Raw genomic sequence first — 56,885 nt, forward strand, 5'->3', positions numbered from 1 at the left:
GGTCGTTACTGGGATCGAACCAGTGACCCCCTCCTTGTAAGGGAGGTGCTCTCCCAGCTGAGCTAAACGACCTGGGAATTCTGTCTCCACCGAGTGGAGAAAATGGTGGGTCGTGCTGGATTCGAACCAGCGACCAATTGATTAAAAGTCAACTGCTCTACCGACTGAGCTAACGACCCTCACCACGACCAGTTCCGACTGCATTACTGCTTCGGCTCTGACGGCGGCCTATATTACGGATTTAAATTTCCGGTGCAACAGAAAATTCGTAATTTAAATCCGTTTGCTCACTGTGCGTACAAATGCAGGCTGTTTTTACAGTAGCGTTACGAAAACAGTGACATACAGCAATGTTACAGCTTGGCCAGACTCTGTTTGGCCAACTGGGCCGGCGAGGTGTTGGGATAGCCCTTGATCACCTGCTCATAGAAGGATTTGGCTTCCGCCTTCTTGCCATCCAACTGCGCCAGCATACCCAGCTTCAGCAGCGCATCGGCTCGCTTGGGGGATTTGCTGTATTTGTTGGCCACGGTCGAAAACTGGGCCGAGGCACCGGCTCTGTCACCCTTATTGAACAGCAACTGGCCGAGCCAGTAGTGTGCATTGGGAACATAGCCCGAATTGGGGTACTGCTTGATGAAGCCCTGGAAAGCCGGAATCGCTTTGTCGTAGTTCTTCTCTTTGAGCACCATGTTGACCGCTGCGTCGTAGGCTTGGTTCTCATCCTGATTGGTTGAGTAATTGGCGGCAGCAGCCGGTGTGGCAGCAGCAGGGGCCGGGGCGGCTGGAGCAGCTTGCTGGCTGCTGGCAACCTTGTCGAGCTCCTGGTAGAGCTGACGCTGGCGCTCTTGCGACTGTTCCATCTGGTAGGTCTGCTGCTCCAGCTGACCACGCAGCTCGGAGACCTCCCCTTGCAGGGAGTCGACCTGTTGCTGCAATTCAGCTTGCAGTCGCAGACGGGCATTGAGGGTGCGCTCCAGCAGGGCAACCCGATCTTCCAGGCTACCGGTGGGCACGATGGCACCGTTGTTGCCGCTAAGGACAACGCCACCACCCGAGTCACCGCCCAGATCGCTGACAGGAGCCGCAGCTTGCGCATTCAGAGCAACCATTACGGCCAGCGCAACGACAGCTTGCTTGTACACAGATTTCATTCGGATCAAACCTTAGCGTTTAGTACAGATAAAACGGCCAGCGCCATCGTCGCTCGCATATGCAGATTTCATTCGGATCAAACCTTGGCGTTTAGTGCAAATAAAACGGCCATCGAAATGGCCGCTTGCATATAAACGAACTTCGTTCGGTTCAAACCTTAGTAAACCAAAACCGCGCGGCGGTTTTTGGCAAAGGCATCCTCGGTGTGGGACATGTCCAGCGGCTTCTCTTCGCCATAGCTGACGATGGAGAGCTGCTCGGCCTGCACACCCAGGGTTTGCAGATACTTGGCAACAGCCTTGGCACGACGCTCGCCCAGGGCGATGTTGTACTCCGGAGTACCGCGCTCATCGGCGTGACCTTCGATCAGGACTTTCACGCTCGGGCGCTCGCGCAGGTAGCTGGCGTGGGCATCCAGCAGATCAGCGTACTGACCCTGGATATCGTAACCGTCGAACGGGAAGTAGATCACGTTGTCACGCTGCAGTGCTTCGAACTTCTGACGCATCTGCTCTTCCGGGGACAACATGCCGTTGGCGCCGCCGGTTTGTACACCGCCCATGCCGTCGGTCATACCTGATTCAGCGCCAGCGGCGTCGGAATCAGAAGAAGAACTACAAGCAGCCAGGGTGAACAGTGGCAGTGCGATGGCCAAACCCTTGAGCAGTTTATTGAGTTGCATGCTATTTCCTTAAACCTTTATAACAAAACAAAAAACAATTGGATTTTTATCAATTCAAGAAGGGCGACCAAGCTGGTGCACGAATTTCACCGCTACTGGTCGGAAGCACAGCCTTGAAGCGACCATCAGTCGACACCAACGCGAGACTCTTACGACCCTGATAGATGGTGGCATAAATGATCATGCTGCCATTGGGAGCCACACTTGGCGACTCATCCAGAGCGCTCTGGGTAAGGACCAACAGGGCATTGTTTTCCATGTCCTGACGGGCAATACGATACTGTCCCTGAACACGGGTCACCATCACCATGATTTTGCCATCAGGAGTGATGGATGCACCCTGGTTGGATTCACCTTCCCAAGTCATCCGGCGAGTCATACCAGTCGCCAAATTTACGCTATAAATCTGGGGTTTGCCACCACGTTCAGAGGTGAACAACAAATTTTGCCCGTCCGGCATCCAGGAGGGTTCGGTGTCGATCACACGGCTGGTTGTGACGCGGGTCAGCTGCTTGCTAGCGACATCAACCACATAGAGGTTCGGTGAACCATCTTTGGAGAGAACGATAGCCAGACGACGACCATCCGGAGACCACTCCGGCGCCCCGTTGATACCGCGGAAACTGGTGATCAGGCTGCGCTGCTGGGTGTAGATATCCTGTACGTAGATTTCGGACTTCTGGTTCTCGAAGCTCACGTAAGCCAGCTTGCTGCCATCCGGCGACCAGGCTGGAGACATCAACGGTTCGCGGGAGCGCAGCAGGGTTTTCTCGTTGTAACCGTCGTAGTCAGAAATACGCAGTTGGTACGGGAACTGGGTACCCTGCTGTACAGAGACATAAGCCAGACGGGTCAGGAAGGCACCGCGCTCGCCAGTCAGACGCTCATAGACGATGTCTGAGATACGGTGGGCAAACTGGCGCATCTGGGCCCCCGGGATGGTCGCCATGCGGCTATCCAGAATGTAACCGTTGCTCTCGCCACCTTGCGCCTTGGCCAGCTGGCCTTTCAGCACATCGACCAGCTCGAAGTTGACCTTGTAGGTGCCGTCACCGACTGCCGAAATGGAACCCACCACCACGGCTTCAACCCCTTGGGAGGCCCAGGGAGCGAAGTTGATCTCGCTGCTGCTGCTCGGGGTCTGCGGCATCTGGCCACGGGCCAGCGGCTTGAACTTGCCGCTGCGCATCAGGTCGTTGGAGACCACTTCCGCGATGTCCTGCGGCAACTGCCCGTTACCTTCCCACTTGAAGGGGGCGACAGCGATGGGGCGTGCGCTATCAATACCGCCGGTGATGACGATGTCCAGGGCCGCCTGGGCACTCTGGCCCAGCAACAAACAGCCAACCAAAGCAAAAAATACTTTTCTGATCATGGCTTAAATACTCGGTTCCAATATAGATGAGAGGTTAAATTCCTTTCTCGGCGAGAGGTTGCCAACCGGAGGCAAGCAACCTCGTTTTATCACGCTTAGATACTCGGTTCTAACTTCAGGTTAAATTCCTTCAACATCTCGAATGCCGCAGGATCCTTGGGCACAGGCAGTTGATTGGCTTTCAGAACAGCCGCCTTACCGGAACGACAGACCGCCGGGTCACCCTGGCCGTTATCTACCGATATGACAAAGCCACTGCTCGCAAGACGTACGCCGATAGTACATGTTTTGCCCCGCATGGTGGGATCCAAAATCATATACCGCTCAACAGTGGCCTTGATGAGCGCCGCATATTTGTCGACTTCGCCCTGGGCTGCTGCCGATGCCGCCTGACTGCGAGCATTGGCCTCAGCCGACAGCTGCTGCTGCATCATCTCTTCCATCTCTTTTTGCAGCTTGGCCTGCTCGGCGGCTTTACGCTTGCGCTCAGCCGCGATCTTGGCCTGCTTTTCGGCCTCTGCCTTGGCTTTCTTCTCTGCGTCAGCTTTTGCCTTTTTCTCAGCCTCTTCCTTGGCCTTCTTCTCGGCCTCGGCTTTGGCTTTTTTCTCTGCTTCTGCCTTAGCTTTCTTCTCGGCTTCGGCTTTGGCCTTCTTGTCAGCTTCCGCTTTCTTGGCCTTGGCTTCTGCCGCCTTGGCCTTCTCTTCAGCCTCTTTCTTCTCTTGTTCCTTTTTCTTCTTCAGCGCCAACGCCTTGCTCTCGGCTTCCGCCGCTTTACGCTCGGCTTCGGCCTTCTTGGCCTTCTGTTCTTCCAGCTTGCGGGCTTCCTCGGCTTTTTGGGCCTTCTCTTCCGCCTGCTTCTGCTCGGCAACCTTCTTCTGCTTCTCGGCCTCGGCCTTGCGAGTCGCCTCTTCGGCCTGCTTGCGCTTGGTCTCGGCGATGCGAAGCTGCTCCTGTTTCTGAGCCAGCTCGCGCTTGGCGAGATCCGTGTCTTCCTTATCCTTCTCTTTCTCTACCTTTTGAGGCTTGGGCTGAGATTTCTGCTGCTGGATCTGCTTGGCCTGTTCGTTGAGGAAGTTCTCATCGAGCATGACGGCATTGACGATCTGCCCCTTCGATTCGGGTCGTTTCGGTTTGCTGAAATCGAGCCCGACAAACAGGATGATGCCGATGATCAGGTGCAGCAGAAACGACGCGATGAGATAACCGGAAATACCACGCTTCACATCCATCTCCGTTAGTTCACCGGATCTGTCATCAGGCCAACCTGAGGCACACCCGCATTCTTGAGGGCCACCATCAACAGGATCACCTCTTCGTAGCGCACGGCCTTGTCACCCGCGACCACCACGGGGGCATTCTGGTTGATCGCCAGATAGCCCATGGCTTTTTCGGTGATGTATTGCTGCATCGCCTCTGGCGTGCCGCTTGGCACCGGCTCGTCATCGGCTTCGCCAGCCTTGATGACATACTCGCCTTCGGTATTGACGCTGACGATGAAGGGCGGCTTGGCATCTTCCGGCAACTGCTCGGACTCAGCCTGTGGCAGATCCACTTTGACCCCTTGCGTGATCACCGGCGTGACCGCCATAAAGATGATAAGCAGCACCAGCATGACGTCGATATAGGGAACCACGTTGATCTCGGCCACCTTTTTGCGCCGGATCCGCTGATAGGTTTGCATTACTGATCACCCTGCTGCTGTGCAATTTGACGGTTCAGAATGGTGGTGAACTCGTCCATGAAGTTGGCGTAGGCGTTCTCCAGCCGCTCTACCTTGTTGGAGAAGCGGTTGTAGAAAATAACCGCCGGGATAGCGGCAAACAGACCCATGGCAGTGGCGATCAGCGCTTCCGCGATACCCGGTGCCACCATCTGCAGGGTGGCCTGCTGCACCTGACCCAGGGCGATAAAGGCGTTCATGATCCCCCATACGGTACCAAACAGACCGATATAGGGGCTGATGGAACCGATGGTCGCCAGCACCGGCAGGTTGGATTCCAGATCATCCACCGCGCGGGAGAGGGAGACGCGCATGGCGCGGTAGGTACCATCCATCACCGCATCCTGACCACGGGCACCGGCCTTGAGCAAGCGGGCATACTCCTTGAAGCCGGAGTAGAAGATATCTTCCATGCCTTCGATATCATCGCGGCGGGAAGAGGACTCCTGATAGAGGCGATTGAGATCGACCCCTGACCAGAAGCGATCTTCAAACTGTTCCGATGCGAGATTGGCCGCCTTGATCGCCTTTGAACGCTGGATAATCAGCGCCCACGAGACAATAGACATGCTCATCAGGGTCATCATGACCAGTTTTACCAACAGGCTGGCTTGCCAAAACAGGCCAATAAACGAAATTTCAGCGTGCACTTAACAGCACTCCCTTGATTTTTTCAGGTATAGCTACAGGTTTCATTTGCGGATAACTGACACAGGCTATCTGTACCATGGCCTGGGTGATCAGTCGTCCATCAGCCGCCAGGATCTGCTGCGAAAAGCGCAGGGATGCGCGTTTCACTTCAATCACTTGCGTTAATACATTCAATAGTTCATTAAAACGGGCCGCCGAGCGGAAATCGATCTCAGTTCGGCTCACCACGAAGGCATATCCCTCCTGCAGCCAGACGTCCTGTTCGACCCCTTTGGCACGAAGAAACTCGGTGCGAGCACGTTCCATAAACTTGAGATAATTGGCGTTGTAGACGATGCCCCCGGCGTCGGTGTCTTCGTAGTAGACACGCACCGGAAACTCAAAGACTTCCCCCATAACAATCTGTGATCCATTCGACAGTCAGATGGGGGGCTATCATAGCGCAGGGCTGAATAGGAAAGAAGCAGGGGGAGACAGGGAAATCCTGCCTCCCCCCGTTTTTTATGAAAGGAAATATGAATGTGTCAGCCAGAGGCCATACAACAAACTGGGCCAGGCGAGCCAGGGGTTGAACAGCACACGTCCGGGCAGGCTTTTCAGATGAAAGCCAAGCCCGTTAAGTACGCCACAACAGACGGCCCACATCAGCCAGGGAGCAAGCCAGAGACCATGCTCGCTGGTGTTGGCCGCGATCAGATTGGGGGCCTGTAAAATAGCGACGGCCAACAAGGCCGCCGCGAGTAACATCAACCCCTGCCACGGCTGCCGCTCCAGTGGAGCGGCCAGCCTGGCGAGTCGATCACTTGTTTTCATCGATCTGACGATCCATGTTCTCGGTGTGTTCCAGCCACAGCGCATTGATGATGCCAAATGCACAGGCCAGCAACAGCCCCAGGATCCAGGTGAAATACCACATTGTCAGCGCACCTCTTAATAGAGAGATTGTTGGTTATCTTCGATGTGCTTGTTGGTTACCCGGCCAAACATCTTGATGTAAGTCCAGATGGTGTAACCCAGCACAATCGGTACGAAGATCGCTGCAGCCACAGTCATCACCTGCAAGGTGTTGAAAGAGGCAGTAGCATCCCACATGGTCAGGCTCAGTGACGGCTCAAGGCTTGAGGGCATCACGAACGGGAACATGGAGAAACCGGCAGTGAGGATGACCCCGGCAATCGCCAGCGAGGAGCTGGTAAACGCCAGCCAGCCGATGTTCATGCGGGCAAACAGCGCAGTCAGCAGGCTCATGGCCAGGCCCAGTACAGGGGCAGCCACCATCCACGGATAGAGGGTGTAGTTGTTCATCCAGGCACCAGCCTGCAGGACAACTTCCTTGTTCATCGGGTTGGATACCGCGTCAGTCGCGGCAGCCTTGACGATGACATACCCTTCCATACCGCTTACCCACCAACCCGCGGCAGCAAACAGCACCAGAGTCAGCAGTGAGCAGATCATGGCGGCCGTGCGGGAACGCGCCAGCACTTCACCGTCGGTCTTCATCATCAACCAAGTTGCGCCCTGGGTGAGCAGCATGAACAGACTCACCAGACCAGCCAGAATGCCGAACGGGTTAAGCAGACCAAAGAAGTTGCCGTGATAGGTCAACATCATGAACTGGTTAAACTCGAACGGAACGCCTTGCAGCAGGTTGCCAAAGGCCACACCAAAGACGATGGGCGGTACGGCGCTGCCGGCGAACAAGGCCCAGTCCCAGTTGCTGCGCCATTTGGCATCAGCACGCAGGGAGCGGTACTTGAAACCGACCGGACGCAGGAACAGCGCCATCAGCGTCAGGATCATGGCGATGTAGAAGCCGGAGAAGGTCGCGGCATACACCATCGGCCAGGCGGCGAACAAGGCACCACCGGCAGTGACCAGCCAAACCTGGTTACCTTCCCAGTGCGGTCCCATGGTGTTGAGCATCACGCGGCGCTCGACATCTTTCTTGCCGACGAACGGGAGCAGTGCGCCTACCCCCATGTCGAAGCCGTCAGTGATGGCAAAACCGATCAGCAGTACGCCGACCAGAGCCCACCAGATGACACGCAGAGTTTCGTAATCAAACATGGTCGCTCTCCTTATGCCTTGATCTGTTCAAAGTGATACTTGCCAGTCTTCAGGCTGCTGGGGCCAAGACGGGCATACTTGAACATCAGGTACATCTCGATAACCAGAAGTACGGTATAGAACAGGCAGATACCGATCAGAGAGAACCAGATCTCGGCTGCAGGCAAGTTGGATGCAGAGAGGGAAGTCGGCAACACCTCTGCAATGGTCCAAGGTTGGCGACCATATTCAGCAACAAACCAGCCAGCTTCGATAGCGATCCACGGTAGCGGGATACCCCACAGCAGACCCTTGAGCAGCCACTTGCGCTTGCCGATCTGGTGACGGGCACTGTCATAGAAGGCCATACCAATCAACACCAGCATCAGCATGCCGACGGCAACCATGATGCGGAAGGCGAAGAACAGCGGCAGTACCTGCGGGATGGAGTCATCCACGGCGGCCTTGATCTGCTCGTCGGTAGCATCGGTCACGTTGCTGGTGTAGCGCTTGAGCAGCAGACCGTAGCCCAGATCCTGCTTCACTTCGTCGAAGCGAGCGCGGGTCTCGTCAGACTTGTCACCGGATTGCAGCTTGGTCAGCAAGTCGTAAGCGGTCATACCGTTACGAACGCGCAGTTCGTGCTCGCTCTTCAGATCCTTCAGACCGGTTACCTGACCGTCCAGAGAACGGGTCGCGATAATGCCCAGCGCATAGGGGATCTTGATGGCGTAGTCGGTGCGCATCTCTTCCTGATTCGGAATACCGAACAGGGTAAAGGCAGCCGGAGCAGGTTCGGTCTCCCACTCAGCTTCGATAGCGGCCAGTTTCACCTTCTGCACTTCACCGGTCTCGTAACCGGATTCATCACCGAGGATCAGAACGGACACGATGGAAGCCATACCGAACGCAGCGGCAATGGCGAAGGAGCGACGGGCGAACGCCACATCACGATTCTTCAGCAGGTAGTAGGAGGAGATACCCAGCACAAACATGGCGCCACAGGTATAACCAGCCGCCACAGTGTGGACGAACTTGACCTGAGCAACCGGGTTGAGCACCACGTCAGCGAAGCTCATCATCTCCATCCGCATGGATTCGAAGTTGAACTCTGCACCGACCGGGTTCTGCATCCAGCCGTTGGCGACCAGGATCCAGAGGGCTGAAAGGTTGGTACCCAGCGCCATCAACCAGGTGGCAGCCAGATGCTGATGCTTGCTCAGACGATCCCAACCAAAGAAGAACATACCGACGAAGGTGGACTCCAGGAAGAAGGCCATCAGCCCTTCGATAGCCAGCGGGGCCCCGAAGATATCGCCGACATAATGGGAGTAGTAAGCCCAGTTCGTCCCGAACTGGAACTCCATGGCCAGACCTGTGGTGACCCCCAAGGCAAAGTTGATACCAAACAACTTACCCCAGAATTTGGTCATGTCCCGGTAGATGGTGTTGTTGGTCATCACATAGACGGATTCCATGATCGCCAGGAGAAAGGCCATTCCCAGCGTCAGGGGTACAAACAAAAAGTGATAAAGGGCCGTCGCAGCGAACTGGAACCGCGATAGGTCTACCACATGCTCAGCAATCATGATGTTTCCTCACCGATTATTGGCACGGCTATTTTAAGTTTTAAGCACAAAGCTTCCGTTGGAGGTTAGCGAATGAGCCTTATTGGGACGTGTCACAACAAAACGCGTTCAGTAACCACTGGCATTAACAACAAGGCAATACGAGAACACAAATAAAGCTAATGTTTAACAATTCCAAAACAATCAGCCTAAATTTATTCTCGCCCATGATGACCGGGTTTTTATATCACCTTTATTTGATTGAAATCAATGTAAAAGGACCCGCCATACATGGCTTTGAAAGGCATTTTTAATCTATTTCACGATTATTGACGCGAGCCAGATCACAAAACACGATAAAGCGTAAAACATTGATTTAAATCAATTTAAGAATTTAACATCCCGCCACTCGGTTTAATTTGAAAAGCGTGAATGACGCGCCTTTTTCCATGTTATCCGAGTCAGTCAATCTGATTCGAAAACTCAATTTAAAATTGCAAAGAATGCATACTCATGCGAACCAATTTCATCAATAAAGACATTAGATAAACTAATTTGAAGAGTGCAATTTTTCTTGTTTGCCGGGGTCGATTCGAACTCCTACAATGCGCCTCGCAGTGAGGGCATACCCTTGGATACAGGCCGGTTAATCCGGGTTCACGGTACGTATTCGACGATCAATTTGAACCTGTCTATTGGAATCGAAGATGAAAAAGTTTGTTGCTAAAACCATCCGTTACTACAAGCTTTCCTTTGTTCAGCTCTATCAACTGAACCGACTCTGAGAGCTCGCGACGGCTCACCTGTTTATTTTCCGGTCTGTGTCCAGACGCACTCACTGTCTGTGAACATCCATCCTGAATTGTCTTTGCCCACCGCATCCGCCGTGGGCTTTTTTTTGCCCGGATAATAAAAAACCGCCTTTGACGGCGGTTTCATGTTCAAACGACTGTTTTTACTTCTCATCTGGTCGCTGAAGACCGAAATGAGCGTAGGCTCGTGTGGTCGCAATCCGTCCTCTGGGTGTACGTTGCAGATACCCTTGCTGGATCAGATAAGGCTCCAGCACATCTTCGATAGTATCTTTCTCTTCCCCGATCGCGGCGGCCAGATTATCGAGACCCACCGGGCCCCCCATAAACTTGTCTATCACAGCCAACAATAACTTGCGGTCCATGAAGTCGAAGCCTTCATTATCGACATCCAGCATGTCCATGGCGCGAGCAGCAATGGGGCCGTCGATCCGGCCATCGGATTTCACCTGGGCAAAGTCGCGCACCCGCCTTAACAAACGGTTAGCAATCCGCGGCGTGCCGCGAGAGCGACGGGCGACCTCAATGGCACCATCTTCCGTCATCTCGAGCCCCAGACAACGGGCGCTGCGGGAGACGATATCGGTCAGATCCTTGACGTTGTAGAACTCCAGCCGCTGGACGATGCCAAAACGATCCCGCAGCGGGCTGGTCAGTGAACCTGCCCGGGTGGTGGCGCCAATCAGGGTGAAGGGAGGCAGATCCAGCTTGATGGAGCGAGCTGCGGGTCCCTCCCCGATCATGATGTCGAGCTGGTAATCCTCCATCGCCGGATAGAGCACCTCCTCCACCACCGGACTGAGACGGTGGATCTCGTCGATGAACAACACATCGTTCGGTTCAAGGTTGGTGAGCAGAGCCGCCAGATCCCCCGCTTTCTCCAGCACCGGGCCGGAGGTGGTCTTGATATTGACCCCCATCTCGTTGGCGACGATGTTGGCGAGGGTGGTCTTGCCCAAGCCCGGAGGGCCGAAGATCAGCAGGTGATCGAGCGCTTCGCCCCGCTGACGGGCCGCTTCGATAAAGATCTCCATCTGTTCGCAGACGGTATCCTGACCGGTGTAGTCAGCCAGCTTCTTGGGGCGGATAGCCCGGTCAATAATGTCATCCTCACGGGCGGCACTGGCCGAGATGAGGCGGTCTGCTTCAATCATCAACTACCTCATACCAGGCTACGCAGGGATTCACGGATGATATCTTCCACCGACATCCCCTCTTTGGCGATCTTGCTGACAATCTGACTCGCCTGCTGCGGCTTGTAACCGAGGGCCACCAGCGCACTGGCCGCCTCTTCGGTCACATCAGGGGCCCGCAATTCGGGCTCACTGGCTGGCAAGGTGACCATGGCCGGGGAGAAGAGGTCGTGACTGACCCAGCCCTTGAGGCGATCCTTCATCTCCACCACCAGCCGCTCGGCGGTCTTCTTGCCGACTCCCGGCAGTTTGACCAAAGAGCTTATCTCTTCACGTTCGACACTCAGCACGAATTGGGTAGCTGTCATGCCGGAAAGAATAGCCAGCGCCAGCTTGGGGCCGACTCCGTTGGTTTTGATCAGCTCGCGGAACAGTGCCCGCTCCTGTTTGTGGTTGAAACCATAGAGCAACTGGGCATCTTCCCGCACCACGAAGTGAGTATGGATGGTCGCTTCCTTGCCGATCTCCGGCAAATCATAGAAGCAGCTCATCGGCATCTGTACCTCATAGCCAACCCCGCCCACTTCCAGCAGGACCTCGGGGGGCTGCTTTTCAATGACAATGCCTCTCAAGCGACCAATCACGGCTCTCTCCTCACCAATACAACTATTCGTAAATTGGCTCATAGCATAAAGAATAACTGGATAAGTATCCAGCATAGGGCTGCAACACCCGCGTAGTCAGAGAGGCTTTTTATCCAATTTTCCACCATGCTTGATCGGGTGCAACCAGTGCACGGGATGTTTCAGCGCCGCACCGGTCCCCGAGCGGGGGATAAACCACTAAACTAAACCCGTTCGGAACCGAAACTGGTGCCAATGTCGATACCAAGGAAGGCCATCACATGAAAATTGTTACCACCTCCAATCTGGGTCTTGCCATATTGCTCGGCTGTACGCTGGGCATGGGGGTCGTTGGCTGGTATGGCAGCCAGCGGCTAGCCAATCTGCTCTCCTATGTGCTGGGCGCCGCCTGGCAGACCGCCGACGGTGCCATGGAGGGCTCCATAGAGCTGGGCAACCAACAGCTACAGATTCAGAAGATGCAAAACGGAACCCCACTCAATCGCGCCGAACTCGATGCTGCCAAGGCGGCGACCGATGATGCGCTGGCCCGGGTCAGCCAGGGGCAGCTCATTGATGGTGCGGCCCTTGCCACCATGGAACAGCACAAGCAGGACTATCAACAGCAACAAGAGAAGCTGCTGGCGCTCTATCACGCCTATACCGAGGTGGATCAGGCCCTGCATCACAACGCCGATCTGATGGCCCGCCTCTCGACCCAGCTGGAGGTGATCGGCGACGGCGCGGTCGAGGCGCTGACCCAATCCCCCGACCAGACCATCAGCTGGAACAGCGGCCTCTCCACTCGCTGGGAAGCGGCCGACGGGGGGATGGAATCCAACATAGGCTTTTTGCGCCAGCTCTATGCGCTGGAAAAGATGCGCAGACAAGGAGTCACAGAGGCGATCAAGGCCGAGCTGAAAGAGGCGACCGATTTCTACCACGAAGCGATCGACAGCATGCTCGGCACCGGGCTGTTCGATATCGAGGGAACCGGCGAATTTGCCGGCAAGACACTGTCGGCAGAGTATCGCGCCCTGTTGGCCCGGCATCAGCAACTGATGGGACAGTGGGTCGATGCGCTCGGCAGCTATCAGGCCCAGCAGTCCGCCTATGAGGTCAGTGCCGATGAGCTGCGACAACAGCTGGTTGCCATCGAGGAGAGCGGCGATGCCACCGTCGAGGATCAGGTGGCCCAGCTCAACGGCATCATCAGCAAGATCCGAACCCTGCTGCTGGGTGGCCTGTTGCTGAGCCTGATCATGGTCACCCTCTGCGGCTTCTGGCTGACCCGCAAGCTGGTGACCCCGCTGCTGCAAGTGGACAAACGAATGCAGGATATCGCCGCCGGCGAGGGAGACCTCAACGCCCGCATCAACCTGCAACGTGATGACGAGATAGGCTCGCTGGCAAACAGCGTGGATCGTTTCATCGAGAAACTGCAGAAGATGATCAGCTCCACCATGGACAACAACCAACACATCAGCGAGCACGTTCACACCTCGGTCAACCGGGTGGAGGCAATCAGCCAGAGCAGCCGCCAGACCGCCGAACATGCGCTGGCCCTGCACCACGACAGTGAACAGATGGTGCAAGTCGCCACCGGTATCTCGGACAACTGCAGCATGGCGGCCCACAATGCCAACGAGGTGCGCCAGCTGACCACCGAGAGCAGCCAGTATGTCGCCTCCGCCAGCGCGGGCATGCAACGGGTGGTACAAGAGGTGAGCGAGTGTGCCATCGCCATCAACTCCCTCAAGGAGCAGGCAGGTCAGATTGGCCAGATTATTTCCACCATCAGCGGTATCTCGGAACAGACCAACCTGCTGGCCCTCAATGCGGCCATCGAAGCGGCTCGCGCGGGGGAGATGGGGCGTGGCTTTGCGGTGGTTGCGGACGAGGTGCGCACCCTGGCCAATCGCACCGCAACATCGAGCGCCGAAATTAGCCAGGTGATCAGCAGCATCCAGCAGCAGACCGAGACCGCCTACCTGATGATGCAGCGCAACCTCAAGACGGTGGAGTCCGGCATGCAGGACTCCGAGAACACCAAGCAGATCCTGTTCAAGGTGGAAGGCGCCATCGACCAGCTGGCCGACATGGTGCAGCAGGTGGCCGTGGCTACCGGGCAACTGTCACACACCCTGAGCCACTCCTCTGACAAGGTCTCCGGCATCAGTCTGCAAGCCAGAACCGGCGAACAGGAGGCGCAGGAGTGTCTGCAACTCGCCTCCTCGCTCCATCAGGCCAGCCTGCTGCAGCAGCGCCTGCTCTCCCAGTTCAGGGTCTGAACCCTTTCAATAGCAAAGATGCCACTCATATGAGTGGCATCCTTTTGCTACCGATCGTTCATTCCTGCCGCCTTAACTTCCTCAACGTCCTATGGCCAGTTGAACAGCCAGGCTCAGCATGATGATGCCAACCAGCAGGTCGATCCCCTGCTGCACCCGGCTGCGGGCCAGCCAGGGCGCCAGTGCCGCTGCACCCAGCGCCAGCGAGTAGAACCACACCAACGAGGCCAGCATGGCCCCCGCAGCAAAAGCCGGACGCAGGGACTCGCTCACCTGACTGCCAAGGGAGCCGAGCAGCATCAAAGTATCGAGATAGACGTGAGGATTGAGCAGCGTAACACCCAGCGTCATCGCCAGCACGCTTTTGGCCCCCATCTGCTGAGCAGTCTCGGCAAGCCCCTCCCCTTTGCCACGCCAGGCACTGAGCAGGGAACGGCCACCAAACCAGCCGAGAAACAGCACGCCTCCCCAGGTGAGCAGTGCCATGCCGAGGGGGCTGGTGGCCAGCACATTGGCTCCGCCAAATACGCCGATAGCAATCAGGGTGAGATCGCAGAGGCTGCAGAGCGTGGCCGTCAGCAGATGGTGATTGCGATGGATGCCCCGACTCAGCACAAAGGCATTCTGGGCGCCGATGGGGATGATCATGGCCAGACCGATGGTGAAGCCTTGCAGTGTCGTTGCGAGCATCATGGAGAGTACCGTTCGAAATGATGAATGAGCGGCACTATAGCGATGGTAGTTCCCTCTTAGAAATTCATTGATTTACTGATTGATTCATTTTGCTAATAAAAACCGGCATACCCAGCCGCTGTTCCAGCCCTTGTCAATTACCGGATCTGACAATTGTGACCCTCAGAGTGCGGCAGGAGAATCTGTTGCGCCTGTGGGCTCAGCCTACTGCAGCAATCTGGGGAAGTTGGTCACCACAACTTGCTCCAGATTGGGCAGCAACAGCCCCGTACTAACCCCTTTGGCAATGGCCTGATAGCGGTTCATTGAGCCGGTTTTGCGGGTGACCTGATTGAGATGGTAATTGACCGTGCGCTCCGTGATCCCGAGGATGCAGGCGATCTCGCTAGAGGTCTTCCCTTCGCTGGCCCAGAACAGGCACTCGGTCTCGCGCTCGGTCAAGGGGTCTTTACCCGCACTATCCATCATGCTGAAACGCACCACCCGAATGGCCGCCTCGAAGATGTAATTGGACATCCAGGAGAGGATCGGCGAGGACTCCAGCAGCAGGTCGCTCGAGGCCCGCTCGGAGGTGATGAAGGAGAGAATACCGTTCTCCCCGGCAGCACCGTGCAGAGGGAAGGAGATGCCGTTACGCAACCCGAACTCGGCTGCCAACCCCATCACGTCCATGGTTCCCTCCTGCAAAAAACTGGCCCGCTCATCGAGGCGGTTCCAGTAAATGGGCAGCGTCTGCTTGCGTGCCAGCCGGATCACCGGATCGCACGCCAGCATGTTGTTTTCGGTATAGGCCTGCACCCAGGAATCGGGGCACTGGTTGAACAGCACCACCTTGGGCCTTTGCATCGACATCGGCAGGATCAGGGCGAAGCGATAGTAGTCATAGCCCATCCCGAGCGTAAAGCGACCGATCAGTTCGGCCAGACGATTGCCGTCCGTCACCGAAGTGAAATGTTCGAGGTACTCAAGCAGTTGGTCTCTGTTCATATGAAAGCCCCCTTGGCCAGACATGTGATTATAACGGCGAATAGCAAGATAGAGGGTCCATAATGTTGGTTTTTAAAGGAAAATTGAGAGAACATCCACGAAACGAGGTGGAGAATGAACTCTATCGCTTTCGAAATCGCGTCTTTTCCGACCGGCTAGGCTGGGATGTCGAGTCTCATCGGGGCCTGGAGCGTGACAGCTTCGACACGCCAGACACCCATTGGGTTCTGATCGAGGACGAACAAGGGCTGTGTGGCTGTATTCGTCTGCTCAACTGTGCCGATGCCTATATGCTGCCCACCATCTTCCCCACCGCCCTTGCCGGTGAAAGCGCGCCACGCACCCCAGATGTCTGGGAACTCACCCGTCTGGCTATCGATGCCCAGCGCGCACCGCGCATGAGCAATGGCGTCAGCGAACTCACTTGCGTCATCTTCCGCGAGGTCTATGCCTTCGCCCATGCCCACGGGATCCGGGAGCTGGTCGCCGTCGTCAGCCTGCCGGTGGAGCGCATCTTCCGCCGACTTGGCCTGCCCATCGAGCGGCTCGGTCATCGGCAGGCGGTCGATCTGGGTGCGGTAAGGGGCGTTGGCATCCGCTTCCATCTGGATGAGCGCTTCGCGCAGGCGGTCTCCCAACCTCTGCTGGGCCATTATCAAACCAGCCATTATCCACTGCGGCAACCGTCACCGGTGTTGGCAGTTCACTCATAAAAAATCCCGGGAAAACAGACCCGGGATAAAGATGTCGCTACGATCTGCGCAGGGCTACCCCATGCGGCACCAGAGAGTATCCTCCCTCAATGGCCTGACCACTACTGTCAAAAATCACAGCGCAACGCCCCTTCCGCCGCCCATTGTTGTCCCCTGCCGAGTGACGTAGAGTCAGCCCTTGGGCAACGGAAGGGAGGGAAGATGAAAGAGCTGGACTACAAACTGCTGCGGGCGCTGGATGCGGTACTGCAGGAGCAGAACTTCGATCGGGCGGCCAAGTCGCTCCATATCACTCAGTCGGCCATCTCCCAGCGGATCAAGCAGCTGGAGCAGCAATTTGCCGAGCCGCTGCTCATTCGCAGCCAACCGCTGCAGGCCACGCCACTCGGCCAGAAGCTGCTGGCCCACTATCGGCAGGTACACCAGCTCGAGCTCGAACTGGCGGGGGAGCTGACCCCCGACCAACCGCAGGGACCAATCCGGATCAGCATCGCCGTCAACGCCGACAGCCTGGCCACCTGGTTTTTGCCCGCCATTGCCCCCTTGTTGAAACAGCACCCCATCGAACTCAACCTGCTGGTCGATGACGAGAGCCGCACCCTCGATAAGGTCCGCGAGGGTCAGGCCTTTGGTGCAGTCAGCCTGCATCCCCAGCCGCTGGCGGGTTGCTGCGTCGACGAGCTCGGTGAGATGAACTATCTGCTTACCGCCAGCCCCGCCTTCGTAGCCCGCCACTTCCCTCACGGCCTGACCCGTGAGGCGCTGGCCAAGGCACCGGCGGTGGCGTTCGATCAGCGCGATGACATGCATGTGAGCTTTATGAGAGAACACTTCGGGCTGGAGCCGGGCGGTTATCCCTGTCATACGGTCCACTCGTCAGAGGCCTTCGTCGCCATGGCCGAACAGGGGTTGGCCTATTGTCTCATCCCCGAATTGCAGATAAGAGGCCAGCTGGCAGGCAGGTCACTGCTCAACCTCAGTCCCGACCACGTTCTGACGGAACGCCTCTACTGGCACCGCTGGGTACTGGAAAAAGGGGTACACAAGCAGCTATCCCAACGCCTTATCGACCATGCCAGATCGCAGTTGAAACCACGCTGAGCAGGCCATTCACCTTGGCTTTGCAGGGCTAAAAACGTATAGTGCTGGGCGATCCTTCATCAGGTCTCCACCCAGGTTTTCACTTCAGGTTCCTCACTTATGTTCCAAGACAATCCGCTGCTGGCCCAGCTCAAGCAACAAATCCGCGAAAACATCCCGAAGAAAGAGGGTGTGATCCGCGCCTCGGACCGGGGCTTCGGCTTTCTGGAAGTCGATGAGAAGACCAGCTATTTCGTGCCGCCTCCCTACATGAAGAAGGTGATGCACGGTGACCGGGTGACCGCCCTGATCCGCACCGAAAAAGAGAAGGAAGTGGCCGAGCCGGATACCCTGCTGGAGCAGTCCGTCACCCGCTTCGTGGCCCGGGTCAAGATGTTCCGCGACCGCCTCAACGTGGTGGCCGACCATCCGCTGATCAAGGATGCCATCAAGGCCCGCGTCAAGAAGGGTCTGGATGAGAAAGAGTTCAAGGAAGGTGACTGGGTGGTGGCCACCCTCAAGCGCCATGCGCTGGTCGACGGCAACTTCTCTGCCGAGATCATCCAGAAGATTGCCGCCCAGGAAGATCACAATGTGCCCTGGTGGGTGGTGCTGGCGCGCCACAATCTGGCCCAGGTCGAGCCGGCTGACTTGCCGGAGTGGAAGGTGATCGAAGAGGAGGAGCTGCCCCGTCGTGACCTGACAAAGGTGCCCTTCTTTACCATCGACGGTGCCAAGACCAAGGATATGGACGATGCGCTGGCCATCACCAAGCTGGACAACGGCTGGGAGCTGCTGGTTGCCATCGCAGACCCGACCGCCTATGTGGCCGAAGGGAGCGAGCTGGACAAAGAGGCGGCCCAGCGCGCCTTCACCGTCTATATGCCGGGCCGCAACGTGCCGATGATCCCGCGCACCCTCTCCGACGAGCTTTGCTCCCTGAAAGAGGGCGAGGAGCGCAACACTCTGTGCGCCCGTCTGCTGATCGCCGAAGATGGTCTGCTGCTGGAGGAGACCGAGTTCTTCGCCGCCCGCATCTGTTCCCACGCCCGTCTCAACTATGACGACGTCTCCGACTGGGCCGAGCATGGCAAAGAGCTGTCTATCCACGCAGGCGTACTGGCCCAGCTGCCGCTGATGAAGGCGATGACCGAGGCGCGCATCGCGTGGCGCACCGAGCATGCGCTGGTATTCCCGGATCGTCCCGACTACGACTTCGAGCTGGGCGAGAATGGCGAAGTGCTGGCCATCCACGTCGAGCCGCGCCGCATCGCCAACCGCATGGTGGAAGAGTCGATGATCGCCGCCAACATCTGTGCCGGTCGCGTGCTGGGCAAGAGCGTCGGTTACGGCATCTTCAACGTTCACACCGGCTTTGACGAAGAGTCCCTCGACGGCGCCATCGACCTGCTGAAGAGTGCCGAAGCCCCGTTCGAGCGCGACGAGATCGCCAGCCTCTCCGGCTTCTGCGCCCTGCGCCGCTGGATCGACAACCTCGACACCCGCTGGCTGGATGGCAAGATCCGCCGCTTCCAGAGCTATGCGCTGATGTCCTCCGAACCGGGCGCCCATTACGGTCTGGGTCTGGATGCTTACGCCACCTGGACCTCCCCGATCCGTAAATACGGCGATATGGTCAACCATCGTCTGCTCAAAGCCGTCATCGCCGGCAAGACCCCGGGCGAGCGCCCGAGCACCGAGCTCACCGAGCACCTGACCGCCTGCCGCCGTCTGCACCGCATGGTGGAGCGCGACATCGGCGACTGGCTCTATGTTCGCTACCTCAAGGCCGATGCTGGCACCGACAAGGTGTTCAACGCCGAGATCATCGACGTGATGCGTGCTGGTCTCAAGCTGCGTTTGCAGGAGAACGGCGCCGTGGTCTTCCTGCCTGCCCGCCATATCCTCGACAACAAGGATCGACTGGAGTGCAACTGGGACAACGGCCGCGTCTATCTGGACAAGACCGAAGTGGTCTACGAGCTCGGCCAGATCATCGAGGTGAAGCTGACCGAAGCGGTGGAAGAGACCCGCTCCCTTATCGCCAAACCGGCGGTAGATCTGGTGCCGGGCCCGGCACCGGAAGCCCCGGCGGCCGAGAGTGCGCCAGCCGATAGCAGTGAAACGCCCGCTGAGGCTGCCCCCAAGGCAGAATAAGCCACGCAGAATCATCTGATCTGCCCGAGAGCCCGCCATCGTGCGGGCTCTTTTTTGCCCAGCATCCCGCCCTACAAGCTGCCATATATACCGTTATGGCACACAGTTCTAGCCACGATTGGCAAAGAACGCAGTGAATATCTCCACCAGCAGGGCTGAAAGCAACCATTATGTGCGCCACCTCTCCTTTCTGACATATTAATCAAGGAGGAATATGTCTATACTCGCTTGGGTACAATCCAAGGGATATTGGTATGCAGGAATGGGACCCGGAACACTTCACCAACTTCGCTCAGTTATGCGAAGTGAGCCTCGCCACCATCCGTGAAAAGACCGATGCCGAACGCCTCTACCTCTGGCTAAAAGCCCCCGAACCGCAGCTCTACAGCTTTCAGCTCGATCAGGGGCTGACCACGCTTGATCTCGCCCATCTCGGTCAACTGACCCTGCCCCACCACCTGATCGACAAGGCGATGGAGAAGGGACAACTGGTGATCGAACAACTCCAACCTCCGCCGGATCCCGGCGAAAATGTGGAGCCCGCCCAGCCGCAGTTACGCGCCTGTTTCCCTCTCAAGCGTCACATGAAACTGGAAGGGGTCATCTATCTGGAGACCCGCCGCCGCATCGATCGCCTCTCCTCCCACCAGCGTCAGGGCATCCAGCTCCTTATCCACTATCTGACTGCCGAGCTCAGCAATCACCTGCTCTCCAGCCAGGTCAATCAGGAGCGGGACCAGCGGCTCCATACCCAGACCGATCTGGTACAGAGTCAGGCACTGCAGGGCTCCTTCCTCACCATGTTGCAGGCGCTGCACATGGTCAGCGTCACCCTCTCCCGCAGTCGCAGCGAGAACGATCTGCTGCGGGATGCCGTGCTGCTGGCCCGCAAGGAGCTGCAGTTCGATCGGGTTGCCATCTTCCTGATCGAACCCGATGGCAAGACCATGCGCGGCACCTGGGGCACCAGCGAAGAGGGCGAGCTGATGGATGAACACAACTTCATCAGCCCCATTCCGGATCACCCCACGGTGCAAGAGGCGCTCAGGCGCAAGGACTACGTGCTGGTGATGGAAGATACCCCCCTCTACTACGAGAAGCAGCAGGTGGGCCGTGGCTGGAACGCCATGGTATCGCTGTGGGATGGCACCACCCCCATCGGCTGGATCGCCGCCGACAACCTGCTCTGGCACCGTCCGCTCAAAGCCTATCAGAGCGAGATCTTCAAACAGTACGCCGCCATCCTGTCGCAACTGCTGATCCGCCAGCGCACCCAGGAGCAGCTGGAAACCCTCAACCGCCAGCTGGAAGCCCGGGTCGCCGAGCGCACCATGCAACTGGCCGAGACCAACCGTGCGCTGGAGGAGGCCAATCACCGCCTCTCCCTGCTGTCGCTGGAAGATCCCCTCACCGGCATCGCCAACCGGCGCCAGTGGGACATCACCATGCAGCGGGAGTGGGAGTGGGCACGACGCACCCAGAACCTGCTGGCGGTATTGATGATCGACGTCGACGAGTTCAAGGCCTACAACGACCACTTCGGCCATGCCAAAGGGGATCTCTGCCTGCAACAAGTGGCCCATGTGCTGCGGGATGCAGAGCGGCGCTGTACCAATCTGGTCGCCCGTTACGGCGGGGAGGAGTTCGTCATTCTGCTCTGCGCCCCGCAACCCGGTGAGGCCGAACAGCTGGCCGGACGGATCCACGATGGTCTTACCCGCTTGAAAATGCCCCATCCCGCCTCGCGGGTTGCTGATTTCATTACGGTTAGCATAGGCTTTAGCTATCTGGTTCCCTCCCTGGACGGAGCATGGCAGACCCTGACCGAACAGGCTGACCAGGCGCTCTACCACGCCAAGTCACAAGGGAGGGCCCGCACTCTGGCCTATCGGTGATCCCATGCTGTTGCGTCGCTACCCTATCTTCAATCGTCGCCTGGCTCTGGTGGCCTACGGCATCGACTATCAGCTCAGCTCACCGGCCGAATGGCCTTCACTGGCGCAACATTGCCGCCTGCTAGCGCAGGGGCGTCAATATCTGGTGCCCTTCACCCACGAACAGCTCGATGAACAGCGCCCCCTGCTGCTGGATCAGGACGCGATCCCGCTGGTTGAAGCCTCCAGTGAACGCCAGCCCAACTCGTTCCCGGTGCTGGAGCAGTGGCGCGACAGTCGGCGCAGACTGGCGGTGCACGGCGCCAACCGGGATCCACGCTGGCTCGGCGCCAGCCGCCTGCTGGTGTACTGGATGGGGGAAGAGGGGATCTGCCAGCCCACCGAACACAAGCGGATGGCGCTGAACATCGAAACCTGGGCGGATTTTCTCCCGCTGCGGGAGGCTGGGGTCGACTTCTTTGCCGGCGGCTTTCTCGCCCGTCCGGAGCTGGTTAATCAGCGGGCCAACCAGCCCGATATGGCGCTGGTACAGCAGATCCTCCAGCTCATCTGCCACGAAGAGTTCTCCTTCACCCAGGTAGCCCGCCTGCTGGAGCAGGATACCTGGCTGCCCGGCCTGCTGCTCACCTACGTCAACGCCCCCGGCTTCGATCATGCCGCCCCCATCACCTCGGTGCCCCGCGCCCTCTCCTATCTGGGGGAGCAGGAGATCCGCAAGTTCGTGCTGATCAACGGTCTGGCCCGGGTGAGCCAGCACATGCCGGAGGCCTGCACCCGAATGGCCATCGCCCGCGGCCGCTTCTGCGAGTTGATTGCCCTCACCGCCCTCGGTAAAGCGGAGGCCAGCTGGGCCTTTCTGGTAGGGCTGGTGCTTGATGGATCCCTGCTGTCGGAGCCGCTGATGGCCCACCTGCCCAAGAGCGTGCAGCGCGCCATCGAACTGCACGAAGGGCCACTCTTTCATCTGTTTCAGCTGGTCAGCACCTATGAACAGGGCAACTGGGCCCTGCTGGAACAGCTTGCCCCCAAATATCAACTCGATCCGGCCCAGCTCACCCCCGTCTATTTTCAGTCACAAATGTGGGGGCAAGCGTTTCTCACCAGCTAGGTGATGGCGAGGCGGGGAGCCACTGGCTAGAATGGACTCCCTTTTTTCAGAGACTGACCCGCACCATGACGCTTTCCGGATTCCAAGGCCTGGTCTTTGACCTTGATGGCACCCTGGTCGACTCCATGCCGCTGCACCTCGCCGCTTGGGAACATACCGCCCGCGAATTTGGCTTTCACTTCGATGCCGACTGGTTCTATGAGCTGGGTGGCATGCCGAGCCGCAAGATAGCCCTGCTGGTCGCACAGGAGCAGCAGATCCCCCTCGATCCCCTCGAAGTCACCCGCTGCAAGACCGCCCACTATGTGGCCAACCTGCACAAGGCGACCGTCTTTCCGGCCATGCAGGCGCTGGTCGAGCGCTATCATGGCGTCATCCCGATGGGGATCGGCACCGGCTCGCCCCGCGTCAACGCCGAAGCGGTGCTACGCAACACCGGGCTGGATCGCTACTTCTCTGTGGTGGTCACCGCAGACGATGTGGAGCTGCACAAGCCCAATCCGGACACCTTCCTGCTGGTCGCCAGCAAGCTGGGGGTCGAGCCATCAGGCTGTCTGGTGTTTGAAGATACCGGAATCGGGGTACAGGCCGGAGAGGCGGCGGGTATGCAGACCTACATGGTCAAAGAGGGTCAACCGGTCGGCATAACCGCGTAGTGCGGAAAAAAATATCGCCCTGCAAGGGGCGATAACCGGAACCGGCTCTCATACGGGACATTAATGAAAAATGAGAGCAGGTTCCGTCAGCCGCTGACGCAGGGCGCGTCAACGAGGAGTGCGGGGCAGACGATTACTCGTTGTTGCCGCCGCCCTGATTGTCGTCATAACGACCCGGCGCACCGTGGGGGCGCGGCGCCATGGAGACACGCGGCTTGCGAGCACGCTGGATGTTCACCTGCGGACGGCCGGTGTGCATGGCGATGGTGGAGATCTTGGCCTTGTAGACCAGCTGCTGGTTACCATGAGCATCGGTCAGCAGCACGCTGTACTGGTCGAACCCGCTGATGGTGCCTTCCAGCTTGATGCCGCTCACCAGAAAAATAGCGACCTGACTGCGGTTCTTGCGCAACCAGTTGAGGGCAGAATCTTGCCCGTTCCCGAGGGAGAAGGCTTGCTCAATCGTGGAGTAGCTGGGGGATTCAGTTGTCATAAATTATTGTCCCGCGGAAAAAAAGTGGCGTTTGATTGTGCTAAATGGGCACTGGCTTGTCAAAGTCATTCTCACTCCCGCCAGCAATAGCGCCCTCCGGGGGCTGGTCGCTGACCAGCACAACTGCGATAATCGCCAGCTCTGGCTCTACCACGGGCCTTATCTGGGGTTTTATCTTGCATCCGGTTTCACACCAACACCACACCACCTATGTCCATGATGCCACTGCCTGCGAAGAGTGTGACCTGCTGATACCGGCCACACCGCTCGAGGTGGGACAGGCCAGCTGCTGCCCCCGTTGCGGACATACCCTGAGTCGCCACCTGCCACAGCAGGAGTTGCGGCCGATCTCCTACGGGTTCGCGGCACTCATCATGTTCGTGCTCGCCAATGCCTTTACCTTTATGTCCTTCTCGGCCAAAGGGGTGGGCCAGGAGATGACCTTTTTGCAGAGCATCACCACCCTGGTGGATGAGGGCTATCTGTTTCTCGGCGCGGTATTGAGCCTGACCCTGATCGGCCTGCCGCTGGTCTATATGGGCTCCATCATGCTGGTGCTGTGGCGGGTCGATAAAGATCTGCACAGCAATGCCCTGCGCTCCCTCGGCCGTCTGCTCTGCCGGATCAAACCTTGGCTGATGGTGGATGTCTTTCTGGTGGGGGTGCTCATCTCGCTGGTCAAGCTGATGGGGATGGCCGACATCAAGATGGGGCTGTCGTTCTGGGCTTTCGTCGGTTACACAGTGCTGCTCATCAAGATGATCTCCTCACTGGATCAGATGTGGCTGTGGCAGCGGCTGTTCGGCCCTACCGAGTCGCGGGAGATCGACCCGGAAGCGGGTGCGCTGGAATCAGGTCTGGTGGGCTGCCATATCTGTGGCGCCCTGAGCGAGGTGGGCAGCCACAGCTGCTCCCGCTGCGGCGGCAAACTGCATGCGCGCAAGCCAGGCGGCCTGAACCGCACCTGGGCGCTGCTGTTTACCTCCGCCATTCTCTACATTCCGGCCAACGTCTATCCCATCATGGATACGGTGTTTCTCGGTGATGACAGCCCCTCCACCATCCTCGGCGGTGTGGTGCTGCTCTGGGCCATGGGCTCATACCCAATTGCCGCCGTGATCTTTTTCGCCAGCGTGGTGGTGCCGCTGGTGAAAATACTGGCGCTATTCTGGCTTTGCTATATGGTGCAGCGCGGCAATGTCACCTCCCCCCTCGGCAAGCTCAAACTCTATCGCATGACCGAATTTGTCGGACGCTGGTCGATGATCGACGTCTTCGTGGTGGCCATTCTGGCGGGCCTGATCCGGCTCGACAATCTGATGACCATCTATCCCGGCCCTGCGGCCGTCGCATTTGCAGGTGTGGTGCTGATCACCATGGTCGCCGCCATGAGTTTCGACTCCCGCCTGATCTGGGATTTACAACAAGGAGAACGCGAACGTGAGTGAGCGTAAAAAAAGGTGGAAACCGGGCTCTGACTTTCTGAGCTCTGCCGCCGCAATCTGGATGGTGCCCCTGCTGGCGCTGTTCATCGGTCTCTGGATGCTGTTCCAGCACTGGTACTCCCAGGGCCCGAGTTTCACCCTGACAGTCGCCACTGCCGAGGGCATAGTCGCTGGCAAGACGGTGATCCGCTCCCGCGAAGTGGACGTCGGCCGCATCGAAGCCGTCGAGCTGAGCGATGACTATAGCCATGCCGTGCTGAAAGGACGGCTGACCAATGCCGCCTCCGGCATGCTGCGCGGTGACAGCCAGTTCTGGGTGGTCAAGCCCAGAGTGGGCCGTGAAGGGGTATCGGGTCTGAGCACCCTGCTCTCCGGCGCCTATATCGAGCTCGCCCCCGGCAAGAAAGGTCGGGCGCGGGATGAATACGCCATGCTCGACAAACCGCCGCTCGCCTCCCTTGATGCCAAGGGGCTGCGTCTCACCCTCAGCAGCCGCGACACCCGCGCGCTGGGGGAAGGCTCCCCCATCAACTATCAGGGCTTCACCATAGGTCAGGTGGAAGAGGCGAAGTTCCTGCCGGAAAAGAGCGAGATGCAGTATCAAATCTTCATCCACGCCCCCTATGACATTCTGGTGAGCAGCAACTCCCGCTTCTGGATGACCCCAGGCTTCGAGGTCTCCATGAGCAGCGAGGGGATGAAAGTGAAGATGGATTCGCTGGAGAGCCTGATCGATGGCGGCATCACCATGGGTCTGCCACCCGGCTGGGCGCCTGGCGAGCCGGTCAAACAGATGGAAGGGTTCACCCTGTTCCAGGATGAGGCGAGCGTGCTGGCCGGTAGTCTGGATCAGTTCATCGACTACGTCTTCCTGTTCGATGACAACGTGGGTGGCCTGCACCCGGGCGCGGCGGTGCAGTATCGCGGCATTCGGGTCGGTACCGTCATCTCCGCCCCCTACCTCATCGAGGACAAGGGCGTGCAGATCTTCAAGAGCCGCCAGATCCCGGTGCTGGCTCGCATCGAGGTGCAGCGCCTCTCCCACCGCTATGCCAAGGCGGAGAAGGATCAGTGGCGCGCCCTGTTCGGCAAGCAGTTCAAGGAGGGGTTGCGTGCCAGCCTCAAGACCTCGAGCCTGCTGACCGGCGGCAAGATCATCGATCTCAACTTCTATCCGGACGCGCCACGTTTCGAGCAGGCCAAGCTGGCCGGTTATCAGGTCTTCCCCACCGTGCAGGGCGGGCTGGATCAGATCGAGCGCAAGGTGAACCTCATCCTCGACAAGTTTGTCGACATGGACATGGCAACCACCCTGACCAAGGTCAACGGGTCACTCACCACCCTGGATGGCACCCTGAAGAACATCAGTGCAGTCAGCGCCAACCTGAACAAGCTCACCGCCAAGGATTCCACCCAGCAGCTGCCCGCCTCGCTCAACGAGAGCCTCAAGCAATTGCAGGAGACCTTGCAGGCCTATGATGCCCAGTCGCAGACCAATCAGGACCTGCGCCAGTCGGTGCAGACCCTCAATCAGTTGATGCGCGAACTGCAGCCGCTGGTGCACTCCCTCAACGAGCAGCCCAGCTCGCTGATCTTCGATCGCGCGCATCCATCGGACCCTGAGCCCAAGCGAGGCAAACAATGAAAAAAGAGATCCTGACGCTGGCCCTGCTGGGGCTGCTGGCGGGTTGCAGCAGCCAGCCAAGCCTGCACTACTATTCGCTCGATGCCGACAGCCAGCAACCCGTAACGGCCCCGGCCAAACCACAGCACCAGCTGGTGCTGCGCCCGGTGGCACTGGCCAGCCAGCTCGACCGGATCAGTCTGGTCTATCAGCTGGAAGGGCAAGAGCTGCACTTCACCGAGTACCATCGCTGGGCCGGTGCGCTGGACGATCAGCTCAACCAGCTCACCCTCAATGGCCTCTCCACCCGCCTGCCGGGCTGGGTGGTACGGCAGGATGGCGCCCGCAAGGGGCCGGTGCTGACCATCCTGGTGGAGCGCTTTCAGGGCCGTCATGACGGCAGCGCCGTGCTGAGCGGCCGCTGGCGCCTGCTGGCGGAAAATGGCACCGTGCTGCGCGATGCCCCCTTCCGTCAGGAGCGGGTGCTGCCAGCAGATGGCTACAACGCGCTGGTGAACGAGCTGGGTCAGGGCTGGCAACAGCTGCTCGACCAGATCGCCGCCGAGGTGCGCCAGAGCGCCAGCTAATCGCCCATCCGCCGATTGCAGAGATAAAAAAACGACGCCAGCTGGCGTCGTTTTTTTGTGGGCAAGAGTTGGGGACGACTTATGCCTTGGCGGGCAAGCTCAGGCGGGCAACCGCTTCGACGTGCATGGAGTGCGGGAACATATCGACCGGCTGCACTTCGTCCAGCACGAAGCCCTGCTTGACCAGCCAGGCAAGGTCGCGGGCCAGGGTCTGCGGGTTGCAGGAGACATAGACCAGACGGCGGGGCGCCATGGCGACCAGGGTCTGCAGCACCGCCTTGTCACAGCCTTTGCGGGGCGGGTCCATCACCACCACATCAGCGGTCACACCTTGGGCGTGCAGTTCAGGCATCAGCTGCTCGGCCTTGCCGACGTGGAATTCGGTGTGCTCGATACCGTTGAGGGCGGCGTTGCGGCGGGCATCGCTGATGGCGCTCTCCACCGACTCGATCCCCACCACCTTGGCGGCCTTGCCAGCCAGGAACAGGGAGATGGTACCGATACCGCAATAGATGTCGAACACCGTCTCGTTACCGGTCAGCTCGGCATACTCGAGGGCGCTGGAGTAAAGCACATCGGTCTGGGTCGGGTTGTTCTGGAAGAAGGAGAGGGGCGAGATCTCGAACTCGAGTTCGTGGATCTTGTCGCGGATCACCCCTTCGCCGAGCAGCACCCGGTTGGTGGCACCCAGAATGCGGTTGGTGCGCTCGTTGTTGATGTTCTGCACCAGGGTAGTGACCGGCAGATCGCTCAGGGCTGCCAGCAGCTCGGCTTCGAACGGTAACTCCTCGCCCAAAGTGACCAGCACCACCATCAGCTCGCCGCTCTTGAAGCCCTTGCGGGTCATCAGGTTGCGCACGCAGCCGCTGTGGTTCACTTCGTCATAGGCGGATATGTCGTGCTCGCGCATCCAGTTGCGCACCCGGGCGTTTAGCTCGACGTGCAGCGGATCCTGCACCGCACAGTCATCGGCGGTGATGAGATCGTGGGAGTGCTTGCGATAAAAACCGATCTCGGCACCGGCGTCACAGCCACGCACCGCATATTGCGCCTTGTTGCGATAGGCGAACGGGCTCTCCATGCCAAGGATATCCTTGACCGGGGTGTCACCCAGCCCGACCTGCTCCAGTGCGCTTTGCACCAGTGCCTGCTTGAGCTTGAGCTGGGCCGGATAGGCCAGCGGACGTACCTGACAGCCACCACACTCGGTGTTGGGGCAGAAATCGGCAACCCGATCGGCGGAGGGCTGGAGCAGCTCGGCGACCTTGCCGTGCAGATAGTTCGGCTTGACCTCGGTCAGCTCCACCAGCGCCTGCTCACCGGGCAGCAGACCTTCGACAAACAGGGGGCGATCGAACAGGCGTCCTTTGCCATCTCCTTTGTCGGTCAGTTCCAGGATCTCGATCTGGTGTTGATGTCCCACTAACGGCATGAGCGGCTCCAAAAGTACTAAAAATGGGGGGTGATGAACGCGGCAGAGCCATGCCCATCGAGAAAAGGTGGCAGAGTTTAGCGGAGATCCGGCCAAATTGCAGGCATAAAAAGCCTGCTTGTTGCAATGGTCATTGCCCCTGGCCATCTGCCGGGTCTTGCCACCTTTCGGGTTGCGGCAAATTTAGCCCTTGGGCCATAACGCCCAGCCTGTTAAAATTCCGCCCTTGAAATTATCCTGGGCCCCGCGCCCGTTCTAGCTAAGGTCTACCGCGATGCGTACCAGCCAATATCTGCTTTCCACTCTCAAGGAAACCCCCTCCGACGCTGAAGTTGTCAGCCACCAGCTGATGCTGCGCGCCGGGATGATCCGTAAACTGGCCTCCGGCATGTATGCCTGGTTGCCAACCGGTCTGCGGGTACTGAAGAAAATCGAGAACATTGTTCGCGAAGAGATGAACAATGCTGGTGCCGTCGAAGTCTCCATGCCGGTGGTACAACCCGCCGAGCTGTGGCAGGAGTCCGGCCGCTGGGATGACTACGGTCCCGAGCTGTGCCGTCTGACCGACCGTCACAACCGTCCCTTCGTGCTGGGCCCGACCCACGAAGAGGTGATCACTGCTCTGGTGCGTTACGAAGTGAACAGCTACAAGCAGCTGCCGCTCAACCTCTACCAGATCCAGACCAAGTTCCGCGACGAAGTGCGCCCCCGCTTCGGCGTGATGCGCGGCCGCGAATTCCTGATGAAGGATGCCTACTCCTTCCACATCGACAAGGAATCTCTGGTCGATACCTACGAGAAGATGCACGCAGCCTACTGCAAGGCGTTCACCCGCATGGGCCTGAACTTCCGTCCGGTGCAGGCCGATACCGGCTCCATCGGTGGTACCGGTTCCCACGAATTCCAGGTGCTGGCCGAGAGCGGTGAAGATTTGATCGCCTTCTCCGACAGCTCCGATTACGCCGCCAACATCGAGATGGCCGAAGCGCTGGCACCGGCTGGTGAGCGCGCAGCCGCCACCGTAGCCCTGACCAAGGTTGCCACCCCGAACGTCCACACCATCGACGAAGTGGCTGCCTTCCTGAACGTGGCACCGACCGCCATCGCCAAGACCCTGCTGGTACTGGCAGAGGAAGATGAGCACGGCAAGCAGGCCGTCATCGCGCTGGTACTGCGTGGCGACCACGAACTGAACGAAATCAAGGCAGAGAAACTGGCTGGCGTGGCCAACCCGCTGACCTTCGCCAACGACGAGCAGATCAAAGCTGCCGCCGGTTGCGACGCAGGCTCCATCGGCCCGGTCGGCTTTGCCGGTCGCATCATCGTCGATCGCAGCGCCGCCCATCTGGCGGACTTCGTCTGCGGCGCCAACGAAACCGGCTTCCACCTGACCGGTGCCAACTGGGATCGCGACATTGCTACCTACGAAGTTGCCGACCTGCGCAACGTGGTGGAAGGCGACCCGAGCCCGTGCGGCCAGGGCAAGCTGCTGCTCAAGCGCGGTATCGAAGTGGGCCACATCTTCCAGCTGGGTACCAAGTACTCCGAAGCGATGAAGGCGAGCGTGCTGAACGAAGCTGGCAAATCCGTCACCATGGAGATGGGTTGCTACGGTATCGGGGTTTCCCGTCTGGTTGCTGCCGCCATCGAGCAGAACAACGACCAGTACGGCATCATTTGGCCGGACGCCATCGCCCCGTTCGAAGTGGCCATCGTGCCGATGAACATGCACAAGTCCGAGCGCGTGGCCGAGCAGGCACAACAGTTCTACGCCGAGCTGAAAGCCGCCGGTGTGGACGTGCTGTTCGACGACCGTAAAGAGCGCCCGGGCGTGATGTTCGCCGACATGGAGCTGCTGGGCATCCCGCACGCCATCGTCATCGGCGATCGCGGTCTGGACAACGGAGTGGTGGAGTACAAGTGCCGCCGCACCGGCGAGAAGCAGGAAGTGGCCATCAGCGACATCATCGCCATGCTCAAGGCCAAGCTGGGCCGTTAATTCCGCCCTCTTCCCGATATAAAAAAGCGCGCCATTTGGCGCGCTTTTTGTTTCTGTGTGCTGACGACGGCAACCGGATGAAGGGTTGCCTCAGGGATTGCGACCGATAAAGAGGTCGGTCACGTGGCAGCTGCTTCTGGCTTCCAGCGCGTCGAGCATATAGGCCGCCGCATCTTCCGGGGTCATGAAGCCACTCGGGTCCACGTGATCCGAGTTGTCCCAGAATTCGCTGCGGATCCCGCTCGGGTAGAGGTTGACCAGCCGCAACGGCGAGCCTTTCAGCTCGGCGCGCAAGGATTCGAGAAAGCCGCGCATCCCCCATTTGGAGGCGCAGTAGAGACTCTCGTTGGCCTTGCCCACCTGCGCGGCGGAGGAGAGCACATTGGCCAACACTCCGCCTTTCTCACCGACAAGCCGCACCGTCTGCTGGGCCACCAGTATGGTGGAGATGAGATTGCTCTCTACCACCCGGCGGATCTGCTCGGCGGTATAGACACCGACCGGGCCAAACTCGCCGACCCCGGCGCAGTGGATCACCATGTCGGGCAGACCACCCCACTCCACCGCAGCGGCGAAGGCAACGTCGACCTCTTCATGGTGTGCCAGATCGGCCGCGATGCCGATCACCGCGCTGCCGAGCAGTTGCTCCTGCTCCTGCAGTCGCTGATAACGGCGCCCCATCATGGAGACCTGATGGCCCCGCTCAACCAGTCCGATGGTCAGCGCCCGGCCGAGACCAGAACCGGCGCCTGTCACTATGATGTGCCCCATTATCGCTCCTCGTCGTCAGTCGACGGTCAGATTAGAAAGTGAATTCGCCGCCCATGAACCAGCCATCGACAGACTGGTCGATATTGGCGAAGTCGACCTTGGCTTCACGCCAGCCGGCGCGCAGCTTGATCGGCATGGAGGAGAACTTGTAGGAACCACCCAGACGGTAGTCATAGTTGTCCGCATCGTGAGTACGCAGATCGCCGAAGAAGGCGATGCCGGTGCCCGGGATCTTCACTTCGCTGCCGGCATAGGCCATCAGGGTATCTTCGTCATAACCCTTGCGACCGGAGTAGACCTGCTCGCCATCGTAGTGACGACCGGTCATACCCAGATCGATCTTGAACAGATCGTTGTTGAACAGACGGTAGTAGAGGCTCAGATCGTAGGCAGTCAGATCGTTCTTGAAGTTGCCGCCGGAGGTGCTGAAATCGGAGACTTCAAACTTGGCGTTCGGCAGGAAGATGATGCCGTGTTCCAGTTGCAGATAGCCGTTCCAGTTGTAGCTGTCGTCATAGCTGCCATCAGCACTGGTGCCATAAGCCTGACCACTGCCCTTGGCGGCCCATACGTCGGCACCGGCGGCAAAACGCCAGTCGTCAGCGGCCATGGCACTCTGGCTGCACAGAGCCAGCACAAAACCGGCAATCAGCGTCTTTTTCATTACGTCACTTCCTCTTGCATACATGGAAAAGAGCACTATTTTACTCGGTGCAGCCAAAATACCCAGCGTCAATCCTGAACAAACGACGACAAATGTCAGTGCTTCATATGCTTCATCTCTGCCATCGGCTCAATCGGCTTCACCGGCAGTGACAGATCCAGCTTCTGACCATCATCCATGGTGAGGGTGAGCGGGAAAGGAGTCTGCTCGGAGAGCGTGCCCACCTCGAACAGCATGATGTGCAGGCTGCCCGGTTTCAGCACCGCCTCGCCCTTGGCCGGGATCTCGATATTCTCGACCTGACGCATCTTCATCACGCCATTTTCGTGCAGGTGAGTGTGCAGCTCGGCACGCCCCGCCGCAGCAGAAGCCGCCGCCACCAGCTTGACCGGCTGGTCGGCGTCATTCTTGAGCACCATAAAGGCGGCAGTGTTGGGTGAGCCCGGCGGCAACAGGCGCACATAACCGTCGACAGCCTCGACCTTGGCCAGTGCAGGCGCCGTCATACCCAGAACCAGCAGAGAATAAAACGCACGTTTAAACATGGTTGAAATCCTTTTATGATGTTGTTAAACGGCGCCAAGGTTACCCCAGCGGCAACCTTTTTTGCACCTTTCAATAACAAGGATTTAGACATGGCCCCCATTCTCATTGCCGAGCAGCAGGATGGCTTGCTCACCCTGACCCTCAACCGCCCCGACAAGCGCAACGCCCTCAATACCGAGCTGTATCAACAGCTGGTAGCCGCGCTGCGAGAGGCGGCAGCCGATGAGGAGGTGCATGTCCTGCTGTTGCAGGGGCAGCAAGATTGCTTTACCGCGGGCAATGATCTGGCCGACTTTATGGGCAAGAGTTCGCTGGAGCCCGACGACCCCATACTGCAGTTCCTCCACACCCTGGCCGACTTCCCCAAACCTGTGGTCGCCGCCGTTGCAGGCCCGGCGGTGGGGATCGGTACCACCATTCTGCTGCACTGCGATCTGGTCTATCTGGGGGATAACGCCCGCTTGCAGCTCCCCTTCGTCGAGCTGGGGCTGGTGCCGGAGTTTGCCTCCAGCCTGCTGCTGCCGCGTCTGGTGGGGCACCTCAAGGCGGCGGAGCTGTTGCTGCTGGCCGAGGCGATGGATGCCGAGGAGGCGCTGCGACTCGGGCTCGCCAACAAGGTGGTGGCGGCCGATGGATTGCTCTCCTTTGCCCGCGAGCAGGGGCTGAAGCTGGCGGCCAAGCCGCCCAGAGCGCTGCAAAAGAGCAAGGCGCTGCTGAAACAGGAGCTCAAACAGGCGGTGCACTTTGTCATCGATCTGGAGGCGCGCGCCTTCGCCCAGGCACTGCAAGGGGAAGAGGCGCAGCAGCGGATCGCCCAGAAACTCAAACGGCGGGGCTGAGCCTCGCCCCAATCCGTTCAGTTCAGGCGAAAACGGCCGATCAGCTCGCAGCCCTGCACCTTGTCCTGCAGCTGGATCAGCCGGGCAATTTCCGGATTGGGGTGACGCTTGAGAAAGGCGAGCAGGGCGCCGCGACAGCAACCCAGCTCGCTGATCAGTGCCTCGCACTCCCGATTGGGGCACTGTGGCACCAGCGCAGTCACCAGCTCGGAAGCGAGCTTCAGGTAGCGCAGCTCATAAGTCGGCTCATCCATCGCCCGCCAGAAGTCGGCCAGCCGGTGACAGGTGGCGACCCGCATGGTGGCCAGCTCGGTCAACTCGACCTGGGTCATCTCGTAAACATCCCCCAGCGCCTGCTGATAAAAGCAGATCGCCGCCCCCAGCGAACCGGCCTGCCAGGCACGCTCCGCCTCCAGCATGTATCGTTGCCAACTTTGCGGTGTCATTTCGCTCTCCCGAATCCGTCATGGTGGGAGTGTTATCATGGCTAATTGAGAATAAATATCAACCAGAGGGTTAGTGCAGGATCTCTGCGCAACCTTGGCAAACCCGGCGCCCGACCTTATGATCGTGCCCTTCCCCCCTTCTTTGGAGCACACCACAATGCGACCTCGCCTCCCGCAGATGCTGGGCTGCTCCCTGCTCTGCGTGCCCCGCATGCTGGTCTGGATCTATTAGCTGCGCTCAAGCGAACGCAACCCATCCGATCCATTCAGCAAAGGAGTACCAACATGAACCCCTGCCAACACTGGTCGCAGGTCGAATACCTGCACCTGACGGTGACCAACCCCAATATCTGCCTCAAGGGGCAGCACAGCTACTACTCGGGTGCCTGGGATGGCCCCTTCGAAGAGGTGGCGGTACGCTACCTCCATGGCGATCCCTTCAGCCGCAGTCCGGACACCGGCTGGGAGCCGCTCTGGCATATCGACCGGCTCCATATCGGCGACTATGTGCAGATTGCCGCCGGGGTAAAGATCATCATGGGCGGCAACCACACCCACAACACGTCCTTCATCAGCACCTATCCGTTCGCCGATCTGGCGGCGCTCCAGCGCAGCTACCGCCCCGCTGGCGATACCCGCATCGGCAACGATGTCTGGATCGGCATGGAGGCGATGATCATGCCCGGTGTCACCATCGGCGACGGCGCCATCATCGCCGCCCGTTCGCTGGTCAATCAGGATGTGCCGCCCTATGCCATGGTGGCAGGCACCCCGGCCAAGGTGGTGCGGATGCGCTTTGGCGAGGAGGAGATTGCCCGGCTACAGGCCCTCGCCTGGTGGGATTGGCCGGATCAACAGGTCAAAGATCTGCTACCGCAGATCCAGCAAGGTGACGTCGCCCTGCTTGAACAGGCGGCGGAGCGCCATGAGTGACCACTGCTAACCAGTAGCTGACAGCAAGAGGGCGACCCCGGGGTCGCCCTCTTTTATCTCCGACATGCTCTGGATGCCGACATCGCACATCCACTCACTGCGCGCTTTTGGACTGGTTGAGGCTGCACTGCTTGCCGGGATAACCGGGTAGCTCCTTGGCATCGCTGCCGCAGGCGAGCCGTTTGGCCTGTTGCAGGCGGGCCGCCAGATTGGCGCTGTCCACCGGCATCCATTGCATCTGCTTGCCGAGCCAGCTGGCCCAGGCAAACTCGACGAAATAGACCTGTTTGTCCTTGCGAAAGTAGCCCGCATTCTGCAGCAGTCCGGCGAGGGTGCGATAGGGGTAATCAGGCAGCTTGTCGATGCTGCTCGGCAACTGCTCCGGGGTCAGCGGCTGCCCCTTCTCATCCTTGAGCCAGGCCCAGTGGTTGTTCTGCATCTGACTCCAGAAGTTGGCTTTATCCTGCAGACGGCCAATCACCTTGACCCGGGCATCCTTGACGCCCTGCTGCCACAACGCCTTGGTGAGATGGTGGCGGTCCACCAGCCAGTAGCTGCCATCCGGCGCAATCACCACGGGGATCTCTTTCTTTTTCATCAACTTGTCGAGCTGCTTTGCGCTCATGCCCGCCAATGTGGCCTGGGTTTCATCGACCTGGATCTGGCCGACGCCCCCCTGGGTCGGGTGCAAGGCATCGATGCCGATCTCGCACCAGTTGCCCACCGCCGTGTCGCTCTGGCACGGGGCCAACGCCCAGGCACCCTGGCTCAACACACAGGCCAGCACTAACCATGCTTTCATCGTTTGACACTCCTCACCACATTGAACTGCACAGACGCCGGGAACGCTCTTCTACCCCGATTGGGAGTGAGAGTCGAATGCTGGCGGTCAGACCAGCAAACGGGATATCATAATTTCCCATCTGTCGGCGATATTTTCTCGCCGAGTTTTCTCCCCGCTTCACACTATTTGAAGGATCCGACCCATGAAAGGATGGACCCCCTTGCTGGCCCTGCTGGGCTGTGCTGCTGTCCAGGCTGCCGATATTCCCGCCGGAACACAACTCGCCGCCGAGCAGATTGTCGTTCGCCACCTCAAGGATGAACCTGCGAGCCTGAGCCCGCTCAAGCTGGTCGGCCTGCCGGAGTTGCAGGTACTGCGGGATCTGTTCGAAGGGCTGCTGACCCAGGGGCCGGATGGCAAACCGGTTGCCGGGGTGGCGGCCAGCTGGGAGAACAAGGGCAACCAGTTCTTTACCTTCCATCTGCGCCCGGATGCGCGCTGGTCCAACGGCGATCCGGTCAAGGCCGGCGACTTCGTCTACGGCTGGCGCAAGCTGGTCGACCCGAAAGAGGCGGCCACCTTCGCCTGGTTTGCCCAACTGGCCCGTTTCGACAAGGTGGACGAGATAGTCGCTGGCAAATTGCCTGCCAGCGAGCTGGGGGTCAAGGCCCTCGATGACCACACCCTGCAGGTGACCCTCTCCCAGCCGGTGCCCTACTTCCTGAACCTGCTAAGCCACCCCAGCCTGTCGCCGCTCCATCAGGCCAGCATCGAGCAGTACGGCAACCTGTGGACTCAACCCGGCAAACTGGTGGGCAACGGTGCCTTTGTGCTGAACAACCGGGTGGTCAACGAGAAGCTGGAGCTGACCCCCAACCCTTATTACTGGGATCGGGCCCATACCGTATTGACCAAGGTGATCTTCATGCCGATCAATCAGGAGAGCGCGGCGACCAACCGCTACCTGGCGGGCGATCTGCATATCACCGAATCCTTCCCCAAGGAGCAGTACGACAAGCTGAAGCAGCAGATCCCGAATGAGGTCTACACCCCGGATCAGCTCGGCACCTACTACTACGCTTTCAATACCCGTCAGGCACCACTGAACGATGTGCGGGTACGCAAGGCGCTCTCCTACACCATCGACCGCGCCCTGATCGCCGACAAGGTGCTCGGTACCGGCGAGAAACCGGCTTATCACTTCACTCCGGATGTGACCGCCAGCTTTACCCCAACCGCCAACCTGCTCTCCATCAGCAGCCAGCCAGCGCTGGACAGCAAGGCCAAGGCCCTGCTCAAGGAGGCTGGTTACGGCCCGGACAAGCCGCTCAAGCTGACCCTGCTCTACAACACCGCGGAAATTCACAAGAAGATGGCGCTGGCCATCGCCAGCATGTGGAAGCAGAAGCTGGGCGCCGAGGTCGAGCTGACCAATCAGGAGTGGAAAACCTATCTCGACAGTCGCCAGAGCGGTCAGTTCGAGGTGATCCGCTCCTCCTGGGTCGCCGATTATAACGACCCTTCAGCGTTCCTTGGCCTGTGGGGCTCTCGTCACAGCGGCAATATGGCTGGCTTTGCCAATGCCCGTTATGACCAGCTACTGGCAGAGGCGGCCAGCACTCAGGATGCCGCCAGCCGCAGCAAGCTGTTTGGCGAGGCGGAGGCGATCCTGCTGGATCAAGCCCCCATCGCCCCCATCTACCAGTACACCAATGCCCGACTCATCAAGCCATGGCTCAAGGGCTACCCCATCAACAACCCGGAAGATGTGGCCTACAGCCGCCAGCTCTATCTGATCAAACACTGACACCAGCCACAACGATGCGAGGCCCCGCAGGGCCTCGCTATTGATACTGTTCACATCCCGATTTCCAGCCTAAAATGCCGCCCCTTCTGTTCAATTAATCTTCAATACCCAGTCAGACATGCGTTATTTGATACTGCTCTCGTTGTTGTGGACCCTGCCTGCTCAGGCCAACAGCGAATCCCAATGCCAGCAAGAGTTTGTCGGCTGGATGCTGCACCAGCAGCAACAGTTTAGCGATCGCAAGTCTGACAAGATGGAGCGGCGCCGGGCCGAGCGGGCCATCGAGTTGGCTCGTCAGGAGTACGACAAGCAGACCAGCTTTTGCAAGACGATGGAGCTGGTGCGCAGCTACAAAGATAGCGATCCGCGCTTTAAACCGAGAAGCGGCGAAGTTCACGATTTCACACCGGCCAGCTGACCCTCACTTCATCAATTCATTGTGTTGATTAATTGACCCAAGCCAAGTTCGGGTCACTGAAGAGCCTTAGAATGATTAACTGAGAACGACAATAAAAAATATATTTATCAGTTATTTGGCTTTTTCAGGAACGACACATGACCAAACTCCATCAGGAGGGGGAGATACACTTCCCCGACAACATCGCACTCATCTCGACCACTGATCCCGCCAGTCATATTACCTATGCCAACCAGCACTTCTGTGATGTAGCCGGGTATGGTGCTGCCGAAATGGAAGGGGTACCCCACAATCTGGTGCGACACCCCGACATGCCCAAAGCGGCCTTCGCCGACATGTGGCAGCGGCTGCGACAGGGCAAAAGCTGGATGGGGCTGGTCAAGAACCGCGCCAAAAGCGGTCAGTTCTATTGGGTAAACGCTTACGTCACCCCGATCCTCAATGCGCAGAAGGAGATCGTCGAGTTCCAGTCGGTGCGCACCAAACCCGCCGCCAGCGATGTGGCCTGGGCCGAGCAGCTCTATGGCCTGCTGCGCAGCGGCAAGGCACTTCCCTGGCTGAGCCGGTTTCACATTGAACCGGGCCAGCTGACCCTCTGGCTCTCCGTTTCTGCATTGCTCAATACCCTGGCTACTTTTGCCACCGGCAACCTGTTATGGCTGCTGCCCACCGCCTTGTTGCTGTTGGCACAGGCAATCCACGGCTGGCGACTGCAGCAACGGCTGGCTCATCTGCTCACCCTTGCCGATCAAGACAAGGGAACCCGCCTCTGTCAGGTGCTCTACACCCGACGGCGCGACACTCTGGCGGCCGTCGAACTGGCCCTGCGGATGAAGCAGGCCGAGCTCAAGGCCGTGGTCGGGCGCAGCGCCGACACCAACCAGCAGATCCTGCAGGCAGCCGAAGATGACCGGGGCAATATCCAGACCATTGATACTCATCTGCAGCAGCAGCGCGCCCACAGCGAGCAGCTGGCGACCGCCATCACCGAGCTGAGCCACTCCATTCGGGATGTGGCCCACAGTGCCCATGAGGCGAGCAATCTGGTTATAGAGGTACAGCAGGTTTCCGACGAGGGGCTGCAAGCATTGGCGACCACCCGATCTGCCGTCAACCAACTCCATCAGGAGCTGGATGCCAACCACGCAGTGCTGGCCCAGCTCACCAGCGACAGCCAGAAGATCAGCGGTATTCTGGAGGTGATCAGTCAAATCGCCGACCAGACCAACCTGCTCGCCCTCAATGCGGCCATCGAGGCTGCCCGGGCGGGCGAACAGGGGCGCGGTTTTGCCGTGGTGGCGGATGAAGTGAGGGCGCTGGCTCAGAAGACCCGTGCCTCGACCAGCGAGATCCACGAGATGATCCAGGCGCTGCAACAGACTACACGACAGCTGTCGGACGGGATGACGCAAGGGGCGCAGACTTCGGTGCGCTGCCAGCAGCACGCGGGCACCACCGCCGACGTGCTCACCCAGATCAACCGGATGCTGGGGCAGGTAACCCGCACCAGCGACGAGATCGCCCAGGCGGTGAGTCAGCAAGCCGACGTCACGGCGACGCTCGATGAAGGGATACACCAGATCCACCAGCTGGCCAGCCACACCGCCGACAACAGCAGGCAGGCCCTCGATGGCATCACCCTGCTGGTAGAGCGGCTGCAGGACCTCTCGCGGCTGATCAACCAGTTCAGATATTGAAGCGACAGCGATCAAAAAAGCGCGTCAACTGACGCGCTTTTTGGTTGCTCTTGCCTTGGCACAACTGGCTTATTCGGCCGTCTCGCTGCTGGCAAACTCCGGCACTTTGGCCATGGCATCCAGCACCACCTGAATATCCGCCCCCGGTTTGCAGGCGTTCTCGCTCAGGTGACGGCGCCAGGCGCGGGCCCCCTGCATGTTCTGGAACAGACCCAGCATATGACGGGTCATGTGGGAAAGGTAGTTGCCCTTGGCCAGCTCCTGCTCGATATAGGGCAGCATCATCCGCACCACTTCATGGCGGCTCGGCACGGCGTTATTCTGGCCGAACACCAGATTATCCACCTGCGCCAGAATATAGGGATTCTGATAGGCTTCGCGCCCCATCATGACGCCGTCTACGTGTTGCAGGTGCTCAAGGGTCTGCTCCATGGAGGTGACACCGCCGTTGAGGGCGATGGTCAGCTCCGGGTAATCCTGCTTGACCCGATAGACCCGAGGATAATCGAGGGGCGGGATCTCGCGGTTCTCCTTGGGGCTCAGGCCACTCAGCCAAGCCTTGCGGGCATGGACGATAAAGGTGTCGCAACCGGCATCGCGCACCTGTTCGATGAAAGCCTGCAAAAACTCGTAAGAGTCCTGATCGTCGATACCGATACGGGTCTTCACCGTCACCGGAATATCGACCACATCGCGCATCGCCTTGACGCAGTCTGCCACCAGCGCCGGTTCACCCATCAAGCAGGCGCCAAAGCGGCCGTTCTGCACCCGATCGGAGGGGCAACCGACGTTGATGTTCACCTCGTCATAGCCGCGCTCCTCGGCCAGCTTGGCACAGCGCGCCAGATCGGCAGGATTGCTGCCACCCAGTTGCAGGGAGATGGGGTGCTCCTGCTCGCTGTAACCCAGATAATCACCCTTGCCGTGGATGATGGCGCCGGTGGTCACCATTTCGGTATAGAGCAAGGTCTGGCGGCTCATCAGTCGGTGAAAGTAACGGCAATGCCGATCAGTCCAGTCCAGCATGGGGGCGATGGAAAAACGCTGCGCCTGCATAAAAATCATCCGGGTTGGCTAAAGAAAGGGGCGGATTTTATCACAACGTGAAGCAGCCCCAGAAAATGAATTTTGTCGCCGCGCCATGCGAGGCCCTGTGATAGTATCCGGCTAATAGAAAGGGTATCTGCGCGATCATGAATCAAGACCAACTTTTACAACGAGCCGAGCGACTCTGTATACAGCGAGGGATCCGCTTCACCCCGACCCGGCGTCAGGTATTTCGCCTGCTGGCGGCACACGGCAATGCCATCAGCGCCTATGATTTGTTGGCCCAGCTGCAACAAACCGAAGCCAATGCCAAGCCGCCAACCGTCTATCGGGCACTCGATTTTTTGCTCGAACAGGGCTTTGCTCACAAGGTGGAATCTCTCAACGCGTTTATCTTCTGCTGCCACTTCGATCACGCTCACCCGATGCAGTTGTTGATCTGCGACGAGTGCGGGGATGTGGTCGAGCTTCACGATACGGCGATCGATAGCGCGTTTTCCGAGCAGGCCCACTTGCATGGTTTTACTATTACCAATAAGACGATAGAGGCACATGGCCAATGTGCCCGTTGTACGCCCACTGTAGGAAGTCATCATGAAGGCTGATTTTGTAAATCCGTTCCTGCTATCCCTGCTCAATGTGCTCTCGACCATGGCACAGCTGGAACTCAAACCGGGCAAACCGAAACGCAAGATGGATGAGCTGGCGCGCGGCGACGTCTCCGGCCTGATTGGCATGGTCGGCCCGCAGACCCGTGGTTCCCTCTCCATCAGCTTCGAGAAGGGGCTGGCGCTGGAGATCATGCGCCGCATGCTGGGGGAAGCGCCCGCCAACATCAACGAAGAGGTGACCGACATGGTCGGTGAAATCACCAACATGGTGACCGGCGGTGCCAAGCGGATGCTGGGCGAGAAGGGCTACGAGTTTGACATGGCGACCCCCATCATCGTCTCCGGCCCCAACCACACCATCACCCACCGTGCCGATGGCACCAAGATCATGATGCCGTTCGAATCGGATTTCGGTCGCGCCACTATCGAAATCTGCTTCGAGTAACCCTATGTGGAAAGCATTGAAATGGATTTTCATCTGCTGGGCCCTGCTGTTGATCCTGTCGGACATTCAGATCAGCACCTCCCTCTACAAGTACGAAGATAACCGGGTGCTCATCAACTTCCCGCGCTGGGAAGCCAAGCAGCCTTGGGGCACCTTCGAGTGGCATGCCGGACGGGTAGAAACCCACTGGTATGGTCTGGAGGGAAAACCCAAGCCGTCAGGCCCGCAAATCTGATCCGATAACGGATCCGGCAGAAACAGAAGAGGCCAGCAGCTGCTGGCCTCTTTGCTATCTCGTTGTTTCTGAATCAAGCCGCTTCGGCAGCCAGCTTACCGCTTGGTCGCACCAGGATGCCGACGATGCAGGCCAACAGGGTCGGCAGCAGCCAGGCAAGCCCCCTGTCGAACAGCGGCAGGAAGGCAAAGCCGTCCATCGCCATCCCGGCAGCCCCCAGCCCATCGAGGCAACCAAACAGAAAGGCGACCGTCAGCACACCGCGAAACACCAGCCGTGGCTGGGCAAACCATCCCTTGAGGAAGGTCACCAGCACCAGCGCGATGGCGACCGGATAGATGGCCACCAGCACCGGGATGGAGAGGCCGATCAGCTCGCTCAACCCCACATTGGCCACCAGTGCACAGAGCGCCCCCAGCAGGATCACCCAGTTGCGATAGCCCAACCTGTCAGGCCATGGAAGTAGTCGGCACCGGCACAGAGCAGGCCGACCGCGCTGGTAAAACAAGCCAGGGTGATGATGGCTGCCAGAATAAACTGGCCCGGTTGACCAAACAGACTCAGGACGTAGGCATTGACGATGGCCCCACCATTGCTGATATCGCTCGCCACCCCACCGGCACTGTTGCCCAGCTGAAAGAGCGAGACATACACCGCCGACAACCCGACCGCCGAGATCAAGCCCGCAATGGTCAGATATTTGAACTGGCTGCGATAATCCTCGATCCCCTTCTGACGCAGCAACCCGATGATCAGGGCGCCAAACATCAGGGAGGCCAGGGTATCCATGGTGTTGTACCCCTCCAGCATCCCCTTGGTCAGGGCTGCATCTATGTACTCACCGCTGGCATCAGGCATGGTGCCCTGCGGCGTCATAAAGACCCCGACCGCCAGAATAAGCAGCATCGCCATCAGGGCTGGGGTCAGATACTTGCCGACCGCATCGAGCAGCTTGCCCCGATCGAGCGCCACCAGGATCACCAGCGCAAAGAAACTCAGGGTGTAGATCAGCAGCCCCGCATGACCGGTATCGCCAAGCCAGGGCTTGAGCCCCATCTCGTAGGCGACCAGACCGGTGCGGGGAATGGCAAAGGCGGGCCCCATGATGATATAGATGGCGATGGCCAGTGCCGTCGCCGCCCCGGCGGGCAGATAGCGGGTCATTCCGGTCCACCCACTCGCGCCTCCCCCCGAACTCCCCTTGGCCACCGCAATCAGGGTGATCAGCGGCAAGCCCACTGCCGTCACCAAAAAGCCGCACATGGCGGCCAGCAGATGCTCACCAGCCATAAAACCGGCCAGCGGCGGAAAAATGATATTGCCAGCCCCCAGATAGAAGGCAAACGTCATAAACCCCAATCCGAATACGTCGGACAACTTCAATGATTTCGTCAAACTCAACCTCATCTGCCTTATCAGCTTGTTATTGATTGCACCCACTGCCTGGCAGATAACCGGTAACAATACCTCTCGCCCCCACACGGCCCGCGGACCGGATGAGGCGCACCACCTTTAGCATAAAGAAGAGGAGTTCGATCTCAATCACCAATTAATATCTTGAAACAATTTACCGCTGCGGAATTAATCGCCGAACAACTCGGCGCTCCATAAACAGGTGTCGCACGTGCCCTATGGGAAGTGAGAAGGGGGAACTGGTTATAGCGGCAAGATACGGCTGCTCAGATGCTATCTGCGTACAGTGACAATTACGGCAGCAAAGCGAGGCGAGAAGCTAGGCTCACAGAAAACAAAAGAGCCTGCACGGGGCAGGCTCTTGGCAATATCAGATCGGGTGTGATCAGGCAGCTTCGGCAGCCATCTCGGTTGGACGCACCATCACGCCAACTACGCAGGCCAGCAGGGTCGGCATCAGCCAGGCGAGGCCTTTGTCGAACAGCGGCAGGAAGGCAAACGCATCCATCTTCATACCGGCAGCACCCAGACCATCCAGGCAACCGAACAGGAAGGCAACCATCAACACGCCACGGAACACCAGACGGGGACGGCCGAAGTAACCCTTCATGAAGGTGACCAGTACCAGCGCCACGGCAACTGGATAGATGGCAACCAGCACCGGAATGGAGAGGCTGATCAGCTGGCTCAGGCCCACGTTGGCCACCACGGCACAGATAACGCCCAGCAACACCACCAGCTTCTTGTAAGCCATACCGGTCAGATTGTGGAAGAAATCGGAACAGGCAGAGATCAGACCGACTGCAGTGGTAAAGCACGCCAGAGTGATGATGGCCGCCAGAATGAACTGACCCGGCTGACCAAACAGGCTCAGTACGTAAGCGTTGACGATAGCGCCACCGTTGCTGACATCGGTCGCCACGCCGGCGGCAGTGTTGCCCAGCTGGAACAGGGATACGTACACCACGCTCAGACCAACGGCAGAGATAAAGCCAGCAATGGCCAGATACTTGAACTGGCTCTTGTAATCGTTGATGCCTTTCTGGCGCAGCAGATCGACGATCAGGGCGCCAAACATCAGGGACGCCAGGGTGTCCATGGTGTTGTAGCCTTCCAGGATCCCTTTCACGAAGGGGCTGTTCTGATAGTCACCGGACGCATCAGGCATGGAGCCTTGCGGTGCTAAGAATACACCGATCGCCAGAGTCAGCAGCAGCAGCATCAGTACCGGAGTCAGGTATTTGCCGATGGCGTCCATCAGCTTGCCCTGGTTCATGGAGACCAGAATGGCCACACCAAAGAAGATCACGGTATAGGCCGCCAGACCCGCCTGCCCCATGTCACCGATGAATGGCTTGAGGCCCATTTCATAGGCAACCAGACCGGTACGGGGCGCGGCAAAAGCCGGGCCTATGATGATATAGATGGCAACGGCCAGCGCAGTCGCAACACCGGCAGGCAGCAGCTTGGTCATGCCAGCCCAACCGTTACCGGCTTTCGCCACGGCCAGAATGGTCACCAGAGGCAGGCCCACGGCAGTAACCAGGAAGCCAAACATCGCCAGGGAGAGGTGCTCACCAGCCATGTAACCGGCCAACGGCGGGAAAATGATGTTACCGGCGCCCAGGTAGAAGGCGAAGGTCATAAACCCTAATCCGAGTACATCGGACAATGTGAGTGATTTCGTCAAGTTCAACCTCGTCTGTCTTGTAAATTATTGCTTGTTATAGTTTTTATCGGTCGCTGACCGGGTGTGTTCAGGGGGTATAAAAAAAGAGCCCCGCATGTTTTTTCATCGCAACCAGTGGTTTTAGCTGGTCTGGAGCGGGCGCTCGATCTGGAACCAGCATAATGGCGTGAAAAAATAGTTCAAGACGAAATTTACATCTTCAAATAGAAGGGGTTGGTCAGTTGGATATATCTGTCGGAATAGGCCCCATCAGCAGAATGGATCACAATTTCACCCCTCTCACACCTGTTTAATCCTCTGCCAAGTAGCAATAAAACACGATTTGCCTCTTTACCCTCTCTGGTGATAACAGCTGTATAACAAATGCCATGCAGATCATAATTCGCCGAAATGCATAAAATTTCATCGGCCATCGCCGTCGGCAGCACCAGCGCCACCTGCCCGTTCGGGCTCAGCAAACGATCGCAGGCCGCCAGTAATGCGTGGCTGTCGAGGGCGCCGGTATGGCGGGCCAACGCCCGCGCCGGATCGCTAAATGACTGGCCTGCCACGAAATAGGGAGGGTTGGAGACGACAAGATCGTAAGGGGCTGCCTGATAATCCTGAATGGCACTCTCTATGACGGTCACCCGATCGGCCCAGGGAGAGGCAGCCGCATTCTCCCGCGCCTGACTGGCCGCATTAATATCCAGCTCGACCGCATCAAGACGGCAGTCAGATCTGCTGCGCTGGGCCAGCATCAGGGCAATCAGGCCGCTGCCGGTGCCGATATCGAGCACTCGACGCACCTGTTCGACCGGCGCCCAGGCACCTAGCAAAATGCCATCGGTGCCTACCTTCATGGCGCAGCGATCGTGATTGATATGGAACTGTTTGAAGGTAAATCCGCGACTACGTCCCATCTGGCCCCCGTCATCTGCAAAAATGGTGGGCGATTATAGCGGCTAAGACACACTCACCAATAGGAGCCGACGAGATAATCGCCTATAATCTGCCGTTTCCTTAATGACCGAGTATTGCCATGAGCCAGTCCTTTGATGATTTCGACCTGCACCCAGCCCTCAACCGGGCCTTGGCCGAGATGGGATTCACCCGCCCCACCACCATCCAGCAGATGGTGCTGGAGCCAGCCCTGGACGGCCGCGATATTCTGGCATCCGCACCGACCGGTACCGGCAAGACCGCCTCTTTCCTGCTGCCGGCACTCCAGCACCTGCTGGACTTCCCGCGCCGCAAGCCGGGCCCCTGCCGCATGCTGATCCTGACCCCGACCCGCGAACTGGCCCTGCAGGTGACCGCCCACGCCAAGGCGCTGGCGGCTCACACCAACCTCAGCATCGAGACCATCATCGGCGGCGTCAGCCATGAAGAGCAGCTGCCAGCCCTGACCAAAACCACCGACATCGTGGTCGCCACCCCGGGCCGTCTGCTCGAGTACATCGAGAAAGAGGAGTTCGAGAGCCACGACATCGAAGTGCTGGTGCTGGATGAAGCGGACCGCATGCTGGACATGGGCTTTATCAAGGATGTGAACCGCATCGTGGAAGAGGCGCGCTACCGCAAGCACACCATGCTCTTCTCCGCCACCCTGGAAGGTGCCGGCCTTGAGAAGTTCGCCAACGAGATCCTCAAGGATCCGGTGGAGCTGCACGCCGAACCGCCCCGCAGCGAACGTCGCCCCATTACCCAGTGGATCCATCTGGCTGATGACGCCGCCCACAAGCTGGCGCTGCTGACCCATATCCTGAAAGATTCGGAAACCCAGAAAGCCATCATCTTCGTCAAGACCCGCGAGCGTCTGGCGGAGCTCTCCGGCCAGCTGCAGGCTGCTGGTATCTCCTGCGCCTGGATCCGTGGCGAGATGGAGCAGAGCAAGCGTATCGAGTCGATCCGCAAGTTCCACGAAGGGGAAGTACCCTTCCTGATCGCCACCGACGTCGCCGCCCGCGGCATCGACCTGCCGAACGTCAGCCATGTCATCAACTACGACATGCCCTACGGCGCCGACGTTTACGTCCACCGGATTGGCCGTACCGGCCGCGCTGGCAACCGTGGCTGTGCCATCAGCCTGGTGGAAGCCCACGACATGGCGATGGTCGCCAAGATCGAGCGCTACACCGAGGAGCGCCTCAAGCGCCGGGTGATCGACGAGCTGCGCCCGAAACACAAAGAAGCGCGGGTACCGGTGAAGAAGAAAAAGCCGGTCGACAAGAAGAAGTCCGCCAAGAAGAAAAAGAAGAAGTGATCGCCTGGCGATAAAGAGAAGGGCCATCCCGCGGGATGGCCCTTCTGCATTCTGAATCACTCTGACGAGTGGTTATGCCACCACTCTGCGCATTCCCATATGGGGGATATCATCTTCGAGATAGCCTTCCCCTTCCGCCACAAAACCGTGTTGGCCATAGAAGCCCTGCAGATGGGCCTGCGCCCCCAGCCAGATGCTGTGGGTCGGCCAGCGCGCCTCGCACGCCTTGACCGCCTCGCCGATCAGCTTATGACCGAGACCGCCGCCACGCGCCTTGGGTGAGGTCACCACCCGGCCGATGGCAGCGCCGCTCTCATCGCCGATGCCGGGCGCCATAATCCGCGCGTAAGCAGCAAGCTGGTCGCCCTGATAGCCGAGCAGGTGCCAGACCCCGTCGCGGCGATCGAGCCCGTCCAGATCCTGAAAGGGGCAGGTCTGCTCCACCACGAACACCTCGGCCCGCAGCGCCAGCAACTCATACAACTCGTCAGTGGTCAGTTCAGACCAGGGTTTCAGGATCCAGTTCATCGGCAACTCCTTATCAGTTCGGCCTGCCAGCATAATCGTGGCGCCAGCGCCCCGCATTAACCTTTGTTAAGTTCTTTCAGTCGCTTGCGAATGCGGCTAAGGCTGATGGGAGTAATGCCAAGATAGGCGGCGATCTGGTGGTCGGGCACTCTGGCATCGAGTGCAGGAAAGCTATCGAGAAAGTGCTGATAGCGCGCCTGCGGGCTGCCGGTCAGCAGCAACTGCTCCTTCTCCTCCTTGATGCGCAGCTGCACCTCCAGCAGGTGCTGATACCAGCGCGGCCAGCCGGGCAACTGGCGCAAGTCGGCAAGACTGAACAGCTGCAAACGGCAGGGCTCCAGCGCCTCCACGCTGTAGCGGGCAGGCTCGCCACTGAGCAGGTGGTGGAAGTCGAGAAACTCGTCCCCCTCCCAGTAGAACTCCTTGATGTACTCGCGGCCATCCTCCAGCACCAGCTTGGCCCGCAGCAGCCCCTGCTCCACCCTGACCAGCAGATCCGGGCTGTCGCCAGCATGCCAGAGGCAGCTTTTCGGGCTGAGGGTCAGCGGGCGGGCAAAAGAGAGGAGGCGCGCGGCCTCCTCTCTATCTGCGACCTGCGCCCAATCGAAGGGGGGTCTGTCAGTCAGCATGATTAACCGCGACGCTGACGCACGGCTTCAAACAGGCAGACGCCGGTTGCCACCGAGACGTTGAGGCTGGATACCGCCCCCGCCATCGGGATGCTCACCAGCTCGTCGCAGTGCTCGCGGGTCAGACGACGCATACCTTTGCCTTCGGCGCCCATCACCAGCGCCATCGGGCCGGTCAGCTTGGCCTGATAGAGGTCGTGATCGGCCTCGCCAGCGGTGCCGACGATCCAGACGCCGCGCTCCTGCAGCTCGCGCAGGGTGCGGGCCAGGTTGGTGACCTGAATGAGCGGCACCACTTCGGCGGCGCCACAGGCAACCTTGCGCACGATCGGGGTGAGACCCGTGGCCTTGTCGCGCGGCACGATCACCGCGTGCACCCCGGCGGCATCAGCGCTGCGCAGGCAGGCGCCGAGATTGTGCGGATCGGTCACGCCATCCAGCACCAGCAGGAAGGGCTGGCTCTGTTGTGCCGCCAACTCGTCCAGCAGGCTGGCCAGATCGTGCTCGGCCAGCTTCGGCGCCTCTTTCACCCGGGCCATGATGCCCTGGTGATTGTTGCCTTCCGCTTTGTCATCAAGGGTCTTGCGGTTCACGCTCTGCACCTTGAGGCCGAGGGATTCCAGCTCGGCCAGCAGAGGTTGCAGCCGGTCGTCATCCCGCCCCTTGAGGGCCCACACTTCGATAAAGCGCTCTGGGGTGCGCTCCAGCAGCGCGGATACAGCGTGAATGCCGTAGATAAGTTCAGTGCTCATGTTCAAGATCCGTAGGTCGGGTCGCGCGAATGCGCCCCGAAGAAAATGGCCGTACCGGCAGCCTGACCGCCATGATACTGGCGTCGTCACCGGTCGCTAAATGATGGCGCATCATACCAGAGAGACCGGCATCTAGGGAGGAGGAAGCTGCTAGGCCAAGCTGCGAAACTATGACAGGCCTCTTGATCCGGCTGCGCCATCATCCTTGATGGCGAACCTGACCCGGCCCGGCAGTGACTAAGTGGGCTCGCTACGCGGTGCACAAAACGGTCGCATTCCCATTTTCAGCCCTTGGAGATCAGCCCTTTCGTTGTGGATGTTCGACTGCAACACGGCTCAAGATGATTAATTTATTGATCTTGCCCAGAAAACCATCATCTCCCGCTTCCCTATCCTGCATCGCTCGCTAACATAGCCGTTTGGCAACAAACTTGTCAGAGTCCCCCATGGGTCATGTCAGTGCAATATCGCCGGTAAGCCGGTAAAAAGCAGCTGACTGGAGGCTGACATTCAAGGGCGGTAGCCTTGCCGCCACATGCCATGCCCCCTCCACGGTTTTTCCTCACAACGGTAATCCGCGAGTAAAATGCTGAAGTCATGCGAACACGTTAAGTTTCAAATGGAAGACAATAACACCTTGATTTTAAATAACCTTGCCAAGGTTTAACATCAGAGATTAAGCAGTGCTTGGGAAGGCAATAAAATAGTAGATGACTACATGAAACTGAATATAGATGATCCACGTGAACTGTATCACGGGGTTAACGCTGAACTGGATGGCCTTATCGGAGAACTGACCACAGAGTCAGATGATGAGCAATTGAAAGTAGCTCAGCGTGAGGCCCATGCCTTGCTCCAGAAGCATCGGTCAAACCTTCAGGGTCAGCTGGAAGCACTTGAGACAAATGCTGAGTGGGATACATTCACTATCGCGTTTTATGGCGAAACGGGTGCCGGAAAATCCACCATCATAGAGACCCTGAGAATATTGCTGAAAGAAGCCAGCAAACTGAAAGATCAGGAAGCGTTCCGGGAATTCCAGAGCAAACACGGGTTGACAGTTGAAGCACTGGACGGGCTGCACCATGAGGCAGAGCGACTCGGCCGAGCACTTGAAGATCTCAGCGATGAATATGAAAAAACGTCTGCCAAATATGAACAGCTAAGTGTGGAATCCAGTAACAAAATTACCCAATATCGTGAGCTGTTACTGGAGCAAAAACGAACGGCGTCCTTGTGGCAGAAGTTTCTGCACCTGTTTCGGAAAACGGAAGAGGAGCTGGCCTTTGCGCGTGAAAAGCTACAGTTGCGCAAGATCGAAACAGAATGCGAGAGCGAGCTGTCGACCCTGAACGAACAGAAAATAGGACTGGAAAGTCAGTTGGCTGACACCAGGAACAAACTGCAGGGGTTCAAGGAACGCCTGCCAGAGCTTGAAGCTCTGTCTGACGGCAGAATTATAGGAGATGGCCGTTCGGATTTTACTCGAACGACGCAACGATTCGACTTAAGCGTCGCTGGCCAAGAATTCGCACTACTCGACGTACCAGGAATAGAAGGTACCGAACGCCTGATCGCTGAGGAGATTGAAAAAGCCCTCCAGGCAGCCCATGCGGTGTTCTACGTTACGAACCAGCCCGCCCCTCCACAAACGGGGGATCAGAAGCGACGGAAAGGTACCCTCGAGAAAATCAAAATGCACCTGGGGGCTTCGACGGAGGTCTGGTGTGTTTTCAATAAAAAAGTAATAAATCCCAAGTATGCGCTGAAAGATCGTCCCCTGATCTCCGAAGATGAATGCGCTAGTCTGCGGGAGCTTGAAGGAAAAATGGAGGAACAGCTCGGATCGCATTTCCAGGGCGTGCATCCTTTGACCGCACTACCCGCTTTCTTAGCTGCAACAGATCATTTTGCGCCCGACACACAGAACGCGAGACGCAGCAAAAAAGCTCTATCCGAATTTGAAGCCGGACAGCTGATCGAATTATCCGGTGTAGTGGCATTTATCAGCCTTATACAGGACAGTCTGCTGGAGGGAAGTCAGCAAAAGATCCAACGGGCCAACCTTTTCAAGGTGAAGGATGCTCTTGATAAGACTGCTATCGTCCTCGAGCAGGTAGGAGAGGGAATTTCAGAGTTGGTATCAAACCTCCACCTTGGTGAGCAGAGTTCGAAGAAGCAAATCAGAAGTGGCTTTTCATCATTCAGGAAACGTCTCGAATCATCCACTGAGATATTGATTGATCGCTTCAACAGCGATGTTCTGAACGAAGTGTATTCAGAAATTGACGACGATATTAGCAATGACGCCTTTAAAACCAAGTTGAAGCAGTTAATTGAAATCCATCAGGAGCGATTGAGTGAAAGGTTGAAGAAGGCGATGGCTAAGGAAATTGAACGCTTTGGAAAGGAGACTGAGAAAATAGTTAAGCGTTTCGAGGATAAAAGTCGCGAGTTGACGGATATCTACACCACGATTGCCAGTGCTGACATTGATCGTGACTTCGACCTAAAACTGGATATCGACAATGGTCTGCGATTGACGAACCTTCTGGCACTAATCGTTGGTGGGGCTCTGCTGTGGTGGAACCCAGCAAGCTGGTTAGTTATTGGTATGGGAGCCGCCAGTATTGCAATCGGTGCATACAAGGCCGTGCGTGGATTTCTAAGCTCCAGTTACAAAAAAGCACAGCAACGAAAAGCTGCTGATGAAAACCTCAGAAATATAACCGGCCAATTGCGCGATTCACTGAAAGAAAGTCTCAAACAGGGACTCCCAGAGATGGAAAAAACAATCAGTGGTATTGAACAGGCACTCGCCAGGCCTGTGAACAAGGCGAGGACCCTCGCCGACCTCATTAACAAGTCGAACACAAAAATCAAGACCTTGTCGGGCATGATTGAAGCTACAGGAGCGCTAAAATGAAAGACACTCTCAATACTTTCAAAGGCCAGCAGAACGAATCTCTGGAGCTGCTGAATAGGCTTTCGAAGTTTTTGACGCAAGGTGAAAAGGCCGGGGTTCCGATCGATCAAGAGCTGCGTTCCAAGCTTCAAACAGCCATACAGTCCGTGTCTGGCGAACGGCTCAAGGTTGCACTCATCGGCGGTTTTTCAGAGGGTAAAACGTCTATTGCCGCCGCCTGGATGGAGCAGCTCGATAAGTCCAGCATGAAAATCAGCCACAGTGAATCTTCTAATGAAGTGAAGGTCTACGAGGTGGGGGAGGACTTTGTACTTATTGATACCCCTGGTCTGTTTGGCTTCAAAGAAAAGTACAACGCCGAGAAGCAGGCTATCGAAAAATATAAAGACATTACTAAGAAATACGTGAGCGAAGCACACCTGGTTCTGTATGTCATGAACCCGACAAATCCGATCAAAGAGAGCCACGAGGACGACCTGGCCTGGCTGTTCCGGAGCTTGGGGCTTCTGCCCAGGACAGTATTCGTACTCAGCCGCTTCGACGAAGTAGCGGATGTGGAAGATGAAGATGACTACCGGGACAACCTTAAAGTTAAATATGACAACGTCGTTGGTAGACTTCGCGCGGCAATAGAGCTTGACGATGAAGAAGAAAAAGAACTATCGGTAGTTGCTGTGGCGGCAAATCCGTTTGATCTGGGCGCTGACCACTGGCTCCAGAACCCCGATGAGTTTAAAGAACTGTCACATATTACCGAGCTTCAGGCAGAGACGGCGCAGAAGATTCATAACAACGGTGGTGCAGCCGCCCTTGCAGAAGAGATGCGCGCCAGTGTTATCCGCGATGTTCTTAGCAAACAGCTGCCGATAGCGATAGAGAACGACCAGAAGATCTCGCAGGAAGTCACCAAGCTGGATGAGCTAAATAGCCATTTGAAGCTTGAGCTGGCGACTACCGAGCGGGATATCGAAGACGCGAGGATAGAGCTACGGGAGTTCGTCGTCCGATATTTTTCCGACCTAATCCTCAAAGCGAAAGGTTGTAGTCTCGAAACCTTCGGTGATTTCTTCGAGCGGGAAATCGGCTCTGAGGGTATTGTGATCGCCACTCGCTTACAGAATGAGTTCAGTCGTCAGGTTCAGCCAATTACGCTGGAAGTCGAAAAAATGCAGATTGGCTTTGACAACGAAGTCAGTCACTTCAATACCACAATCAAGTCGCTGGGCAAGCAGGGGGTCAACCATGTCTTGAACGGAAAGTTCATTAATAAAGACTCTGTCTTGGCCGCCCGGGATGGCATTGTGAATGTCGCGAAGTCCGTTGGAGTCGACCTGGGTAAGTATCTTAAATTCAAGCCCTGGGGTGCCACCAAATTTGCCAAAGGTGCGAACGGGGCTCTTGCTGCAGTAGGATTGGCGTTTGAGCTATGGGATAGCTGGGAAGAGCATAAGCGCCAGACCGAATTTCAGAATGCGATAGCCAAAATGGTGAGCAATTTCGAGAAGCAGCGGGAGGAGCTGCTTACACTGATCAATTCTGTCCAGTTCAAGGAAATGTTCTTTGGGAACTATATTGAGCTCAGGCAGCAAGTCGTGGAGGTAGGGCAGATGCTCAATCAGAGACGCGAAATCCAACAGAAGTTTCAAGCATGGAAATCCGAAGCGGAGGCAATAAAAGTAGATTTCAAACGTATGGGATGAATTCCGGAAATTAGTCCCCCCATAGTTCTGAGCGCTGCGTAGCAGCCAATAGAGTGACCATCGCGCAGGGAGTATGCCCCTCGCCATAGGCACGGCGCTTGGCCGCTCTCCGCCGAAGGGCTGAGCCCCTCCCCTTTTCGCTGACCATAAAAAAACCCGAACCCCGGTAATAGGGTTCGGATTTTTTTCATCGCCAAGACTATCAGGCACTGGCGAAGATAACGCGGGACCATCAGCCCGTTACAGCCTATCCCCGGCTCGCTGGACCCAAGCCATAGGCCGAGGGCTTAACCCTTGGCCTTATCGCGAGCTTTTTTGCCCGGTCGTCTGTTGCTGGGTTTGGCGCGGCCACCCTTGTCGGATTTGCCGTGATCCTTGCCCTCTTTACGTTTTTCGTGGCGCTGAGCGCTCTTGGCCTTCTCTTTCTTGATCTCGGCCTGCTTGCGCGCCATCTCTTTGGCGTTCTTGCCGGTGGCCTTGAGCGGCTCTTCCACCATCACGAAGTCGATCTTGCGATCGTCCAGATTGACGCCCATCACCTTGACCCGCACCTTGTCGCCCAGACGGTAGCGACGGCGGAAGTTCTCGCCGATCAGCTGCATGTGCAGTGGATCAAACTGGTAGTAGTCGTTGGTGAGGGTGCTGACGTGCACCAGACCATCGATGTGGATCTCCGCCAGACGCACGAAGAAGCCAAAGCCGGTGACGCTGGCGATAACGCCGTCAAACTCGTCACCCACGTGATCCAGCATGTACTCGCACTTGAGCCAGTCGGCCACGTCGCGAGTGGCATCGTCGGCACGGCGCTCGGTCATGGAGCAGTGCTCGCCCATCGGGTCCACTTCTTCCAGCTGGTAGTGATAACCACCGCTCGGGGTCCACTTGTGGCGCAGGTTGCCCTGTTGCTCCTTGGCGGTCTGATACTTGATCGCCCGGTGCAGGATCAGGTCTGGGTAGCGACGGATCGGCGAGGTGAAGTGCGCGTAGGACTTCAACGCCAGACCGAAGTGACCGATGTTGTCAGCCTGATAGATGGCCTGACGCATGGAGCGCAGCAGCATGGTGGAGAGCAGCTCCGCATCCGGGCGCCCTTCAAACTTGGCAGCCAGCTCGGCAAAGTCTTTCGGCTCGGGCTCGAGGCCGCCTTTGAGCTCCAGACCCAGTTCGGCCAGGAAGTCGCGGAAACCGGTCAGACGCTCTTCGCCAGGACGATCGTGTACCCGGAACAGGGCAAAGGCTTCGTTCTTCTCGATGTAACGGGCAGCTGCCACGTTCGCCTGGATCATGCACTCTTCGATGATCTTGTGGGCGTCGTTGCGCACCAGCGGCACGATGCGGTCGATCTTGCGCTGGGCGTTGAAGATGAAGCGGGTCTCCTCGCTCTCGAACTCCACCGCACCGCGCTGGTGACGGGCATGCTTGAGCGCCTTGTAGAGGTTGTTGAGCTCCTCGATATGGCCCACCAGCGGATCATACTGCTGGCGCAGCTTGGGATCGCCATCGAGGATCGCGGCAACCTTGGTGTAGGTCAGACGGGCGTGAGAGTTCATTACCGCTTCGTAGAACTTGTAGCCGGACATGCGGCCAGCGGCGGAGATGGTCATCTCGCACACCATGCAGAGGCGGTCAACTTGCGGGTTCAGGGAACACAAGCCGTTGGAGAGCACCTCCGGCAGCATGGGCACCACGAACTCGGGGAAGTAGACGGAGTTGCCGCGCTGATACGCTTCGGCATCCAGCGCCGTGCCGGGCTTCACGTAAGCGGAAACGTCCGCAATGGCAACCCACAGGCGCCAGCCGCCACCACGCTTGGCTTCACAGAAGACGGCGTCATCGAAGTCACGGGCGTCTTCCCCGTCGATGGTCACCAGCGGCAGAGCGCGCAGGTCGATGCGGCCCTCTTTGGCTTTCTCCGGCACCTGCTCGCCTAGACCGGCAACCTCTTTGGTCACCTCTTCCGGCCAGGTGTGCGGAATGCCGTGGGTACGCAGGGCAATTTCGATCTCCATGCCCGGCGCCATGTTCTCGCCCAGCACTTCCAGGACGGTGCCGACGGCATTGATGCGGGAGGTGGCGCGCTGGTTAATGCGCACAACCACGACCTGGCTCTGGCGAGCCCCTTTGTTTTCACCTTCCGGGATGATGATGTCCTGGCCGATACGGCTGTCATCCGGCACCACGAAACCAACGCCATTCTCGACGAAGTAACGGCCGACAATGTCTGCCTCACGGGACTTGAGCAGGCGCACCAGACGCGCTTCCTGACGACCCTTGCGGTCGATCTCGGTCGGCTGAACCAGCACGTAATCGCCATGCATCAGGCGTTGCATCTCTCGGTTGTTCAGATACAGATCCGGACCACCACCTTCCGGACGCAGAAAACCGAAGCCATCCTTGTGGCCGATTACATAACCTTTGACCAGATTCAGGCGATCCGGCAGGGCATAGCATTGGTTGCGAGTGAATACCAGTTGTCCATCACGCTCCATGGCGCGCAGACGACGACGCAAGGCTTCCAACGGCTCTTCATCTTTCAGCTTGAGGACCTTGGCCAACTCTTCACGGGACATGGGCTTTTCATGGCCCTTGATGAGTTCCAGGATCAACTCGCGACTGGCGATGGGGTTATCGTATTTTTCGGCCTCGCGTTCGAGGAAAGGATCTTTTTGAGACATAAGCAGGCCTTAGGGTAGGTGGTAACGGTGCCATTATATCGGAGGGGGGGGCGAATGGCATCCATCGGCTGCCTTTTGGCCAATCTCTCTGTCATACTATCTTCAGTTCGCTGGCATGATGAGACACAGAACTCATGAGTAAGGACACATTTGCCCAAT

General features: G+C 58.2%; 52 protein-coding genes, 2 tRNA genes and 1 pseudogene (1 of these 55 running past the window's edge). 23 read left to right on the forward strand and 32 right to left on the reverse strand.

The features are described 5' to 3' along the window. From OKB77_RS13550 to ruvA, 15 genes are all read right to left on the reverse strand, one after another. A tRNA-Val gene (locus OKB77_RS13550) sits at window positions 1–72 on the reverse strand. A 31-nt stretch (window positions 73–103) separates the two neighbouring features. After that, window positions 104–179 (reverse strand) — tRNA-Lys (locus OKB77_RS13555). Between the two features lie 174 nt (window positions 180–353). Continuing rightward, the gene (ybgF, locus tag OKB77_RS13560) at window positions 354–1,154 is read right to left on the reverse strand and encodes a tol-pal system protein YbgF (RefSeq protein ID WP_064341673.1); all 801 of its coding nucleotides are present in this window, start codon (window positions 1,152–1,154) and stop codon (window positions 354–356) included. A 158-nt stretch (window positions 1,155–1,312) separates the two neighbouring features. Further along, window positions 1,313–1,837, reverse strand: coding sequence for a peptidoglycan-associated lipoprotein Pal (gene pal, locus OKB77_RS13565; protein WP_005304908.1), 525 nt, complete (start codon window positions 1,835–1,837; stop codon window positions 1,313–1,315). 49 nt (window positions 1,838–1,886) lie between these two features. Then, entirely contained in the window at window positions 1,887–3,212 is a 1,326-nt protein-coding gene (gene tolB / locus OKB77_RS13570; protein ID WP_005335728.1) for a Tol-Pal system beta propeller repeat protein TolB, read from the reverse strand. A 95-nt stretch (window positions 3,213–3,307) separates the two neighbouring features. Then, entirely contained in the window at window positions 3,308–4,441 is a 1,134-nt protein-coding gene (gene tolA / locus OKB77_RS13575; RefSeq protein WP_013723471.1) for a cell envelope integrity protein TolA, read from the reverse strand. Between the two features lie 5 nt (window positions 4,442–4,446). Then, window positions 4,447–4,893 (reverse strand): protein TolR, encoded by a 447-nt coding sequence (gene tolR / locus OKB77_RS13580; protein ID WP_005335733.1) that lies wholly within the window; start codon window positions 4,891–4,893, stop codon window positions 4,447–4,449. After that, the gene (gene tolQ / locus OKB77_RS13585) at window positions 4,893–5,582 is read right to left on the reverse strand and encodes a protein TolQ (protein ID WP_005335735.1); all 690 of its coding nucleotides are present in this window, start codon (window positions 5,580–5,582) and stop codon (window positions 4,893–4,895) included. The genes tolR and tolQ overlap by 1 nt, the downstream gene beginning before the upstream one ends. Next, window positions 5,572–5,979, reverse strand: a complete 408-nt coding sequence (gene ybgC / locus OKB77_RS13590) for a tol-pal system-associated acyl-CoA thioesterase (protein WP_123172353.1) — start codon at window positions 5,977–5,979, stop codon at window positions 5,572–5,574. The genes tolQ and ybgC overlap by 11 nt, the downstream gene beginning before the upstream one ends. A gap of 105 nt (window positions 5,980–6,084) precedes the next feature. Then, entirely contained in the window at window positions 6,085–6,396 is a 312-nt protein-coding gene (locus OKB77_RS13595) for a cyd operon YbgE family protein (RefSeq protein WP_041202810.1), read from the reverse strand. Beyond that, entirely contained in the window at window positions 6,383–6,499 is a 117-nt protein-coding gene (gene cydX, locus OKB77_RS13600) for a cytochrome bd-I oxidase subunit CydX (RefSeq protein ID WP_005304933.1), read from the reverse strand. The genes OKB77_RS13595 and cydX overlap by 14 nt, the downstream gene beginning before the upstream one ends. A gap of 14 nt (window positions 6,500–6,513) precedes the next feature. Next, on the reverse strand, window positions 6,514–7,650 hold the full coding sequence (gene cydB / locus OKB77_RS13605; protein WP_005335741.1) for a cytochrome d ubiquinol oxidase subunit II: 1,137 nt from the start codon (window positions 7,648–7,650) through the stop codon (window positions 6,514–6,516). Between the two features lie 11 nt (window positions 7,651–7,661). Further along, window positions 7,662–9,218 carry a cytochrome ubiquinol oxidase subunit I gene (locus OKB77_RS13610; protein WP_005335743.1) on the reverse strand — a complete coding sequence of 519 codons (1,557 nt, stop codon included), beginning with the start codon at window positions 9,216–9,218 and terminating at the stop codon, window positions 7,662–7,664. A gap of 934 nt (window positions 9,219–10,152) precedes the next feature. Beyond that, a complete protein-coding gene (gene ruvB / locus OKB77_RS13615; RefSeq protein WP_033135661.1) occupies window positions 10,153–11,163 on the reverse strand; it encodes a Holliday junction branch migration DNA helicase RuvB in 1,011 nt (336 codons plus the stop codon). Window positions 11,164–11,171: 8 nt separating this feature from the next. Then, window positions 11,172–11,786: a Holliday junction branch migration protein RuvA gene (ruvA, locus tag OKB77_RS13620; RefSeq protein ID WP_005335746.1), complete on the reverse strand. Its 615-nt coding sequence runs from the start codon at window positions 11,784–11,786 to the stop codon at window positions 11,172–11,174. A 260-nt stretch (window positions 11,787–12,046) separates the two neighbouring features. On the opposite strand from ruvA, the gene OKB77_RS13625 reads away from it, so the two are divergent. Continuing rightward, window positions 12,047–14,056 (forward strand): methyl-accepting chemotaxis protein, encoded by a 2,010-nt coding sequence (locus OKB77_RS13625; protein WP_270817839.1) that lies wholly within the window; start codon window positions 12,047–12,049, stop codon window positions 14,054–14,056. 81 nt (window positions 14,057–14,137) lie between these two features. On the opposite strand, the gene lysE is transcribed toward OKB77_RS13625, so the two are convergent. Continuing rightward, entirely contained in the window at window positions 14,138–14,746 is a 609-nt protein-coding gene (gene lysE, locus OKB77_RS13630; protein ID WP_201990068.1) for an L-lysine exporter, read from the reverse strand. Between the two features lie 207 nt (window positions 14,747–14,953). Then, a complete protein-coding gene (locus tag OKB77_RS13635; RefSeq protein WP_005335753.1) occupies window positions 14,954–15,736 on the reverse strand; it encodes a LuxR family transcriptional regulator in 783 nt (260 codons plus the stop codon). A 62-nt stretch (window positions 15,737–15,798) separates the two neighbouring features. Here OKB77_RS13635 and OKB77_RS13640 point away from each other — a divergent pair, with 62 nt between their 5' ends. The 6 genes from OKB77_RS13640 (at window position 15,799) to OKB77_RS13665 (ending at window position 23,345) form a co-directional block, all read left to right on the forward strand. Then, a complete protein-coding gene (locus OKB77_RS13640) occupies window positions 15,799–16,449 on the forward strand; it encodes an acyl-homoserine-lactone synthase (RefSeq protein ID WP_236269406.1) in 651 nt (216 codons plus the stop codon). A 201-nt stretch (window positions 16,450–16,650) separates the two neighbouring features. Then, window positions 16,651–17,550, forward strand: coding sequence for a LysR family transcriptional regulator ArgP (locus tag OKB77_RS13645; protein ID WP_270817840.1), 900 nt, complete (start codon window positions 16,651–16,653; stop codon window positions 17,548–17,550). Between the two features lie 99 nt (window positions 17,551–17,649). After that, a complete protein-coding gene (locus OKB77_RS13650) occupies window positions 17,650–19,686 on the forward strand; it encodes an exoribonuclease II (RefSeq protein WP_270817841.1) in 2,037 nt (678 codons plus the stop codon). A 254-nt stretch (window positions 19,687–19,940) separates the two neighbouring features. Then, window positions 19,941–21,581, forward strand: a complete 1,641-nt coding sequence (locus OKB77_RS13655; RefSeq protein ID WP_270817842.1) for a sensor domain-containing diguanylate cyclase — start codon at window positions 19,941–19,943, stop codon at window positions 21,579–21,581. A 4-nt stretch (window positions 21,582–21,585) separates the two neighbouring features. Then, window positions 21,586–22,689 carry an EAL and HDOD domain-containing protein gene (locus tag OKB77_RS13660; RefSeq protein WP_270817843.1) on the forward strand — a complete coding sequence of 368 codons (1,104 nt, stop codon included), beginning with the start codon at window positions 21,586–21,588 and terminating at the stop codon, window positions 22,687–22,689. Window positions 22,690–22,754: 65 nt separating this feature from the next. Next, window positions 22,755–23,345 carry an HAD family hydrolase gene (locus OKB77_RS13665; protein WP_270817844.1) on the forward strand — a complete coding sequence of 197 codons (591 nt, stop codon included), beginning with the start codon at window positions 22,755–22,757 and terminating at the stop codon, window positions 23,343–23,345. 133 nt (window positions 23,346–23,478) lie between these two features. On the opposite strand, the gene hfq is transcribed toward OKB77_RS13665, so the two are convergent. Continuing rightward, window positions 23,479–23,838, reverse strand: coding sequence for an RNA chaperone Hfq (gene hfq, locus OKB77_RS13670; RefSeq protein ID WP_005335772.1), 360 nt, complete (start codon window positions 23,836–23,838; stop codon window positions 23,479–23,481). 176 nt (window positions 23,839–24,014) lie between these two features. On the opposite strand from hfq, the gene OKB77_RS13675 reads away from it, so the two are divergent. Genes OKB77_RS13675 through OKB77_RS13685 form a run of 3 tightly spaced genes read left to right on the forward strand, consistent with a single transcriptional unit; the run spans window position 24,015 to window position 27,494 of the window. After that, window positions 24,015–25,286: a paraquat-inducible protein A gene (locus tag OKB77_RS13675; RefSeq protein WP_042081548.1), complete on the forward strand. Its 1,272-nt coding sequence runs from the start codon at window positions 24,015–24,017 to the stop codon at window positions 25,284–25,286. Continuing rightward, entirely contained in the window at window positions 25,279–26,928 is a 1,650-nt protein-coding gene (pqiB, locus tag OKB77_RS13680; RefSeq protein WP_005335774.1) for an intermembrane transport protein PqiB, read from the forward strand. Before OKB77_RS13675 ends, pqiB begins: the two co-directional genes overlap by 8 nt. After that, window positions 26,925–27,494: a PqiC family protein gene (locus tag OKB77_RS13685; protein WP_123172345.1), complete on the forward strand. Its 570-nt coding sequence runs from the start codon at window positions 26,925–26,927 to the stop codon at window positions 27,492–27,494. The genes pqiB and OKB77_RS13685 overlap by 4 nt, the downstream gene beginning before the upstream one ends. Window positions 27,495–27,573: 79 nt before the next feature. Here OKB77_RS13685 and rlmD read toward each other — a convergent pair whose 3' ends face one another. Continuing rightward, a complete protein-coding gene (gene rlmD / locus OKB77_RS13690; protein WP_123172344.1) occupies window positions 27,574–28,926 on the reverse strand; it encodes a 23S rRNA (uracil(1939)-C(5))-methyltransferase RlmD in 1,353 nt (450 codons plus the stop codon). Between the two features lie 274 nt (window positions 28,927–29,200). Here rlmD and OKB77_RS13695 point away from each other — a divergent pair, with 274 nt between their 5' ends. Continuing rightward, on the forward strand, window positions 29,201–30,925 hold the full coding sequence (locus OKB77_RS13695) for a proline--tRNA ligase (protein WP_123172343.1): 1,725 nt from the start codon (window positions 29,201–29,203) through the stop codon (window positions 30,923–30,925). Window positions 30,926–31,015: 90 nt separating this feature from the next. On the opposite strand, the gene OKB77_RS13700 is transcribed toward OKB77_RS13695, so the two are convergent. The 3 genes from OKB77_RS13700 to OKB77_RS13710 form a co-directional block, all read right to left on the reverse strand. Then, complete coding sequence (locus OKB77_RS13700) at window positions 31,016–31,696, reverse strand: SDR family oxidoreductase (RefSeq protein WP_139461080.1); 681 nt, start codon at window positions 31,694–31,696, stop codon at window positions 31,016–31,018. Between the two features lie 31 nt (window positions 31,697–31,727). Beyond that, on the reverse strand, window positions 31,728–32,360 hold the full coding sequence (locus OKB77_RS13705) for a TIGR04219 family outer membrane beta-barrel protein (protein ID WP_005335781.1): 633 nt from the start codon (window positions 32,358–32,360) through the stop codon (window positions 31,728–31,730). A 95-nt stretch (window positions 32,361–32,455) separates the two neighbouring features. After that, a complete protein-coding gene (locus OKB77_RS13710) occupies window positions 32,456–32,905 on the reverse strand; it encodes a copper chaperone PCu(A)C (protein ID WP_005335782.1) in 450 nt (149 codons plus the stop codon). 90 nt (window positions 32,906–32,995) lie between these two features. Between OKB77_RS13710 and OKB77_RS13715 the strand changes: the two genes are divergently transcribed. Continuing rightward, window positions 32,996–33,745 (forward strand): enoyl-CoA hydratase-related protein, encoded by a 750-nt coding sequence (locus OKB77_RS13715; RefSeq protein ID WP_064341661.1) that lies wholly within the window; start codon window positions 32,996–32,998, stop codon window positions 33,743–33,745. Between the two features lie 17 nt (window positions 33,746–33,762). On the opposite strand, the gene OKB77_RS13720 is transcribed toward OKB77_RS13715, so the two are convergent. After that, the gene (locus OKB77_RS13720; RefSeq protein ID WP_005335785.1) at window positions 33,763–34,191 is read right to left on the reverse strand and encodes a DUF2753 family protein; all 429 of its coding nucleotides are present in this window, start codon (window positions 34,189–34,191) and stop codon (window positions 33,763–33,765) included. A gap of 285 nt (window positions 34,192–34,476) precedes the next feature. Here OKB77_RS13720 and OKB77_RS13725 point away from each other — a divergent pair, with 285 nt between their 5' ends. Beyond that, window positions 34,477–35,124, forward strand: coding sequence for a CatB-related O-acetyltransferase (locus tag OKB77_RS13725; protein WP_123172341.1), 648 nt, complete (start codon window positions 34,477–34,479; stop codon window positions 35,122–35,124). A 94-nt stretch (window positions 35,125–35,218) separates the two neighbouring features. Here the strand turns inward: OKB77_RS13725 and OKB77_RS13730 are convergent, their stop codons facing one another. Next, a complete protein-coding gene (locus OKB77_RS13730; RefSeq protein ID WP_123172340.1) occupies window positions 35,219–35,926 on the reverse strand; it encodes a ParB-like protein in 708 nt (235 codons plus the stop codon). Between the two features lie 184 nt (window positions 35,927–36,110). Between OKB77_RS13730 and OKB77_RS13735 the strand changes: the two genes are divergently transcribed. The 3 genes from OKB77_RS13735 (at window position 36,111) to OKB77_RS13745 (ending at window position 39,830) form a co-directional block, all read left to right on the forward strand. Then, window positions 36,111–37,715, forward strand: coding sequence for a peptide ABC transporter substrate-binding protein (locus OKB77_RS13735; protein WP_123172339.1), 1,605 nt, complete (start codon window positions 36,111–36,113; stop codon window positions 37,713–37,715). Window positions 37,716–37,833: 118 nt separating this feature from the next. After that, window positions 37,834–38,133 carry a hypothetical protein gene (locus OKB77_RS13740; RefSeq protein ID WP_005335795.1) on the forward strand — a complete coding sequence of 100 codons (300 nt, stop codon included), beginning with the start codon at window positions 37,834–37,836 and terminating at the stop codon, window positions 38,131–38,133. 137 nt (window positions 38,134–38,270) lie between these two features. Next, complete coding sequence (locus tag OKB77_RS13745; protein WP_123172338.1) at window positions 38,271–39,830, forward strand: methyl-accepting chemotaxis protein; 1,560 nt, start codon at window positions 38,271–38,273, stop codon at window positions 39,828–39,830. 69 nt (window positions 39,831–39,899) lie between these two features. Here OKB77_RS13745 and dusA read toward each other — a convergent pair whose 3' ends face one another. Then, a complete protein-coding gene (gene dusA / locus OKB77_RS13750; RefSeq protein WP_123172337.1) occupies window positions 39,900–40,886 on the reverse strand; it encodes a tRNA dihydrouridine(20/20a) synthase DusA in 987 nt (328 codons plus the stop codon). A 137-nt stretch (window positions 40,887–41,023) separates the two neighbouring features. Between dusA and zur the strand changes: the two genes are divergently transcribed. The 3 genes from zur to OKB77_RS13765 are packed head-to-tail and all read left to right on the forward strand — an operon-like array spanning window position 41,024 to window position 42,168. Further along, entirely contained in the window at window positions 41,024–41,482 is a 459-nt protein-coding gene (gene zur / locus OKB77_RS13755) for a zinc uptake transcriptional repressor Zur (RefSeq protein WP_005335805.1), read from the forward strand. After that, the gene (locus tag OKB77_RS13760) at window positions 41,472–41,933 is read left to right on the forward strand and encodes a chemotaxis protein CheX (protein ID WP_005335807.1); all 462 of its coding nucleotides are present in this window, start codon (window positions 41,472–41,474) and stop codon (window positions 41,931–41,933) included. The genes zur and OKB77_RS13760 overlap by 11 nt, the downstream gene beginning before the upstream one ends. 4 nt (window positions 41,934–41,937) lie before the next feature. Next, on the forward strand, window positions 41,938–42,168 hold the full coding sequence (locus OKB77_RS13765; RefSeq protein ID WP_040066994.1) for a hypothetical protein: 231 nt from the start codon (window positions 41,938–41,940) through the stop codon (window positions 42,166–42,168). Between the two features lie 73 nt (window positions 42,169–42,241). On the opposite strand, the pseudogene brnQ (OKB77_RS13770) reads toward OKB77_RS13765, so the two are convergent. The 3 genes and pseudogenes from brnQ (OKB77_RS13770) to OKB77_RS13780 form a co-directional block, all read right to left on the reverse strand. Then, window positions 42,242–43,518: pseudogene (gene brnQ, locus OKB77_RS13770) on the reverse strand (branched-chain amino acid transport system II carrier protein). Window positions 43,519–43,966: 448 nt separating this feature from the next. Further along, window positions 43,967–45,271, reverse strand: coding sequence for a branched-chain amino acid transport system II carrier protein (gene brnQ / locus OKB77_RS13775; protein WP_123172335.1), 1,305 nt, complete (start codon window positions 45,269–45,271; stop codon window positions 43,967–43,969). Between the two features lie 191 nt (window positions 45,272–45,462). Then, complete coding sequence (locus OKB77_RS13780) at window positions 45,463–46,173, reverse strand: tRNA1(Val) (adenine(37)-N6)-methyltransferase (protein ID WP_123172334.1); 711 nt, start codon at window positions 46,171–46,173, stop codon at window positions 45,463–45,465. A gap of 119 nt (window positions 46,174–46,292) precedes the next feature. On the opposite strand from OKB77_RS13780, the gene srmB reads away from it, so the two are divergent. After that, entirely contained in the window at window positions 46,293–47,516 is a 1,224-nt protein-coding gene (gene srmB, locus OKB77_RS13785) for an ATP-dependent RNA helicase SrmB (protein WP_064341654.1), read from the forward strand. Between the two features lie 72 nt (window positions 47,517–47,588). Here the strand turns inward: srmB and OKB77_RS13790 are convergent, their stop codons facing one another. The 3 genes from OKB77_RS13790 to rlmB are packed head-to-tail and all read right to left on the reverse strand — an operon-like array spanning window position 47,589 to window position 49,425. Beyond that, on the reverse strand, window positions 47,589–48,044 hold the full coding sequence (locus tag OKB77_RS13790) for a GNAT family N-acetyltransferase (protein WP_064341653.1): 456 nt from the start codon (window positions 48,042–48,044) through the stop codon (window positions 47,589–47,591). Between the two features lie 56 nt (window positions 48,045–48,100). Continuing rightward, window positions 48,101–48,673 (reverse strand): Crp/Fnr family transcriptional regulator, encoded by a 573-nt coding sequence (locus OKB77_RS13795; RefSeq protein WP_005354833.1) that lies wholly within the window; start codon window positions 48,671–48,673, stop codon window positions 48,101–48,103. 2 nt (window positions 48,674–48,675) lie between these two features. Beyond that, window positions 48,676–49,425 carry a 23S rRNA (guanosine(2251)-2'-O)-methyltransferase RlmB gene (rlmB, locus tag OKB77_RS13800; RefSeq protein WP_064341652.1) on the reverse strand — a complete coding sequence of 250 codons (750 nt, stop codon included), beginning with the start codon at window positions 49,423–49,425 and terminating at the stop codon, window positions 48,676–48,678. 718 nt (window positions 49,426–50,143) lie between these two features. Here rlmB and OKB77_RS13805 point away from each other — a divergent pair. Further along, window positions 50,144–52,351: an AAA family ATPase gene (locus OKB77_RS13805; protein WP_064341651.1), complete on the forward strand. Its 2,208-nt coding sequence runs from the start codon at window positions 50,144–50,146 to the stop codon at window positions 52,349–52,351. Next, window positions 52,348–54,051, forward strand: a complete 1,704-nt coding sequence (locus OKB77_RS13810) for a LeoA/HP0731 family dynamin-like GTPase (RefSeq protein ID WP_064341650.1) — start codon at window positions 52,348–52,350, stop codon at window positions 54,049–54,051. The genes OKB77_RS13805 and OKB77_RS13810 overlap by 4 nt, the downstream gene beginning before the upstream one ends. Before the next feature lie 287 nt (window positions 54,052–54,338). On the opposite strand, the gene rnr is transcribed toward OKB77_RS13810, so the two are convergent. Then, window positions 54,339–56,726: a ribonuclease R gene (rnr, locus tag OKB77_RS13815; RefSeq protein WP_064341649.1), complete on the reverse strand. Its 2,388-nt coding sequence runs from the start codon at window positions 56,724–56,726 to the stop codon at window positions 54,339–54,341. A 134-nt stretch (window positions 56,727–56,860) separates the two neighbouring features. Between rnr and OKB77_RS13820 the strand changes: the two genes are divergently transcribed. Then, on the forward strand, window positions 56,861–56,885 hold the 5' end (the start) of the coding sequence (locus tag OKB77_RS13820; RefSeq protein WP_019445736.1) for a GGDEF domain-containing protein. 998 nt of this gene lie beyond the right edge of the window; 25 of the gene's 1,023 nt are visible here — the first part of the coding sequence; it begins with the start codon at window positions 56,861–56,863; its stop codon lies off the right edge, out of view.

Origin of the sequence: Aeromonas sp. Y318-3 (assembly GCF_027706185.1) — a bacterium.
In the GTDB taxonomy this organism is placed as follows: domain Bacteria; phylum Pseudomonadota; class Gammaproteobacteria; order Enterobacterales; family Aeromonadaceae; genus Aeromonas; species Aeromonas veronii.

What these genes read in the sequence shown, in the direction of transcription:
- OKB77_RS13805 (WP_064341651.1), top strand. Translation starts at nt 50,144, where the DNA reads ATGAAACTGAATATAGATGATCCACGTGAACTGTATCACGGGGTTAAC.
- OKB77_RS13595 (WP_041202810.1), bottom strand. Translation starts at nt 6,396, where the DNA reads ATGAAAACAAGTGATCGACTCGCCAGGCTGGCCGCTCCACTGGAGCGG.
- OKB77_RS13730 (WP_123172340.1), bottom strand. Translation starts at nt 35,926, where the DNA reads ATGAAAGCATGGTTAGTGCTGGCCTGTGTGTTGAGCCAGGGTGCCTGG.
- OKB77_RS13710 (WP_005335782.1), bottom strand. Translation starts at nt 32,905, where the DNA reads ATGTTTAAACGTGCGTTTTATTCTCTGCTGGTTCTGGGTATGACGGCG.
- tolR (WP_005335733.1), bottom strand. Translation starts at nt 4,893, where the DNA reads ATGCAAACCTATCAGCGGATCCGGCGCAAAAAGGTGGCCGAGATCAAC.
- OKB77_RS13780 (WP_123172334.1), bottom strand. Translation starts at nt 46,173, where the DNA reads ATGGGACGTAGTCGCGGATTTACCTTCAAACAGTTCCATATCAATCAC.
- OKB77_RS13745 (WP_123172338.1), top strand. Translation starts at nt 38,271, where the DNA reads ATGACCAAACTCCATCAGGAGGGGGAGATACACTTCCCCGACAACATC.
- cydB (WP_005335741.1), bottom strand. Translation starts at nt 7,650, where the DNA reads ATGTTTGATTACGAAACTCTGCGTGTCATCTGGTGGGCTCTGGTCGGC.
- OKB77_RS13790 (WP_064341653.1), bottom strand. Translation starts at nt 48,044, where the DNA reads ATGAACTGGATCCTGAAACCCTGGTCTGAACTGACCACTGACGAGTTG.
- ybgC (WP_123172353.1), bottom strand. Translation starts at nt 5,979, where the DNA reads ATGGGGGAAGTCTTTGAGTTTCCGGTGCGTGTCTACTACGAAGACACC.
- srmB (WP_064341654.1), top strand. Translation starts at nt 46,293, where the DNA reads ATGAGCCAGTCCTTTGATGATTTCGACCTGCACCCAGCCCTCAACCGG.
- OKB77_RS13635 (WP_005335753.1), bottom strand. Translation starts at nt 15,736, where the DNA reads ATGAACAGAGACCAACTGCTTGAGTACCTCGAACATTTCACTTCGGTG.
- rlmB (WP_064341652.1), bottom strand. Translation starts at nt 49,425, where the DNA reads ATGAGCACTGAACTTATCTACGGCATTCACGCTGTATCCGCGCTGCTG.
- lysE (WP_201990068.1), bottom strand. Translation starts at nt 14,746, where the DNA reads ATGCTCGCAACGACACTGCAAGGCTTCACCATCGGTCTGGCCATGATC.
- OKB77_RS13660 (WP_270817843.1), top strand. Translation starts at nt 21,586, where the DNA reads ATGCTGTTGCGTCGCTACCCTATCTTCAATCGTCGCCTGGCTCTGGTG.
- OKB77_RS13705 (WP_005335781.1), bottom strand. Translation starts at nt 32,360, where the DNA reads ATGAAAAAGACGCTGATTGCCGGTTTTGTGCTGGCTCTGTGCAGCCAG.
- dusA (WP_123172337.1), bottom strand. Translation starts at nt 40,886, where the DNA reads ATGCAGGCGCAGCGTTTTTCCATCGCCCCCATGCTGGACTGGACTGAT.
- cydX (WP_005304933.1), bottom strand. Translation starts at nt 6,499, where the DNA reads ATGTGGTATTTCACCTGGATCCTGGGGCTGTTGCTGGCCTGTGCATTT.
- hfq (WP_005335772.1), bottom strand. Translation starts at nt 23,838, where the DNA reads ATGACAACTGAATCCCCCAGCTACTCCACGATTGAGCAAGCCTTCTCC.
- OKB77_RS13625 (WP_270817839.1), top strand. Translation starts at nt 12,047, where the DNA reads ATGAAAATTGTTACCACCTCCAATCTGGGTCTTGCCATATTGCTCGGC.
- OKB77_RS13740 (WP_005335795.1), top strand. Translation starts at nt 37,834, where the DNA reads ATGCGTTATTTGATACTGCTCTCGTTGTTGTGGACCCTGCCTGCTCAG.
- OKB77_RS13665 (WP_270817844.1), top strand. Translation starts at nt 22,755, where the DNA reads ATGACGCTTTCCGGATTCCAAGGCCTGGTCTTTGACCTTGATGGCACC.
- OKB77_RS13700 (WP_139461080.1), bottom strand. Translation starts at nt 31,696, where the DNA reads ATGGGGCACATCATAGTGACAGGCGCCGGTTCTGGTCTCGGCCGGGCG.
- OKB77_RS13810 (WP_064341650.1), top strand. Translation starts at nt 52,348, where the DNA reads ATGAAAGACACTCTCAATACTTTCAAAGGCCAGCAGAACGAATCTCTG.
- OKB77_RS13645 (WP_270817840.1), top strand. Translation starts at nt 16,651, where the DNA reads ATGAAAGAGCTGGACTACAAACTGCTGCGGGCGCTGGATGCGGTACTG.
- OKB77_RS13685 (WP_123172345.1), top strand. Translation starts at nt 26,925, where the DNA reads ATGAAAAAAGAGATCCTGACGCTGGCCCTGCTGGGGCTGCTGGCGGGT.
- OKB77_RS13735 (WP_123172339.1), top strand. Translation starts at nt 36,111, where the DNA reads ATGAAAGGATGGACCCCCTTGCTGGCCCTGCTGGGCTGTGCTGCTGTC.
- OKB77_RS13650 (WP_270817841.1), top strand. Translation starts at nt 17,650, where the DNA reads ATGTTCCAAGACAATCCGCTGCTGGCCCAGCTCAAGCAACAAATCCGC.
- OKB77_RS13760 (WP_005335807.1), top strand. Translation starts at nt 41,472, where the DNA reads ATGAAGGCTGATTTTGTAAATCCGTTCCTGCTATCCCTGCTCAATGTG.
- tolA (WP_013723471.1), bottom strand. Translation starts at nt 4,441, where the DNA reads ATGGATGTGAAGCGTGGTATTTCCGGTTATCTCATCGCGTCGTTTCTG.
- rnr (WP_064341649.1), bottom strand. Translation starts at nt 56,726, where the DNA reads ATGTCTCAAAAAGATCCTTTCCTCGAACGCGAGGCCGAAAAATACGAT.
- OKB77_RS13715 (WP_064341661.1), top strand. Translation starts at nt 32,996, where the DNA reads ATGGCCCCCATTCTCATTGCCGAGCAGCAGGATGGCTTGCTCACCCTG.
- ruvB (WP_033135661.1), bottom strand. Translation starts at nt 11,163, where the DNA reads ATGATTGAAGCAGACCGCCTCATCTCGGCCAGTGCCGCCCGTGAGGAT.
- OKB77_RS13795 (WP_005354833.1), bottom strand. Translation starts at nt 48,673, where the DNA reads ATGCTGACTGACAGACCCCCCTTCGATTGGGCGCAGGTCGCAGATAGA.
- zur (WP_005335805.1), top strand. Translation starts at nt 41,024, where the DNA reads ATGAATCAAGACCAACTTTTACAACGAGCCGAGCGACTCTGTATACAG.
- rlmD (WP_123172344.1), bottom strand. Translation starts at nt 28,926, where the DNA reads ATGCCGTTAGTGGGACATCAACACCAGATCGAGATCCTGGAACTGACC.
- OKB77_RS13725 (WP_123172341.1), top strand. Translation starts at nt 34,477, where the DNA reads ATGAACCCCTGCCAACACTGGTCGCAGGTCGAATACCTGCACCTGACG.
- OKB77_RS13610 (WP_005335743.1), bottom strand. Translation starts at nt 9,218, where the DNA reads ATGATTGCTGAGCATGTGGTAGACCTATCGCGGTTCCAGTTCGCTGCG.
- ybgF (WP_064341673.1), bottom strand. Translation starts at nt 1,154, where the DNA reads ATGAAATCTGTGTACAAGCAAGCTGTCGTTGCGCTGGCCGTAATGGTT.
- pal (WP_005304908.1), bottom strand. Translation starts at nt 1,837, where the DNA reads ATGCAACTCAATAAACTGCTCAAGGGTTTGGCCATCGCACTGCCACTG.
- tolB (WP_005335728.1), bottom strand. Translation starts at nt 3,212, where the DNA reads ATGATCAGAAAAGTATTTTTTGCTTTGGTTGGCTGTTTGTTGCTGGGC.
- OKB77_RS13655 (WP_270817842.1), top strand. Translation starts at nt 19,941, where the DNA reads ATGCAGGAATGGGACCCGGAACACTTCACCAACTTCGCTCAGTTATGC.
- OKB77_RS13720 (WP_005335785.1), bottom strand. Translation starts at nt 34,191, where the DNA reads ATGACACCGCAAAGTTGGCAACGATACATGCTGGAGGCGGAGCGTGCC.
- OKB77_RS13695 (WP_123172343.1), top strand. Translation starts at nt 29,201, where the DNA reads ATGCGTACCAGCCAATATCTGCTTTCCACTCTCAAGGAAACCCCCTCC.
- OKB77_RS13640 (WP_236269406.1), top strand. Translation starts at nt 15,799, where the DNA reads ATGTTGGTTTTTAAAGGAAAATTGAGAGAACATCCACGAAACGAGGTG.
- OKB77_RS13765 (WP_040066994.1), top strand. Translation starts at nt 41,938, where the DNA reads ATGTGGAAAGCATTGAAATGGATTTTCATCTGCTGGGCCCTGCTGTTG.